Source organism: Fictibacillus norfolkensis (assembly GCF_014836645.1).
Classification (GTDB): domain Bacteria; phylum Bacillota; class Bacilli; order Bacillales; family Fictibacillaceae; genus Fictibacillus; species Fictibacillus norfolkensis.
Genome location: NZ_JACSQM010000002.1, coordinates 1 through 56,744, shown reverse-complemented (window position 1 = coordinate 56,744; position 56,744 = coordinate 1). Strand labels below are relative to the sequence as shown.

At 38.7% G+C, this 56,744-nt stretch carries 62 protein-coding genes and 1 pseudogene (1 of these 63 running past the window's edge); 39 read left to right on the top strand and 24 right to left on the bottom strand.

Annotated features, from left to right (window positions below):
• Both H9648_RS04530 and H9648_RS04525 read left to right on the top strand, forming a co-directional pair.
• Positions 1 to 118: the end of an ABC transporter permease subunit gene (locus tag H9648_RS04530; RefSeq protein ID WP_191752737.1), read on the top strand. The gene continues 689 nt to the left of window position 1, outside the view; 118 of the gene's 807 nt are visible here — the last part of the coding sequence; its start codon lies off the left edge, out of view; its stop codon occupies positions 116 to 118.
• A gap of 200 nt (positions 119 to 318) precedes the next feature.
• Entirely contained in the window at positions 319 to 2,187 is a 1,869-nt protein-coding gene (locus H9648_RS04525; protein ID WP_225218736.1) for a heavy metal translocating P-type ATPase, read from the top strand.
• 48 nt (positions 2,188 to 2,235) lie between these two features.
• Here H9648_RS04525 and H9648_RS04520 read toward each other — a convergent pair whose 3' ends face one another.
• The 4 genes from H9648_RS04520 to H9648_RS04505 form a co-directional block, all read right to left on the bottom strand.
• Positions 2,236 to 2,823: a YtxH domain-containing protein gene (locus H9648_RS04520; protein ID WP_191752736.1), complete on the bottom strand. Its 588-nt coding sequence runs from the start codon at positions 2,821 to 2,823 to the stop codon at positions 2,236 to 2,238.
• 196 nt (positions 2,824 to 3,019) lie between these two features.
• The gene (locus H9648_RS04515; protein WP_066392730.1) at positions 3,020 to 3,208 is read right to left on the bottom strand and encodes a cold-shock protein; all 189 of its coding nucleotides are present in this window, start codon (positions 3,206 to 3,208) and stop codon (positions 3,020 to 3,022) included.
• Between the two features lie 67 nt (positions 3,209 to 3,275).
• The gene (locus H9648_RS04510; protein ID WP_191752735.1) at positions 3,276 to 4,229 is read right to left on the bottom strand and encodes a helix-turn-helix transcriptional regulator; all 954 of its coding nucleotides are present in this window, start codon (positions 4,227 to 4,229) and stop codon (positions 3,276 to 3,278) included.
• A gap of 211 nt (positions 4,230 to 4,440) precedes the next feature.
• Positions 4,441 to 4,884 carry a MarR family winged helix-turn-helix transcriptional regulator gene (locus tag H9648_RS04505; protein WP_191752734.1) on the bottom strand — a complete coding sequence of 148 codons (444 nt, stop codon included), beginning with the start codon at positions 4,882 to 4,884 and terminating at the stop codon, positions 4,441 to 4,443.
• 227 nt (positions 4,885 to 5,111) lie between these two features.
• Between H9648_RS04505 and H9648_RS04500 the strand changes: the two genes are divergently transcribed.
• On the top strand, positions 5,112 to 5,954 hold the full coding sequence (locus tag H9648_RS04500) for a DegV family protein (protein ID WP_191752733.1): 843 nt from the start codon (positions 5,112 to 5,114) through the stop codon (positions 5,952 to 5,954).
• Between the two features lie 97 nt (positions 5,955 to 6,051).
• Here H9648_RS04500 and H9648_RS04495 read toward each other — a convergent pair whose 3' ends face one another.
• Positions 6,052 to 6,918, bottom strand: a complete 867-nt coding sequence (locus tag H9648_RS04495; RefSeq protein WP_191752732.1) for a sulfite exporter TauE/SafE family protein — start codon at positions 6,916 to 6,918, stop codon at positions 6,052 to 6,054.
• A gap of 241 nt (positions 6,919 to 7,159) precedes the next feature.
• On the opposite strand from H9648_RS04495, the gene gnd reads away from it, so the two are divergent.
• The 5 genes from gnd to H9648_RS04470 all read left to right on the top strand — a co-directional run bounded on the left by gnd (position 7,160) and on the right by H9648_RS04470 (position 13,031).
• A complete protein-coding gene (gene gnd / locus H9648_RS04490; protein ID WP_191752731.1) occupies positions 7,160 to 8,056 on the top strand; it encodes a phosphogluconate dehydrogenase (NAD(+)-dependent, decarboxylating) in 897 nt (298 codons plus the stop codon).
• Between the two features lie 114 nt (positions 8,057 to 8,170).
• Positions 8,171 to 8,689, top strand: coding sequence for an acyl-CoA thioesterase (locus H9648_RS04485; protein ID WP_191752730.1), 519 nt, complete (start codon positions 8,171 to 8,173; stop codon positions 8,687 to 8,689).
• 318 nt (positions 8,690 to 9,007) lie between these two features.
• Positions 9,008 to 10,678 (top strand): spore germination protein, encoded by a 1,671-nt coding sequence (locus H9648_RS04480; RefSeq protein ID WP_225218735.1) that lies wholly within the window; start codon positions 9,008 to 9,010, stop codon positions 10,676 to 10,678.
• Positions 10,675 to 11,898, top strand: coding sequence for a Ger(x)C family spore germination protein (locus tag H9648_RS04475; protein ID WP_191752729.1), 1,224 nt, complete (start codon positions 10,675 to 10,677; stop codon positions 11,896 to 11,898). The genes H9648_RS04480 and H9648_RS04475 overlap by 4 nt, the downstream gene beginning before the upstream one ends.
• Positions 11,898 to 13,031, top strand: a complete 1,134-nt coding sequence (locus tag H9648_RS04470; protein ID WP_191752728.1) for a GerAB/ArcD/ProY family transporter — start codon at positions 11,898 to 11,900, stop codon at positions 13,029 to 13,031. The genes H9648_RS04475 and H9648_RS04470 overlap by 1 nt, the downstream gene beginning before the upstream one ends.
• Here H9648_RS04470 and H9648_RS04465 read toward each other — a convergent pair.
• Positions 12,991 to 13,221, bottom strand: coding sequence for a YczF family membrane protein (locus tag H9648_RS04465; RefSeq protein WP_191752727.1), 231 nt, complete (start codon positions 13,219 to 13,221; stop codon positions 12,991 to 12,993). The two genes, H9648_RS04470 and H9648_RS04465, sit on opposite strands and share 41 nt — an antisense overlap.
• Before the next feature lie 74 nt (positions 13,222 to 13,295).
• Between H9648_RS04465 and H9648_RS04460 the strand changes: the two genes are divergently transcribed.
• Positions 13,296 to 13,937: an SOS response-associated peptidase gene (locus H9648_RS04460; RefSeq protein ID WP_263600082.1), complete on the top strand. Its 642-nt coding sequence runs from the start codon at positions 13,296 to 13,298 to the stop codon at positions 13,935 to 13,937.
• Positions 13,938 to 14,112: 175 nt separating this feature from the next.
• Positions 14,113 to 16,545, top strand: coding sequence for a DUF6359 domain-containing protein (locus H9648_RS04455; protein WP_318243482.1), 2,433 nt, complete (start codon positions 14,113 to 14,115; stop codon positions 16,543 to 16,545).
• Between the two features lie 53 nt (positions 16,546 to 16,598).
• Here the strand turns inward: H9648_RS04455 and H9648_RS04450 are convergent, their stop codons facing one another.
• A complete protein-coding gene (locus tag H9648_RS04450; protein ID WP_066288466.1) occupies positions 16,599 to 16,805 on the bottom strand; it encodes an alpha/beta-type small acid-soluble spore protein in 207 nt (68 codons plus the stop codon).
• 428 nt (positions 16,806 to 17,233) lie between these two features.
• Between H9648_RS04450 and H9648_RS04445 the strand changes: the two genes are divergently transcribed.
• The 4 genes from H9648_RS04445 (at position 17,234) to H9648_RS04430 (ending at position 21,828) form a co-directional block, all read left to right on the top strand.
• Positions 17,234 to 18,169, top strand: coding sequence for a DMT family transporter (locus H9648_RS04445; protein ID WP_191752724.1), 936 nt, complete (start codon positions 17,234 to 17,236; stop codon positions 18,167 to 18,169).
• A 78-nt stretch (positions 18,170 to 18,247) separates the two neighbouring features.
• A complete protein-coding gene (locus tag H9648_RS04440; RefSeq protein WP_191752723.1) occupies positions 18,248 to 19,024 on the top strand; it encodes a Cof-type HAD-IIB family hydrolase in 777 nt (258 codons plus the stop codon).
• Between the two features lie 134 nt (positions 19,025 to 19,158).
• A complete protein-coding gene (locus tag H9648_RS04435) occupies positions 19,159 to 20,757 on the top strand; it encodes an N-acetylmuramoyl-L-alanine amidase family protein (protein ID WP_191752722.1) in 1,599 nt (532 codons plus the stop codon).
• 213 nt (positions 20,758 to 20,970) lie between these two features.
• Positions 20,971 to 21,828 (top strand): patatin-like phospholipase family protein, encoded by an 858-nt coding sequence (locus H9648_RS04430; protein WP_191752721.1) that lies wholly within the window; start codon positions 20,971 to 20,973, stop codon positions 21,826 to 21,828.
• An 86-nt stretch (positions 21,829 to 21,914) separates the two neighbouring features.
• On the opposite strand, the gene H9648_RS04425 is transcribed toward H9648_RS04430, so the two are convergent.
• From H9648_RS04425 to H9648_RS04415, 3 genes are read right to left on the bottom strand one after another with little or no spacing between them, the layout of a single operon-like run.
• Positions 21,915 to 22,883 (bottom strand): ABC transporter ATP-binding protein, encoded by a 969-nt coding sequence (locus tag H9648_RS04425; protein WP_191752720.1) that lies wholly within the window; start codon positions 22,881 to 22,883, stop codon positions 21,915 to 21,917.
• Between the two features lie 12 nt (positions 22,884 to 22,895).
• Positions 22,896 to 23,681: an ABC transporter permease gene (locus H9648_RS04420; protein WP_191752719.1), complete on the bottom strand. Its 786-nt coding sequence runs from the start codon at positions 23,679 to 23,681 to the stop codon at positions 22,896 to 22,898.
• 3 nt (positions 23,682 to 23,684) lie between these two features.
• A complete protein-coding gene (locus H9648_RS04415) occupies positions 23,685 to 24,464 on the bottom strand; it encodes an ABC transporter permease (RefSeq protein WP_191752718.1) in 780 nt (259 codons plus the stop codon).
• Positions 24,465 to 24,559: 95 nt separating this feature from the next.
• Between H9648_RS04415 and H9648_RS04410 the strand changes: the two genes are divergently transcribed.
• Entirely contained in the window at positions 24,560 to 25,615 is a 1,056-nt protein-coding gene (locus H9648_RS04410; RefSeq protein ID WP_191752717.1) for an EAL domain-containing protein, read from the top strand.
• A gap of 144 nt (positions 25,616 to 25,759) precedes the next feature.
• Positions 25,760 to 27,844: a peptidoglycan D,D-transpeptidase FtsI family protein gene (locus tag H9648_RS04405; protein ID WP_191752716.1), complete on the top strand. Its 2,085-nt coding sequence runs from the start codon at positions 25,760 to 25,762 to the stop codon at positions 27,842 to 27,844.
• A gap of 302 nt (positions 27,845 to 28,146) precedes the next feature.
• Here H9648_RS04405 and H9648_RS04400 read toward each other — a convergent pair whose 3' ends face one another.
• Positions 28,147 to 28,233: a YjcZ family sporulation protein gene (locus tag H9648_RS04400; RefSeq protein WP_082820548.1), complete on the bottom strand. Its 87-nt coding sequence runs from the start codon at positions 28,231 to 28,233 to the stop codon at positions 28,147 to 28,149.
• A gap of 221 nt (positions 28,234 to 28,454) precedes the next feature.
• Here H9648_RS04400 and H9648_RS04395 point away from each other — a divergent pair, with 221 nt between their 5' ends.
• The 3 genes from H9648_RS04395 (at position 28,455) to H9648_RS04385 (ending at position 32,772) form a co-directional block, all read left to right on the top strand.
• Positions 28,455 to 29,006 carry a copper resistance CopC family protein gene (locus H9648_RS04395; protein ID WP_191752715.1) on the top strand — a complete coding sequence of 184 codons (552 nt, stop codon included), beginning with the start codon at positions 28,455 to 28,457 and terminating at the stop codon, positions 29,004 to 29,006.
• Between the two features lie 173 nt (positions 29,007 to 29,179).
• Complete coding sequence (locus H9648_RS04390; protein ID WP_191753204.1) at positions 29,180 to 30,943, top strand: ABC transporter ATP-binding protein; 1,764 nt, start codon at positions 29,180 to 29,182, stop codon at positions 30,941 to 30,943.
• Positions 30,944 to 30,948: 5 nt separating this feature from the next.
• Positions 30,949 to 32,772, top strand: coding sequence for an ABC transporter ATP-binding protein (locus H9648_RS04385; RefSeq protein WP_191752714.1), 1,824 nt, complete (start codon positions 30,949 to 30,951; stop codon positions 32,770 to 32,772).
• A gap of 41 nt (positions 32,773 to 32,813) precedes the next feature.
• Here H9648_RS04385 and H9648_RS04380 read toward each other — a convergent pair whose 3' ends face one another.
• Positions 32,814 to 33,800, bottom strand: a complete 987-nt coding sequence (locus H9648_RS04380; RefSeq protein ID WP_191752713.1) for a metal ABC transporter solute-binding protein, Zn/Mn family — start codon at positions 33,798 to 33,800, stop codon at positions 32,814 to 32,816.
• 246 nt (positions 33,801 to 34,046) lie between these two features.
• Here H9648_RS04380 and H9648_RS04375 point away from each other — a divergent pair, with 246 nt between their 5' ends.
• The 6 genes from H9648_RS04375 (at position 34,047) to H9648_RS21060 (ending at position 36,994) form a co-directional block, all read left to right on the top strand.
• Positions 34,047 to 34,469, top strand: a complete 423-nt coding sequence (locus H9648_RS04375; RefSeq protein WP_191752712.1) for a CBS domain-containing protein — start codon at positions 34,047 to 34,049, stop codon at positions 34,467 to 34,469.
• Between the two features lie 46 nt (positions 34,470 to 34,515).
• Positions 34,516 to 34,905 carry a fluoride efflux transporter CrcB gene (gene crcB, locus H9648_RS04370; RefSeq protein WP_191752711.1) on the top strand — a complete coding sequence of 130 codons (390 nt, stop codon included), beginning with the start codon at positions 34,516 to 34,518 and terminating at the stop codon, positions 34,903 to 34,905.
• A complete protein-coding gene (locus H9648_RS04365) occupies positions 34,902 to 35,246 on the top strand; it encodes a fluoride efflux transporter FluC (RefSeq protein ID WP_191752710.1) in 345 nt (114 codons plus the stop codon). Before crcB ends, H9648_RS04365 begins: the two co-directional genes overlap by 4 nt.
• Before the next feature lie 383 nt (positions 35,247 to 35,629).
• Positions 35,630 to 36,214: an undecaprenyl phosphate transporter UptA gene (uptA, locus tag H9648_RS04360; protein ID WP_191753203.1), complete on the top strand. Its 585-nt coding sequence runs from the start codon at positions 35,630 to 35,632 to the stop codon at positions 36,212 to 36,214.
• Positions 36,215 to 36,369: 155 nt separating this feature from the next.
• On the top strand, positions 36,370 to 36,564 hold the full coding sequence (locus H9648_RS04355; RefSeq protein WP_191752709.1) for a hypothetical protein: 195 nt from the start codon (positions 36,370 to 36,372) through the stop codon (positions 36,562 to 36,564).
• Between the two features lie 148 nt (positions 36,565 to 36,712).
• Positions 36,713 to 36,994 carry a HesB-like (seleno)protein gene (locus H9648_RS21060; RefSeq protein WP_404825643.1) on the top strand — a complete coding sequence of 94 codons (282 nt, stop codon included), beginning with the start codon at positions 36,713 to 36,715 and terminating at the stop codon, positions 36,992 to 36,994.
• Positions 36,995 to 37,040: 46 nt separating this feature from the next.
• Here H9648_RS21060 and H9648_RS04350 read toward each other — a convergent pair whose 3' ends face one another.
• Positions 37,041 to 37,745: a thermonuclease family protein gene (locus H9648_RS04350; protein ID WP_191752708.1), complete on the bottom strand. Its 705-nt coding sequence runs from the start codon at positions 37,743 to 37,745 to the stop codon at positions 37,041 to 37,043.
• Between the two features lie 125 nt (positions 37,746 to 37,870).
• On the opposite strand from H9648_RS04350, the gene H9648_RS04345 reads away from it, so the two are divergent.
• From H9648_RS04345 to H9648_RS04335, 3 genes and pseudogenes are all read left to right on the top strand, one after another.
• Entirely contained in the window at positions 37,871 to 38,053 is a 183-nt protein-coding gene (locus H9648_RS04345; protein ID WP_191752707.1) for a hypothetical protein, read from the top strand.
• Positions 38,054 to 38,068: 15 nt separating this feature from the next.
• Positions 38,069 to 38,386: pseudogene (locus H9648_RS04340) on the top strand (redoxin domain-containing protein); the annotation flags it as partial.
• Between the two features lie 116 nt (positions 38,387 to 38,502).
• Positions 38,503 to 38,865, top strand: a complete 363-nt coding sequence (locus H9648_RS04335; protein ID WP_191752706.1) for a cupredoxin domain-containing protein — start codon at positions 38,503 to 38,505, stop codon at positions 38,863 to 38,865.
• 35 nt (positions 38,866 to 38,900) lie between these two features.
• Here H9648_RS04335 and H9648_RS04330 read toward each other — a convergent pair whose 3' ends face one another.
• From H9648_RS04330 to H9648_RS04305, 6 genes are all read right to left on the bottom strand, one after another.
• The gene (locus H9648_RS04330; protein ID WP_191752705.1) at positions 38,901 to 39,623 is read right to left on the bottom strand and encodes a hypothetical protein; all 723 of its coding nucleotides are present in this window, start codon (positions 39,621 to 39,623) and stop codon (positions 38,901 to 38,903) included.
• Between the two features lie 15 nt (positions 39,624 to 39,638).
• Positions 39,639 to 39,923: a hypothetical protein gene (locus H9648_RS04325; protein ID WP_191752704.1), complete on the bottom strand. Its 285-nt coding sequence runs from the start codon at positions 39,921 to 39,923 to the stop codon at positions 39,639 to 39,641.
• 88 nt (positions 39,924 to 40,011) lie between these two features.
• Positions 40,012 to 40,770, bottom strand: coding sequence for an IucA/IucC family C-terminal-domain containing protein (locus H9648_RS04320; RefSeq protein WP_191752703.1), 759 nt, complete (start codon positions 40,768 to 40,770; stop codon positions 40,012 to 40,014).
• Positions 40,745 to 41,563 carry an ABC transporter ATP-binding protein gene (locus H9648_RS04315; protein ID WP_191752702.1) on the bottom strand — a complete coding sequence of 273 codons (819 nt, stop codon included), beginning with the start codon at positions 41,561 to 41,563 and terminating at the stop codon, positions 40,745 to 40,747. Before H9648_RS04315 ends, H9648_RS04320 begins: the two co-directional genes overlap by 26 nt.
• Before the next feature lie 16 nt (positions 41,564 to 41,579).
• The gene (locus tag H9648_RS04310) at positions 41,580 to 42,623 is read right to left on the bottom strand and encodes a FecCD family ABC transporter permease (RefSeq protein ID WP_191752701.1); all 1,044 of its coding nucleotides are present in this window, start codon (positions 42,621 to 42,623) and stop codon (positions 41,580 to 41,582) included.
• Positions 42,620 to 43,630 (bottom strand): FecCD family ABC transporter permease, encoded by a 1,011-nt coding sequence (locus H9648_RS04305; protein WP_191752700.1) that lies wholly within the window; start codon positions 43,628 to 43,630, stop codon positions 42,620 to 42,622. The genes H9648_RS04310 and H9648_RS04305 overlap by 4 nt, the downstream gene beginning before the upstream one ends.
• 184 nt (positions 43,631 to 43,814) lie before the next feature.
• Here H9648_RS04305 and H9648_RS04300 point away from each other — a divergent pair, with 184 nt between their 5' ends.
• The 5 genes from H9648_RS04300 to H9648_RS04280 all read left to right on the top strand — a co-directional run bounded on the left by H9648_RS04300 (position 43,815) and on the right by H9648_RS04280 (position 47,222).
• On the top strand, positions 43,815 to 44,771 hold the full coding sequence (locus H9648_RS04300) for an ABC transporter substrate-binding protein (RefSeq protein ID WP_191752699.1): 957 nt from the start codon (positions 43,815 to 43,817) through the stop codon (positions 44,769 to 44,771).
• Between the two features lie 219 nt (positions 44,772 to 44,990).
• Positions 44,991 to 45,413 (top strand): DnaJ family domain-containing protein, encoded by a 423-nt coding sequence (locus H9648_RS04295; RefSeq protein WP_191752698.1) that lies wholly within the window; start codon positions 44,991 to 44,993, stop codon positions 45,411 to 45,413.
• An 11-nt stretch (positions 45,414 to 45,424) separates the two neighbouring features.
• Positions 45,425 to 45,799 carry a cupin domain-containing protein gene (locus tag H9648_RS04290; RefSeq protein WP_191752697.1) on the top strand — a complete coding sequence of 125 codons (375 nt, stop codon included), beginning with the start codon at positions 45,425 to 45,427 and terminating at the stop codon, positions 45,797 to 45,799.
• 78 nt (positions 45,800 to 45,877) lie between these two features.
• Entirely contained in the window at positions 45,878 to 46,813 is a 936-nt protein-coding gene (locus H9648_RS04285) for a magnesium transporter CorA family protein (RefSeq protein ID WP_191752696.1), read from the top strand.
• Positions 46,814 to 46,871: 58 nt separating this feature from the next.
• The gene (locus tag H9648_RS04280) at positions 46,872 to 47,222 is read left to right on the top strand and encodes a hydrolase (RefSeq protein WP_191752695.1); all 351 of its coding nucleotides are present in this window, start codon (positions 46,872 to 46,874) and stop codon (positions 47,220 to 47,222) included.
• A 13-nt stretch (positions 47,223 to 47,235) separates the two neighbouring features.
• Here H9648_RS04280 and H9648_RS04275 read toward each other — a convergent pair whose 3' ends face one another.
• Both H9648_RS04275 and H9648_RS04270 read right to left on the bottom strand, forming a co-directional pair.
• The gene (locus tag H9648_RS04275; protein ID WP_191752694.1) at positions 47,236 to 47,451 is read right to left on the bottom strand and encodes a hypothetical protein; all 216 of its coding nucleotides are present in this window, start codon (positions 47,449 to 47,451) and stop codon (positions 47,236 to 47,238) included.
• A gap of 51 nt (positions 47,452 to 47,502) precedes the next feature.
• Positions 47,503 to 48,162, bottom strand: coding sequence for a deoxynucleoside kinase (locus tag H9648_RS04270; protein WP_191753201.1), 660 nt, complete (start codon positions 48,160 to 48,162; stop codon positions 47,503 to 47,505).
• A 359-nt stretch (positions 48,163 to 48,521) separates the two neighbouring features.
• Between H9648_RS04270 and H9648_RS04265 the strand changes: the two genes are divergently transcribed.
• From H9648_RS04265 to H9648_RS04255, 3 genes are all read left to right on the top strand, one after another.
• Positions 48,522 to 49,154 carry a DsbA family oxidoreductase gene (locus H9648_RS04265; RefSeq protein WP_191752693.1) on the top strand — a complete coding sequence of 211 codons (633 nt, stop codon included), beginning with the start codon at positions 48,522 to 48,524 and terminating at the stop codon, positions 49,152 to 49,154.
• Between the two features lie 373 nt (positions 49,155 to 49,527).
• Positions 49,528 to 50,751: an MDR family MFS transporter gene (locus tag H9648_RS04260; protein ID WP_191752692.1), complete on the top strand. Its 1,224-nt coding sequence runs from the start codon at positions 49,528 to 49,530 to the stop codon at positions 50,749 to 50,751.
• A gap of 18 nt (positions 50,752 to 50,769) precedes the next feature.
• A complete protein-coding gene (locus H9648_RS04255; RefSeq protein ID WP_191752691.1) occupies positions 50,770 to 51,144 on the top strand; it encodes a VOC family protein in 375 nt (124 codons plus the stop codon).
• Positions 51,145 to 51,246: 102 nt separating this feature from the next.
• Here the strand turns inward: H9648_RS04255 and H9648_RS04250 are convergent, their stop codons facing one another.
• The gene (locus tag H9648_RS04250; RefSeq protein ID WP_191752690.1) at positions 51,247 to 51,582 is read right to left on the bottom strand and encodes a ribonuclease M5; all 336 of its coding nucleotides are present in this window, start codon (positions 51,580 to 51,582) and stop codon (positions 51,247 to 51,249) included.
• Between the two features lie 99 nt (positions 51,583 to 51,681).
• Here H9648_RS04250 and H9648_RS04245 point away from each other — a divergent pair, with 99 nt between their 5' ends.
• Together H9648_RS04245 and H9648_RS04240 are read left to right on the top strand one after the other, a co-directional pair.
• Positions 51,682 to 52,776 (top strand): hypothetical protein, encoded by a 1,095-nt coding sequence (locus H9648_RS04245; RefSeq protein ID WP_191752689.1) that lies wholly within the window; start codon positions 51,682 to 51,684, stop codon positions 52,774 to 52,776.
• Positions 52,777 to 53,128: 352 nt separating this feature from the next.
• Positions 53,129 to 53,536, top strand: a complete 408-nt coding sequence (locus H9648_RS04240) for a collagen-like protein (protein ID WP_191753200.1) — start codon at positions 53,129 to 53,131, stop codon at positions 53,534 to 53,536.
• 28 nt (positions 53,537 to 53,564) lie between these two features.
• Here H9648_RS04240 and H9648_RS04235 read toward each other — a convergent pair whose 3' ends face one another.
• Together H9648_RS04235 and H9648_RS04230 are read right to left on the bottom strand one after the other, a co-directional pair.
• Positions 53,565 to 54,059, bottom strand: a complete 495-nt coding sequence (locus H9648_RS04235) for an NUDIX domain-containing protein (RefSeq protein WP_191752688.1) — start codon at positions 54,057 to 54,059, stop codon at positions 53,565 to 53,567.
• A gap of 61 nt (positions 54,060 to 54,120) precedes the next feature.
• Positions 54,121 to 55,596, bottom strand: a complete 1,476-nt coding sequence (locus H9648_RS04230) for a methyl-accepting chemotaxis protein (RefSeq protein WP_191752687.1) — start codon at positions 55,594 to 55,596, stop codon at positions 54,121 to 54,123.
• Positions 55,597 to 55,789: 193 nt separating this feature from the next.
• On the opposite strand from H9648_RS04230, the gene H9648_RS04225 reads away from it, so the two are divergent.
• Positions 55,790 to 56,647, top strand: coding sequence for a hypothetical protein (locus H9648_RS04225; protein ID WP_191752686.1), 858 nt, complete (start codon positions 55,790 to 55,792; stop codon positions 56,645 to 56,647).
• Positions 56,648 to 56,744 lie beyond the last annotated feature (97 nt).

Sequence of the window (56,744 nt, the reverse complement as noted above, 5' to 3'; positions counted from 1 at the left end):
CAAGGTGATTAATAACGAGACGGAGGCGCTCTGGATCGGATGTGCACTAGGCATTTTAACTTTCTTCTTATTTATGCTTAGTGTGGTTGTGTTCAAGAAAAGAAATCTTCCGTTATAAATATTCTAAATCGTTAGGTTAACATGTATAATATAAATAATAATGAGTCACCAAAATGTAAATTTCACATACAATGTTAGTGCTAGGAACCGAATATTGGATAGTTTTCAGGCTGCTGTCGTAAAAGACGGCAGCATTTCTGCTTTTTAAGGGTACTTGAGGATGATAGTTATTATCAAATACGCAGGAGGGGAAGTCCATTGGAACTCTCTGCACGTACACAACTGTTGATGGCAACAACGTCTGGTATCTTCATACTAACCGCTTGGATGATGGAAAAATATTCAGATTCTCCTTATTATGTTCTCTTTTATTTGTTAGCTTTTATTGTAGGAGGCTATGCAAAAGCAGTCGAAGGCATTCAGGAAAGCATAAAAGACCGACAATTGAATGTTGAACTTCTTATGATGTTTGCCGCAATCGGATCTGCAGCGATCGGCTATTGGGGAGAGGGAGCTGTATTGATCCTAATTTTTGCTTATTCTGGCGCTCTAGAAATGTATACCTTACAAAAAAGCGATAAAGAGATCAAAGCATTACTATCTTTACAGCCGGAAGAAGCATGGCTTTTGTTAGAGGATGAGGAACTGAGAGTAGAGGCTTCTTCTTTAGAACCTGGTAATCTAATAAGAGTTAAACCAGGAGAGCGGGTACCTGCAGATGGTGTAATTGTAAAAGGAAACTCCTTTATTAATGAATCTGCATTAACCGGTGAGCCTCTCGCTCGAGAAGTCCATACGTCATCAGAAGTATTAGCAGGAACGTTGAACCAATCTGGATTGTTAGAGATTTCTGTTACAAAACATATGAAAGACTCAGTATTTCAAAGAATGATAGATCTCGTGAATAACGCACAGAATGATGCACCACCTGTTCAAAGAAAAATAGAAGAGTTTGAAACAAAATATGTTCTTTTTGTGTTGCTGGCTGCCGCATTAACCTTTTTAGTGCCTAGTTCGATTGGGGTTTGGAGTTATTCAGAATCTTTATACCGTGCTTGTGTTTTGCTTGTTGTGGCTTCTCCTTGTGCACTTGTAGCCTCGACCATGCCAGCACTGTTAGCTTCGTTATCTAACGCAGCTAAGAACGGAATCCTATTCAAAAGCGGGGTCTTTTTAGAGAAACTGAGTTTAGTAAACGTTATCGCTTTTGACAAAACCGGTACTTTAACAAAAGGCCGCCCAACTGTGAAACACGCTGAATTTCTCCAGACTTCTTGGGACAAAGAAAAGTTGATCTCAATTATCTATGAAATTGAAAAAAATAGCATACATCCACTTGCAAAGGCGATTAATGAACACCTTAAAGTACGACCAGAAAAAACGCCTATAGAACTGGCTGCGTTTGAAGATGTACCAGGAAAAGGTGTGAAAGCTGATATTCAAAGTACCATTTGGAAAATAGGGAGTCGCGAGTGGACGGACATAACTGAAAAACAAGAGTTTGAGCTTCTGGTGAATCTAGGTGATGAAGCAAAAGATACAGGACATACGGTTGTATATGTAACCGCTAACGATCAACTCGCAGCTTATTTTCTTTTAGGAGATACAGTGAGGGAAGAAACCGTTAAGGCGATAAAAGATTTACAATCAAAACAAATCTTAACGATCATGCTAACGGGTGACTCTAAGCGCGGAGCAGAGATGATCGGAAGAATCGCAAAGGTTGATGAAATTGGTTATTCATGTTTGCCTGAAGATAAGGTGAACACCGTGAAAAAATGGAGAGAAAAAGATGCAGTTGTAGCGATGATTGGAGATGGAGTGAACGATGCGCCAGCACTCGCTATAGCAGATGTAGGTGTTGCGATGGGTATGGGAAGCGATGCTGCCATCGAGACCGCAGATGTTGTACTCGTAAAAAATGATCTGAGTAAACTGCTCTATGCGATGCAGCTGTCTGAACGGCTTTCAAAGATCATTAAACAAAATATCATCTTTTCAATAAGTGTAATACTTCTCTTATTATGTGCGAACTACTTACAGTTTCTCACTTTGCCATTTGGCGTGATCGGACATGAGGGAAGTACCATATTAGTGATTTTAAATGGGTTGCGTTTATTAAAATAGCCAAAAAAAAGCCGGACGCAACGTCTCGGCTTTTTATATTTCTTACGATTAAATTGAACGATTGTTTACATCACTTTGCTTTTTCTCATAAGAAGAATCTGTACCTGTTTTTTGTTGTGTATCTGTTGAAGAAAGTGTACGTGGCGTTACAACCGCTTTAGTTTGCGTGTTAGCGTTTGTTTGATAATTATCATTTTCAGCTTCTTGTTTTGCTTCATCAATTGCAGCTTTTGTTTCACCTTTTACCTCACTCGCCGTATTCTTTGCTTCTTGTAGCTTTTGACGAGCAGATAGAGAAAGGTTTCCGGATTTTTCTTTTATAGATGCAACAGTATCTTTAGCATCCATCGTCCCAAGTTTCGCTTTTAACATGGTTTCATCTTTCATCTGCTGAGTGCGTTCTTTTAATTTAATAGATGAATCGCGAAGATCGTTTCGAAATTCATTTCCGTTTTTAGGTGCGTATAACAGAGCTGCTGCAGCTCCTACAAGACCTCCCACTACTAATCCAGTAGCAAATCCAGAGGCATTACTTTTCTTGCTAACGTTAGTATCAGCAATATCTCGTGTTTGGAAATCGGAATGTGTAAAAACCGGTTCAGCAGTAGTCGTTGGTGTATTTGTATAGTTAGGCATAGTATTAAATCCTCCTTTTAGTCTGTATAAAACCCTACCCGGAACGTATAAATGGTAAACATGAAGTATAAAAAGGTGAACTGAGATGTAGGATATAAGAGAAATAAGAGGAAAGAGTATGACAACTCATAGGAGCTATTTTTGAGCAATAGAAAAAGCCGGGCAACGAGCACCCGGCCGATTTCTATTTATTTTATTAACTTTTTAATTCTGGAAGCATACGAACTTCTTCATTCATTGCAGATTTGCAAATGGGGCATTGCGGTTCTTTTTGCAAAGAATAGTCAGCGCGCATCCAGCAAGAGCATCCATCACTCGTACATGCCCAAACCTTCGTTTCTACGTCTGGAATCGGCTCTGCAGGTTGTTTTGAAAAAAAAGCCATAGATATCCCCCTTTTCTGTTCTACTTATAGTATACGCCTAAAAGAGGAAAAATATGTATCAATTTGATTACATATTTAAAATAAGTTCATATTGAGCAGAGATATCCCTTGCCCAACGTGCATGAATCTCTTTGATTTCTTTAGGAGATTGTATCGTGATGTTTGTTTTTAATGTCCATAAATACTCAGCGGCTCTATCAACATAAGTTGCCAAAATATCTCCGGATAAACGATATAGACCATTCTCTTTCGTTCTTATAAATTGACGTAAAAAAGGATGGGACTCACAATAGTTCAAACCTTCTTGTGAAATTTCTGCATCTAGTCTAACGTAGTTTCTTGGTGAGATTTGAGATGCCCAATTATGAATGGTCACGTTAGTAAAGTCTTTCACTTCTATCGGTTCATAGTTAATCACAGCGTGTTTAATATCTGATAGTTTAAAAATATGATAATCCATAAGTGAATAACAATATGCGGGACAATGCCATTCACCATTTTCGCTAAAAAGGCCGATCAGTTGAATGTTGCTATACAATTCTTGTTCTTTCATCGTATAAAGAATCGTAACAATCTTTTGCTTGATTGAAGCTTCAAGGATGATTGGTGCGATTTGATTCTTCGTAGGCATCGGAAGCTGAACAAAAAGCCGCTTTTGAATCTGAGTCCAATTATCCTTAGCATCTTCTGGCATGAATTGTTGGAGTTTATTTACTATAGATCTACTTTGCGTTTGAAATGGAAAGCTCGTTTGAGTGAATGTCTGTAAACTAAAAAGAATAGAGGAAGCTTCCATTTCAGTAAAACCGATAGGAGGCAGGATCCGGTCATTTTCGATTCGATATCCGCCGTGTGGTCCGAATTCAGAAACGATGGGAAGACCCATCTCAATTAGATTCAATAAATCTCGCTGAATCGTTCTAGTAGATACTCCGAATTCATCGGCTAATTCCTTTAAGGTAAAATGCTTTTTTGAGTTTATGGAAAGCAGTAGCCGTTCCAGTCTTTTTATCTTTGACATGTTAGACCCCTAATTGACATATTCATATATTAAAACTTTTGTGCTAGTCTTTGTATGTTATATCGTACAAATAAGATAAAATGTTAGGGTTTATTCAAATAAAGTAAGGATAAATTTAAAAACACGTTATCCTATAGGATAACGTGTTGATTTCGTAGTATGAAAGGTAGGAAAACTAATCTGCGGTCATTGTTATAAGCAGTTTTTAGTATTAGTTCTTTACTATTGAAGAAAGGTGTTCAATACATTGAACCATATCCGCAAGCTGTTTATCAGAGAGCTGTGACATGTACTTGATCAGTACACCGTTTCTTTTTTCTTGAATTGCATGAAACGCTACTAAACCGGTTTCATTTAATTGAACGTATACAATTCTTCGATCGAGGTCAGACCGATAACGATCTACAAGTCCTCTTTTAACAAGTCGGTCGATGATAACGGTAGTAGCACTAGCACGTACTTTCATAGCGTCAGCAATCTCAGAAACCGTCCATTTTTCACGTGATGATAAAGTCTTTAATATTTGGAATTGAGTAGAAGTTATCTCTTCTTCTTCCCAAATCTCAGGCTTTATCACGTCCATGATCTCATTAAACGCTTTCTCTATACGCTCTACTTCCATTAATACACTTCTACTATCTGTCACCACTTTCACGGTACTGCCTCCTTAGCTTACATTACTCCTATTTTAATATAAATTTCCGATAAGTTCCATTAAATAGTAGTATAAAGTATCTAGTTTTCAATGTGTATCTCTGTGCTAGTATTTAAACTATTGAAATATAGGTTTAATTTAGAAATAAAAATATATTTTTCTGATAATAGAGGAATTCTCTTATCATTATCTAATAAAAAATAGAGAGATAAAGGGGGATGTGCAATATGGCACGAATTGCTTGGATTACAGATAGTACAAGCTGCATCACACAGGAAGAAGCGAAAGAACTTGGCATTCATATTATTCCTGTATCTGTCATAATGGAAGATAAAATTTATAAAGACGGTATAGATATTACTCCGGATGAATTTTATGCAAAACTTGAAAATGTTTCTGAGCTCCCAAAAACGAGCCAGCCAACAGTCGGAGAGTTCTCTGACTTTTATGAAGTTCTAAAACATAACTATGATTGTGGAATTGCCATTCATGTTTCTGAAAAGTTCAGCGGCACGATCAACGGTTCTAGACTTGGTGCGGAGATGGCAGATTTCCCTGTACATATTGTGGATTCAAAAATTTTATCTGAATCCATGAAACAACTATTGTTAAAAGGGAAGAAGCTTGAAGAAGAGGGCTTAGAAGCCGAAGATATAGCTGCGATGCTTCGTGAAACGGCAGATCATGTAAAAGGATATGTATGCATCGGAAGTCTTGAACAGTTAAGAAAAGGTGGCAGGTTATCTGGCGCAAGCTTCCTTGTTGGAAATCTTCTTCAGATTAAACCGATACTTACCTTTGACAATGGTTCACTCGTACCATTTGAAAAGATCAGGACATTAAAAAAAGCAGAATCCCGCGTTCTTGCTTTGTTTGAAGAAGCTGCACAGAATAAAGGTGCATACAGTGTAAGCGTCGTATACAGCGGCTCCTCAGAGAAAGCGGAGGATTGGCTTCATCTCTTAAAAGAGAAGTACCCTCATATTACATTCAACCTAGGGCAGCTGAGTCCTGCGATCGGCGTCCACGTAGGCGCTGGCACCCTCGGCCTCCTCTGGTTCGAAGAATAGGGGTCTGACCCCACACAATTACAAACAGCCAGAATGTCCATTTGAGATGGACATTCTGGCTGTTTTCCTTTCAATCATCTATGCTAGTTTCTGTTTCTTACGCTTTCTTTCGAACGGCAAAGACGATCAAAATACCCCATAGAATAAGAAGAGGCAACAAAGCTGACTTTTCTGCAAACAAATCTAGTGAAATAAATTCGTTCAGAATTGTTCTTAAGTTCGTTATGATGATTAAGCCCCCGGCCAAGACTCCTAATAGCGCTGGTTTAAGCTTTTGTACGAGCCATGCTGCAAAAGGAGCGGCTATAATCCCACCTAACATCATCGCAACTACGACCTGCCAAAGCATGGTCTCCCAACCGATAAACAAAAAGAAACCGATAGAAGCTGATAATGAAACAGCAAATTCACTGAAGTTTACTGAGCCGATCGCTTTACTGGGTGTAAGGTTTTTCTGTGTGAGCAGAATAGGAGTTGTTATAGGCCCCCATCCTCCGCCGCCTGTTGCATCCATAAACCCTGCGATGAGTCCTAATGGCTGATACATTCTTCTCTTAGCTGTGCTTTCTGTAGAATCAGTTTCTATATTCACGTTCACTTTTATCAGTAAAAAGCGGAACAAAACATAAAAGCCAAGCCCTAATAAAAATAAGGAGATGTATGGTTTTATAGAAGTCGAAGGAATATAACTTAAAAAAGCAGCACCTAAGAATGCTCCGATTGCCCCTGGAATGACAAGCTTTTTCACTGTTTTTATATCAACGTTTCCGAATTTAAGATGCGAATAGCCTGAGACAGCAGATGTAACAACTTCAGATAGATGAACAGAAGCCGAAGCCAAAGCCGGTGAGAAACCAGCAACTAACAAAAGAGTCGTAGAAGTAACGCCATATGCCATGCCAAGGGAGCCGTCAATAAGCTGAGCCATGAGGCCGATCAGAGCTAGCATTACAATTTTTTTCATAGAAGGTCCTCCAACAATAGAGATTCTATAGATTATGTGGACAAAATGAGAATGGTTAGGACAAATGTTTATGGTTTTAAAATTTTTCTCTGTAATTTCATACAAAAAGAACTGAAATAATTGTTTTTTTCCTCATTTTTAGATACTCTAATAGACAGTGTTGCAAGTAGAGGTTAATCGCCTTTATTTTGTGGAATAATACAAAATAGACATAAATACATAAATTGGAGTGATATGTACAATGGAGATCGGTTTAATAGGCCTTGGAAAAATGGGCTACAATATGGCACTGAACATGAATGATAAAGGAAATACGGTTTTCGCTACAGATGTTAACAAAGACACTGTAAAAGAGATCTCAGCAGAAGGTGTTAAAGGTGTTGACTCGATCGAAGAACTTGCTAATTCTTTCACAGGAAGAAAAGCGGTTATTCTTCTAGTTCCAGCTGGAGAGATTGTTGACCAAGTAATCGAACAATTAAAGCCGCATTTAACAGAAGGCGATATTATCGTTGACGCTGGTAACTCCATGTACAAGCACACTCTTCGCCGCTATGAAGAACTAAAAGCAGCTGGCATCCATCTAGTAGATGTTGGTACGAGTGGAGGAACTGATGGAGCACGTTACGGTCTTTGTGCCATGATGGGTGGAGATGACGATGCGGTTAATTACCTCGCTCCTCTATACGAAAAAATCTGTGTTGAAAAAGGATTTATGATTACAGGCCGTGCAGGTTCTGGTCATTTCTTGAAGATGGTTCATAACGGAATTGAGTACGGTATGATGCAAGCAATCGGAGAAGGATTTGAAATTCTTGATAAAAGTGATTTCGATTACGACTATGAAGCAGTTTCTAGAGTATGGAATAACGGATCAGTTATCCGTAGCTGGCTGATCGAACTTATGGAGAACGCATTCAGCAAACAGCCAAAACTTGAAGACATCCGCGGAGTGATGAATTCTTCAGGTGAAGGAATCTGGACAGTTGAAGCTGCTCTTGACTACCAAGCATCTGCTCCAGTTATCGCATTATCACAATTCATGCGTTTCCGTTCATTAGAAGACGACACGTTCCACGGTAAAGTCGTTGCAGCTCTTCGTAACGAATTTGGTGGCCATGCAGTCGTGAAAAAATAATAAAATGCCTTAATAAAGACCTCATTGCTTATACGTTTAAGCAGAGGTCTTTCATTAATTTTTGGACAGTCAACATATACTAGTGATGAAGAGACGAGAATAGGAGTTTTGATCATGGAAGAAAAGTTTGTTCGTGAATCCCGGACGGTTAAATCCTCTGTAGTACTACCACCTGACACAAATAATCATGGTACGTTATTTGGGGGGAAATTGATGGCGTACATCGATGATGTTGCTGCTATTTCAGCAATTCGGCACGCGCGAAAGAATGTAGTTACGGCTTCAACAGATTCGGTTGACTTTTTACAGCCTATTAAAGAAGGACATTCTGTGTGTTTAGAATCATTCGTAACATGGACGAAAACAACCTCAATGGAAGTCTTCGTAAAAGTGATCTCCGAAAATTTATTGTCTGGAGAACGAAAAGTTTGCGCTGTTTCCTTTCTAACATTCGTAGCGTTAGATGAAGATGGGAAACCCACCCCAGTGCCCAAAGTTATACCTGAAACAGAGGAAGAAAAATGGCTGCATGAGTATGCACCTGAACGAGCGATCGCGAGGAAAAAACGCAGAGAAGAAAGCAAAAAATTGGCCAAAGAGTTCGGAGTAAAAAAACCTTGGGATCCCATGTGAGCATAAAGATATATTTTTAACATTTTGCAGTTCATAAGATTCGCATTTTGAAAATAAGATGCTATAATTAAGTTACCTTTTTCCAGCCAGGGATACAGAACCCTGGCATTATACTGTTAATTGTTAAAGCCCCTGATCTTTTTCTCGAAGAAAACGATCAGGGGCTTTTTTGTGTGCAATAAAGTATGTAAGAGACCGCAGGCCGGTTAGAGACAGTTTAGGTAGAACACCACCAATATGGATATCGTTCCATTTTATTACATAACGAAAGCGTGTTGTGCAAATGCTAAGAAAAGTTTGGTAAAAAGGTGGATGGTTATGCGAAATAGAAGAAAACGTCCAATCATTAGAACTCATAAAAAGTTAACGGATATGTTAGCAGATAAAAAGCATGATGATCCTTCTTCTCTTCGATCTAAAACCATTTCTATGGAAACCTCTAAAAGACAAGAAACGGCAGAAAAGGTTGTCGGAGAACTTAGTCCCATTCTCCATGTCATGGTGGATCGCGTAAAGACACTCTTAGGTGACCCCATGGATTTAATCGTTCGTGAATTTGAATTCGAGTTAGAACAAAAGGTTACGGCAACCTTATTATTCTTAGAAGAAATGAACGATCCTCAAATTTTAAATGAGTTTATTCTATCACCCTTGATGTCACTGTCATCTCATAAACAATCTTCTCCAGTATCCGTGGACCATGCATTACATTACATCAAACAAAATGCATTAGCACTAGGAAGAGTTTTGGATGTCGAAACAGAAGATGAACTAGTGGAAGCTCTTCTGGCAGGGTTCAGTGTTCTTTTAGTTGAAGGGAATACGAAAGGTCTAAAACTAGGAACGACCGGTGGAAAAGTTAGAGGGATAGAAGAGCCTTCGTCAGAAGTTGTGATCCGTGGTCCTAAGGATTCTTTCACAGAGTCGATTAAAACGAATATCTCATTGATCAGACGCCGGGTAAGGTCCAAAGATATTAGAATCGAAAAATTTAAAATAGGAGAGGTCACACATACCGATGTTGCGATCGTTTATTTAGGGAATATCGCAAATCCGTTATTGATCAAAGAAATAAAAGAAAGAATAGAAGAAGTGAAGACAGATGGCCTGCTAGAATCTGGTCAACTTGAAGAGTTCATCCAGGATGAGACTGTTACTGTGTTTCCTCAATTTTTGAACACAGAACGACCAGATGTGGTGATTGGAAATCTTCTAGAAGGTCGAGTGGGCATTATTATTAACGGAACACCATTTGTACTAATCGCCCCTGCACAATTCATACAATTCTTTCAATCATCAGAAGACTATTATATGAGATATGACATCAGTACATTTCTGCGCTTATTGAGATTTTCAGTTTTTATAATTTCTTTGATCGCACCATCAATCTATATTGCACTCACTACTTTTCATCAAGCCATGATACCTACAACTTTATTGTTTGGTATAGCTGCTCAGCGAGAAGGTGTTCCGTTTCCTGCGATTGCAGAAGCGTTAGTAATGGAGATTACTTTTGAAATATTACGTGAAGCAGGCATTAGGATGCCACGTGCCGTGGGTGTCGCTGTCTCAATTGTAGGAGCTCTTGTTTTGGGACAGGCAGCTGTTCAAGCAGGACTTGTTTCTCCTGCCATGGTTATCGTTGTAGGAATTACAGCTGTAGCCAGCTTTGCGATTCCATCTTTCGCAGTTGCTACATCCGCTCGATTATTGCGGTTTCCTTTAATGTTGATCTCATCTGTTTTTGGTTTTTATGGTCTTACACTTGCATTAATTGTGATCATCGCACATTTATCAAGCTTAAGATCTTTTGGTTATCCTTATTTGAGTCCTTTTGCTCCTATACAGACACAAGATTTAAAAGATAGTTTGTTTCGATTTCCGATTACCAAATTGTTTAAAAGACCAGAGAAGCTTTCGAAAAAAAACCAAACACGTACACAACCTTATTCGGTTAAGAAGAAACGCGAGGAGGAAACAACACGTTGAAACTGTTTAAAAGTTGTCTTCCTCTCTCACTGTGTCTTCTATTTTTAACAGGCTGCTGGGATCAAAATGAGTTGGATGAGCTTTCAATCGTAATGGGAATAGGAATTAACTTAGATAAAAAAGGAAATCTGATTGTAACCTACCAAGTGGACAATCCAACCGAAGTGGCACCAGGAATAACTGGGGCAGGAGGAGGAAAACAACCTGTATTTACCGTCTATGAGACAACAGGTAGAAACTTGATGGAAGCGACGAGAAAAGCAAGTAAACAAACATCAAGACGTTTATTTTTTGCGCATGCGAGGATGCTTGTCTTTAGTGAAAAAATAGCAAAAGATAGTATCTATCAAGCCGTCGATATGATTTCACGAGACCCAGAAGTTCGTTCGACCATTCAGGTTGTGGTAGCGAGAGATACGACACCATCCAAATTATTAAGAACGTTTACGGCCATCGATAAAGTTACTTCTGATGAAGTGGCTACAATTTTGAAGATTTCAGAGAAAAATTGGGGAGAAAACATGCAGCAAGATATAAATGAAGTGCTTCAATCTATTATTGATGAAGGCGGCGAACCGATTATCAATGGCATCAAGATAACCGGTGACAAAAAGTTGGCAGTGACGGCACAAAATTATGAAGTAGGCGATCCTGCTAGAGTTCAATTATCAGGTATGGGAGTATTCAGAGATGGCAAGCTGCAGGGTTGGTTGGATGGCCCTAAGGCGAGAGGTGTTCTGTGGATAAAGGGAAAGCTTGTTAGTTCAGCGATCACAGTACCTTGTATGCGTAAGGACAACGGATATTCTATCGAAATTGTTCGTTCAAACACTGAACTGTCAGCAGATACAAAGCGGGATATACCGACTATAACGCTTGATGTGTTTCCAGAAGCGAATATTGCAGAAGCAAACTGTGCTGTGAACTTAGAAAAATCTTCTGAAATCGATAATATCGAAAGTAGATTAAACCGAGTCATTGAAAAAGAAATTCAAAAGACGATTACAGCTTCACAAGGTTTTAACAGTGATGTTCTTGGATTTGGAGAATTATTGTATCGCGAGAATCCAAGAAAATGGCGCAATGATTATAAAAAGAACTACAAAGAAATCTTTCCGAGACTAAAAGTGAAAGTGAACGTCGATTCTCGCATTAGAAGATCAGGTATTCGAACTTCACCATTCTTATTTGAAGAAAAGAAAAAGAAAGAGGCTCCATAATGAAGACCATCAAGATCGATATCCAACAATACTTTATTATCATCGTTTTATTTGAACTTGGAAGTGCGATCCTTGTTGGTCTTGGAATGGATGCCGGCAGAGATGCGTGGATCGCGATACTATTAGGGATGGTTTCTGGCATGGTTCTTTTTCTAGGATATTTTTATCTGTATAAACAGTTTCCTGAACAATCTTTAACACAATATCTACAGATCTTGTTCGGGAAATCTATAGGAAAGCTATTTGGTTTTTTATATCTCATGTATTTCATTTACTTAGCTGCTCGTGTTTTACGTGACTTTGGAAGCCTTCTGCTATCCGCTGTTTTTGTCCAAACACCTATTATTGTCGTAAATGCGCTAATGATTGCTACGATTGTTTATGTACTAAAATTAGGTTTTGAAGTTCTGGTGAGAACAGGGGAGATCATATTTACATTAGTCGTTTTACTAGGAATCACTCTAGCTGTACTCGTTTTATCAGCAGACTTGATGAAATACAATTATCTTCTCCCCGTCTTAGGTCAAGGATTTTTACCAGTCTTGAAAGCAGCATTCCCCGTAACTCCGACTTTCCCTTTTGGAGAGATGGTGGTCTTTACGATGCTGTTTCCTTATTTGAAAACATCAAAGAAAAGTAAAGTACTCACCGTTGGGTTATTTGCCATAATGCTGAGTGGTCTGATCTTAAGTGTAACGGTCGCGATGGACATTGCGATTTTAGGTGGGCATGTTGCTACTCATGTCTACTTCCCATTGCTTGCTGCCGTTGCGAAGATTAACTTAGGAGAATTTATTCAAAGGCTGGATGCACTAGTGGTGTTCACCCTAATTATTGGAGGGTTCTTCAAGATCTCTGTATTATTTTATGTGGCTGTTAAAGCAACACAAGACATCTTCGGCGTAAAAGAAGAAAAAATGCTGATAGGCCCGATCGGTATTGTCTTGATTCTGTCATCCATTGTTATAGCAGCAAATTATGTGGAGCATATCACAGAGGGCTTAAGTATTGTTCCACATTTTATCCATATTCCGTTTCAAGTTGTTTTACCGAGTCTGTTCATTATTGTATTCTTATTAAGAAGAAAGAAACTTAAGTCTTTTGCTTCTTCTCCATCCACATCGACAGAATAAATGTCAGGATAGGTAAAAGGATTAAAATAATGACTAAGAAATATTCGACTTTATCAACATAGTGAAAGAAAGACATAAACGATTTTTTTATAACCGTTGCTGGCGCTATTCCTAAGAACCAATCGATGATAATGAGTAAAGAGAACATGGAAAATAGCAGAATCATATAAATAGTAACAGGATTTTTCATTGGTGTTCACCTCCTGTTTTAGTTTTTGCACGATTGACTTCCTTATCCATAAGTTGAACCTGAGGTGATGTGTTTTGTGTGGGCGATACATGCTTTATTATGAAAAAGATGTGATCATTGATGCATTTAACTTAGTAAATGAATTTGATTATGACCAGCGCTTCAACATTGCTCCTAGTCAGAAAGTTCTTTCTGTGATAAAAGCTAGCACAGGAAATAGAGCTGGATATATGAAATGGGGACTTGTTCCAAGTTGGGCGAAGGATCCGCAAATAGGAAATAAATTAATGAATGCCAGAAGTGAGACCGTTTCTGAAAAGCCTAGCTTTAAAGACTCTTTTCTTCAAAAAAGATGCTTGATTCCTGCGAGCGGCTTCTACGAATGGATTTTAGAGGACGGCAGCGCTAAAAAGCAGCCTTTGCAATTTACATTAAAAGATAAAAAGCTGTTTGCATTTGCAGGCATTTGGTCAAGGTGGCAAGGTGAAATCAACGGACAGCAAGAAGAAAGAATAACCTGTTCTATTCTAACGAAAGCGTCCAACTCTTCTATGGAAAAATATCATCACCGTATGCCAGTGATGCTAGAGCCAGATGTTGGAGAAAGATGGCTGGACCGTTCAGCAGGAAAGGACAAGCTTCTTTCAATACTCCAAGAAAACAACCCTGAATTATTTGTTGAGCAAGTCACGCTAGATTTAAACGTTCATAGATGAAACTGTCTTTTCTTTTGCTGAAAATAATACCAGAGTCCTACATTGTAAATTCTTTGTAAGTCTTTCTAACTGTTTTAATATAAAACTAACAATTGAATCGACAGAATTGTGTTATATTTTTCATGGATTTACATGTTTTACATACTTTTAGTGAGGCAGGTGGAACGATATGTTCATGAAAATGACGAAAAGGGTTACAAATATAAGTATCATGCTAGTAATGGTGCTTAGCATGGTTTTGCCACTGCAACAAAAAGCTTCTGCAGCTGATGTTCTAACAGTTAGCGAAGCATTAGTTAAGCAGGATAAATCAACACAGGTAGTTGAAGGGTATATCGTAGGAACTGTTAAAGGAGGCAGTGGGTCTTCTATCTCATTCAAACAAGAGGGACCATTTACAGCGAATACAAACTTAGCTCTTGCCGATTCGCCAAGCGAGACAGATAAAACGAAAATCTTGACTGTTCAGTTGCCTGGTAATGATGCAAGATCTGCATTGAACCTCGTAGATCACCCTGAGAATTTAGGGGAGAAAGTCCAACTTGAAGGAACACTAGAGGCTTATTATAGTGTGCCAGGACTTAAAAATGTGAACAAATTTCAATTTGTTGATAGTACTCCTTCTGAACCACAAGTGGAAGAAGTGAAATCATCAGTAGATGGCCAAATTGTCTCTAAAGGGACTTCTGTAGTACTCTCCACTGAAACAACAGACGCGGAAATTTATTACACTTTAGACGGACAAGATCCGACTACAGATAGCACGCGTTACACATCTCCTATAAAGGTGAACGAAGATGTAACGATTAAAGCTGTTGCTGTTAAGGAAGGATTAAAGAATAGTAACATTTCAGAATTTAAATACCAAGTTGCTCTATCGGGCCTTCGTATTCATGATGTTCAAGGAGCAGGACATCAATCTCCTGTTGCAAACAAGGCAGTAGAAGACGTTGAAGGTATTGTAACAAAAGTGGTTGATAACAATAATTTTTATATGCAAGACGTTAAGCCAGACCGAGACTATAGAACATCTGAAGGGATCTTGGTCTACCAAAAAGATCACGGACAAGCTAAAGGAAATCTAGTTTCTGTTGATGGGTTAGTAAAAGAGTGGGTACTTGAAGGATATTCAGATAAATTGAAAACAGATCTAGCTGTTACAGAGATTAATGGAAGTCGCATCACAAAACTGCAAGAAGGACAAAAACTACCTAAATCAACGATCATCGGCTTGTTTGGGCTGCAACAGCCTACAAAAGTGATCGACAATGATAACTTTGGAGTGTTTGATCCAAAAGAAGACGGCATTGATTTTTATGAGAGTTTAGAAGGGATGCTTGTCGAAGTAAAAAATCCTGGTGTTCTTGCACCTCAAAAATATGGAGAACTTGTTGTTGTTCCAGATTTTTGGAAGCAAAAAGAATTTAACTCATCAGGTGGTCTAAACATCAAAGAGTTTGATTACAACCCAGAGCGCATTTTTGTCGATATGAACGACGAATCGTTTGTGGCAAAAACAGGAGATTTCTTCTTAGGCTCAATTACTGGAGTTGTCAGCTACGGATTTGGTAACTATAAAGTGTTAGCTGACCGAGAAGAACTTCCAACGTTTGTTGAAGGAAGAACAAAACCGGAAGTTACAAAGATTCACGAAAAACATAAAGAGTTAACGATCGCGAGCTTTAACGTGGAGAACTTTTCTGCACTTGAAGAAGGACGTGACAGTACGAGCGATGAAAAAGTATCGCGTATTGCAAAATCAATCGTTCGTAACCTGAACGCACCAGATATCGTAGGGCTTGTTGAGATGCAGGATGGAAACGGTCCAACGAATGATGGTACGACGGACGCAAAAGCAAGTGCTGATCGTTTAATCGCTGAGATTGCAGCTCAAGGCGGTCCACAATATGTATATACAGATATCGCACCAGTTGATGGACAAGATGGCGGAATTCCTGGTGGTAACATTCGAGTTGGATTCATCTACAATCCTGAACGAGTTTCCCTTGCAGAAGGAACAAAAGGAACAGCAACAGAAGCAGTTGGTTTTAAAGACGGAAAGCTCACTGTAAACCCTGGACGGATTGATCCTGCCAATCTAGCATTCCAAAACAGCCGTAAGCCTGTCGCAGCACAGTTTATGTTTAAAGGTGAAAGCGTGATTGTAGTGGCCAATCATTTTAACTCAAAAGGTGGAGATCAACCACTGTTTGGGAAAAATCAGCCTCCTTTCCTAGGGAGTGAAGCTCAGCGTTTAGAGATCGCGGGAATTGTGAATGGGTTTGTTAAAAATGTAAAGAGTGAAGATAAGGATGCAAAGATAGTCTTGCTAGGAGATTTCAATGATTTTGAGTTTACGAAGACTCTTAAGAAAGTCAAAGGCAATGAGTTGACGAACATGATTGAAAAAGTTCCTTTTAAAGAGCGATACACGTATTCTTACCAAGGAAACGCTCAAGTTCTTGATCACATATTAGTAACGAATAATATGGCGAAGAAAACAAAAGTGGACATCGTTCATATCAATTCACAGTTTATGGAAGAGCATGGTCGAGCAAGTGATCATGATCCAGTCTTGATTCAAGTCAAACTAGATAAAGTCAGATAAATAAATAAAAGTCATCCGCATGTTGTGGATGACTTTTTCATGTGAACTGCAGTTTAACGACGGTATCCGCCACCTAGTTGTTGTTCTGCCATTTGAACAAGACGTTTAGTGATTTCACCACCAACAGATCCATTCGCACGGGATGTTGTGTCTGGTCCTAGTTGAACACCAAACTCAGAAGCGATTTCATACTTCATTTGATCCAAAGCTGCTTGTGCTCCAGCTACTACTAATTCGTTAGAGTTATTGTTACGTGCCATATGTATCACCTCCTTGTACTACTAGTTTGTATATATTTAACAAATTTATGCACATATGGAAAAAGTTTTTTCTAGGGTGGTGAATGTAATAGGTATTCGCATATTTTTGCCTTAACCGACACCAAAACCCTTAAATTTCGTATGATACATCATCCCCCTATTTTTATTTTCTAGATAAGCACTGAGCGGTTTCTATCGCTCAGTGCTTTCTGTTGTTAAGACTTTTGCTGAAACTAGACTAGTTTTTGAATTCTATGTGATACCTACATAGCAAACTAATTTTGTAGAAATTAGAATAAAGAAAATGTATTTGATTTTCACTGATTCGTTCTATAATGAATGAAGGATGCACGTTTATGAGGAATTGAAGAAGCATTGAGTAAATCTGTGAATCTTTCTTAAGAACATTGTAATTGGGAAGAGGGTGTATGATGGAGAATCAAAATGAAACTTTCCGGTGGAAAGGTATAGGACTTGCATTAGCAGGTGCTTCACTATGGGGATTTTCAGGAAATGCGGCAGAATGGATCTTTTCACATTCAGCAATGACTGCCACATGGTTAGTATCTGTCCGCATGGTGATGGCTGGAGCGCTGCTGTTATTTCTTATTTCTTTTCATCACAATATATTTGAAGTTTGGAGAAATAAAAGAGACAGATTGGATTTGATCGTATTTTCTTTAACGGGCATGCTTGGAGCACAGCTCACGTTCTTTTTGAGTATAGAAGCGGGGAATGCACCAACAGCAACACTGCTTCAGTTTTTAGGCCCGGTCTTTATTACGGTTTACTTTGCGTTAAAATTCTTGAAATGGCCAAAACGAAAAGAATGGATCGCGGTACTAATGGCGCTTTCAGGAACGTTCTTGCTCTTAACAAATGGAAGTTTGCAAGAGATAACGGTTTCCGAAAAAGCTATATTCTGGGGAGTTCTCTCAGGTATTTCAGTAGCTGTGTATACCGTCTATCCTGTGAGACTGCTAAAGCGGTATGCATCTGCTACGATCGTAGGTTGGGCTATGTTGCTTGGTGGATCTGCGGTTTCCATTTTTACTCAGCCGTGGCAGGCAAATGCAATCGATTGGTCGTTCTCACTATTTGGGATGCTATCATTTGTTGTTGTATTCGGAACACTATTGCCTTTTTATCTCTACTTAGACAGCTTAAAGTATATAAGCTCAACAGAAACGAGCTTACTTGGAAGTGCCGAACCTTTAGTGGCGACGCTAGTATCTGTCATTTGGCTAGGTACTGCGTTTGGGAGTTACCAAACAGCTGGTGGTATGCTCATTATTTTAACAGTATTCTTGCTATCTATGCCAGAAAAGGGACTCATACAAGTGAGTCAATCAATAAAAAAGTAAAGCAAAACGCATGATTTGACATTTATACAGAATCGTACCACTATTGTAGGGAAGAACTTTCAACAGGAGACGATGCATATGAATGACAAAATAGTATTTTTCGATATAGATGGAACGCTAGTAAATGATGAGAAAAAAATACCTGACAGCACGAAAGAAAGTATCATTCAGTTGAAAAAGAACGGCGTACATGTAGCAATTGCTACTGGACGTGGCCCGTTCATGTTTGAACCGATTCGTGAGGAATTAGAGGTTGATTCGTTTGTAAGTTTTAACGGATCTTATGTTGTTTTTAAAGATGAAGTAATCCACAAGACGCCGTTATCTAGAGAAGCGATCCTTAACATTGAAGAAGAAGCAGAGAAGGCAGGTCACCCTCTTGTCTATCTTGATCATGAAAGAGCGACAAGTAATGCGGATAATCATGAGATCATTAAGAACTGTACGTTTAATCTCATGCCGAGTTATCCCGTTTTCCACCCAGGATTCTATAAAGAAAATGAAGTTTATCAAGTTTTATTATTCTGCCAGGAACAGCACGAACATGTTTATCGAGATGGATACAAAGGCACGTTCGATTTTATACGCTGGCATGAAAATGCGTTAGACATTTTGCCAACGGGTGGTTCAAAAGCAAAAGGAATTCAGGCATTCATGAAAGAGATGAACATGAAACCCGAAAACGTATACGCGTTCGGTGATGCGTTAAATGATATCGAGATGCTTACAGCAGCAGGAACAGGAATCGCTATGGGCAATGGTTTAAAAGAAGCAAAAGACGCAGCTGACTTCGTAACAAAATCAGTTGATGAAGACGGCATCTATCATGGATTGAAGCATTTTGGATTGATTTAATAAGTAACACTCTAGTGATTACAGCTAGGGTGTTTTTTGTTCTTAAAACGCAGTGAAAAGGGTCAAGGATGCCTCTTAAATGACGATATAACACGTACAGCTAGTAAAGATAATTTCAATAGGAGTTGAAACGTGTGAGATCGAATGTTAAGGTGATGTGCTTCTTTCTGATCGTTGTCCTTTTAATCGCGGGCTTTCCACTTAGTACTGCCTCGGCAGCAACCAACACCGCAACAGTGAACGCAACAAGCTTAAATGTACGCACTGAACCTTCCTCATCATCTAAACAGATTGGATCAGTAAAAAAGGGATCAATCGTTACTGTAATCAAGATCGAAAAAGGTTGGGCTAACATATCTTTTAATGATAGAAACGCGTGGGTTAGTTCAGCATACTTAGTATCGAATGGTACAACGAGTTCCTCTACACCATCTCAAAAGGTAACAAAAACGAAGAAAACTGCAAAAGTAACAGCAACTTCCCTAAACGTCCGAAATGGTGCAGGAACACAGTATAAATCAGTAGGTTCACTTAAGAATGGGAGCATCGTTTCTATCGTTAAAGAAGAAGGTAATTGGTCTTCAATAACATATGGATCTATTAAAGGATGGGTAAGCAATGCTTATCTTTTGAACCAAACAGGTACATCTCCGACAAATACTAAGCCTTCTGCAACCAAACCTGTAAATAGCGGAAAGTGGGGAAGAGTAACAGCAACGTATTTAAACTTTCGATCTGCTGGAAATCTCTCTTCACCGATCATTGGTTCATTGAAATTTGATACGGCGGTACAAATTTTGTCAGAGTCAGGAAGTTGGGTTTACATTCAAACTTCGGATGGAAAAAAGGGTTGGGTTTCTAGTCAATACATATCGATACAAACAGGAGGGTCTTTAGTTGCAACAAATCCTAAGCCTGCAACGAAACCTCCTGTTGCTCCACCTTCTTCAATAGCCAAAAAGGTTGTCATCATGTCAGATGGCGTAAATGTTAGGCAAGGTCCTTCTACTGCTTACTTAATAGTAGGTCATGCAAATCAAGGAGACGAATTCGCATTTCTTCAATCGAAGAACGACTGGGTACAAATTAAGCTGCCAAACGGTAAAAGTGCTTGGGTAGCTGGATGGCTCGTTGCTTTACAACAGTCACCTTCTTCAAACAGTCCTTCAACTTCTAAACCAGCCTTAGGGGGATTAAAGGGAAAAAGAATCGTAGTGGATCCTGGGCATGGCGGGAATGATCCAGGTGCTTCTGGTAGATCATCGGGTACACAAGAAGCGGCTATGACGTTGATGAGTGCGAGATTATTAGCCACACAGCTTAGTAATGCAGGTGCAAAAGTAATCTTAACTCGAAGTGATAATACGTACATCTCTCTTAATAAACGAGTGGAGATCAGTCACTATCATTTTGCTGATGCGTTCGTAAGTTTGCATTATAATTCAGCTTCCAATAAAAGTGCTTCAGGACTCTTAACCTTTTACTACGGACAAAAGGATCTGAAATTGGCAAACTCCGTAAACGCGGGATTGATTCAAGCTAATACAGGGTTAAAAAGTGGTAATGTAAGGTATGGAAACTTTCACGTTCTACGTGAGAACAAGCAACCAGCAGTATTAGTAGAGCTTGGCTTTTTATCCAATCCGTTTGATGAGGTGACGATAAAGAGTAATTCCTTTCAAACAAAAGCCGCAACTGGTATTACAGCAGGCTTGGCTCAATATTTTCAATAAACAATAGTAACGGCATCTCAAGGGAAGAAATTCAAAGAGATGCTGTTTTTTTTAATAGTAGGATTTCAATGGAATGATAGTCTAGACATAACAATGAAATTCACGTAAGCTTTTTTCTATCTTTTTAATCACTTTACTGGATTTAAGACGTCATTTATTCATATAATTAAAAGCATAAATAATAAATGTAGTTAACAATAGGTGGTGCCAAATTTGGAGAACTCTGGACTTATTCTTGAAGGTGGCGGAATGCGCGGTGTTTATACAGCAGGAGTACTGGATGTTTTTATGGAGAACGATCTTTATTTTCCGTATGTGATCGGGGCATCTGCTGGAGCTTGTAATGCTGTATCATACCTATCACGTCAGCACGGAAGAAATCGCACGGTGAATCTAGAATATAGCTCTCATCCTGAATATATATCATATAAGAACTGGTTATTTAAGAAGAAAGGGTTGTTCGGCATGGACTTTATATTTGACGAACTTCCAAATCGACTAGTTCCCTTCGATTACGCTACATTTAAACAATCGAAAGAAAGATTTGTAGTCGTTGTAACAGACGTAAGAACCGGCCAACCCGTTTATTTAAATAAAGAAGATTACGAAGAGATGGAGATCTCAAATGTTTTACGTGCATCATCATCCATTCCTTTTATCGCACCAGTAGTCGAGCTTGCAGGAGGTCAGATGATGGATGGAGGGATTGCGGATCCTATACCTGTTCATAAAGCTTTGAAAGATGGCGTCCAAAAAGGAGTTGTTGTCCTGACTCAAAACGAGGGGTATCGCAAGAAAAAGCCTAAAATGACGTGGGTAACGAAAAGGTTCTATCCTGAATACACAGGTCTCGACGAAAGTTTACGCGGACGCTACATCAAGTATAATGAGACGCTTGATTTTATAGAAAAAGAAGAGAAACGCGGAAATTTATTCGTACTTCGTCCCATGGAGAAGATGATAGTAAAAAGAATAGAACGTGATCCGAAACGACTCGGAGTTCTGTACGAACAAGGAAGAGAAGATGCCCTGAACCAACTAGATAACTTAAGAAATTGGCTGGCAGATTAAAAAATCCACTCACAGTGGCATACACATAAAAACGAAGCTTGCGATAGAAGTCACGGAACAGACCTCTATCACAAGCTTTTTTTCATTTAATAGATCTTCTGAATAACTTGCTCAATATCCGGTTCTTTCATCTGAATATCAACCGGTTCGCCCCATTGTGTGACTTTTTGAAGTAATAGAGGTGAAGAGAGAAGAGAGCGATCATAATCTATAACTAACTTTTCATCTTCCCACGTCATTCTTTCAATTCCTTCTAATCGAATGTCAGTCGTGGTTGGTTTTACACGATACTGAATCTCCATAACGCTTGGCAATCCAATATTCTTACGCAAATCTTCCAGCGTGCCATCTAAAACAATTTGTCCGTGATTGATCACAATCACGCGGCTGCATAACAGTTCAATATCATCCATATCATGTGTGGTTAACAGGATGGTCTTCTTCTCGTTTTGGTTTAGTTCCTTTAAAAAGGCTCGTATACTTGTTTTGGCATTAACATCTAATCCAATCGTAGGTTCATCTAAGAAAAGGATGTCAGGGTTATGGATCATGGCTGCCGCAAGGTCCCCGCGCATACGTTGCCCTAGAGATAGTTTTCGGACAGGTGTATCCATAAACTTTCCAATCTGAAGCATATCATCATAAAGCTTTAAAAACTGGCGATATTTTTCGTCAGGTACTTTATACATTTCTTTTAAAATATCAAAAGAATCACGTAACGGGAGATCCCACCATAGTTGTGTACGTTGTCCAAATACAATGCCGATTTTTTTGGCAACTTCTTTTCTTTTTTTCTGTGGGCTTAATCCGCCCACTTTGATTTCACCGCTAGTTAGATGAAGAATGCCTGATAACATTTTAATCGTAGTGGATTTTCCAGCTCCGTTCGGCCCGATGTAACCTACGAATTCACCCTCTTCAACAGAAAAAGAAATATCATCTACAGCTTTTACCACATGATGCTTTGTAGAAAGAAGAGAAGCGAACGACCCGATAAAGCCTTTCTTTGTTTCATAAATCTTAAAGTGTTTATTTAATTGCTGAGCTTGAATCATATATAGCCCTCCTCAACTTCCTGTACTATGGTAATGACGGATGCCAAACTTCCAGAATCGTAACGCAACGAAAAGAAAAATAATAGAAACGAGTGGTGGTAATGCTAGATTCCAAAGGTCACCGCCTTTGTTTAATAGAAACAGAATAGGTGTGTAGTTCATGAATCCTACTGGAATAACGGTGAAAAAAATGATTTTTAACCATCCGGGATAGATGTTCATCGGATAGTTGGCTGCATTAAAAGGAGCATACAGAGTAAAGGTTTGAAAATCTTTGATCCTTTGTGTCCAAAAGGCAATGGTAGCCGTTATTAGACCAAGTGAAAAACAAATAAGTACTCCAGAAACGATGGTTACCGGTAAATAAATTAACAAAAGAAATAATTCAATGTTATTAAGTTTTAAGCCGATAATAGAAATAACAAGGATTATGATGCCTTGTATCGTTCCTCCTATTCGGGATAGGTCTAAGTTCTTTGTTAAAAGTAATGATAACGGAGAGACAGGTCGGATGAGAAGACTATCGAATTCACCTTCGACCATGTATCGTTCAAAATTATGTACCTCTACACAAAATACTCTGTACAGGGTTATAGCAACAGATGAAATTCCATAGAGCAGTCCCACTTCATAAAGATTCCAGCCTTTTACATCGTCAAAACGCTGCAGGATGGCTGCGAGCAGCACAAAGTCCACCGCCATGATCAAACCGTATGATAAGGAGGATACAAGAAAGTTCATCTTATACTGCATACGCGAGCGTAAACTTCCTGATAATAGTTTCAGATAAAGGTTCATTACTTATCCTCCTTGTATTTCTAACTTATGGCGAGCCTTCTCAGTTAGCCATAGATTGAAGCTTGTTAAAACCACGACCCAAATCAGCTGGATAAGAATAACCTCACTTGAAATTTTCTCTAGAAATATCATAACAGGATAATAGATGGCTCCTGCAAAAGGTAAATATGGTGTGATAGAAGATAGGGGAGCTGGAAGTAGATCGATAGGTACAAGTTGTCCTCCAAGTCCAACCAATAATGTGAAATTTACAAAATGCGCCCAGTCGATCTCCGTCGTCCAACACGCACTAATTCCTACTAGGAAGTGCAAGTTAATAGAAATGATCATGGCAAATAGAATAGAAATACATAAGAAAAAATAGGTTGGTAAGTGTTGAGGTATATAAAAGCCTACCGTTAAGGAAAAAACAAGCCCAATAGGAAGAGAGCGAAAGAACAAGTTATACAATAATCGTCCGACTTCTTGAGAGGTAACATAGAGAAAATAATTTGTTGGTCTTGCGAGTTCTAAAGAGATTGCACCATTTCTTACTCCGTTTTGAATATTGAGTCCTGCCGTTAAGAATCCGGATAACCAGAGGATACATTGTACAGCTGCTATGTAGTAGGTCATATCTAGGGCGCTGTAGGGGCTTTCATTCTCTTTTCCTTGCAGTACACCGACCCAAATGGCGATAAAAACAAATCCGAAGATTGCACTCGCTGCATTATTGATGAGATGCGCCACCTTGTATTGCATGTTACGCATAAAGCTCTTTTGTAAAAGAATCCAATAGACCATAAGTCCCCCTTTATGAAGTTTTCATTTTTTAGCGCAGAATTATAAAATAGCAAATTTTACAAAAGTTTGCAATTCTTTTTTTGGAGGTTAGTTAAATGTCATGTTCACAGTGTCGCCCAACAGGAGATTTTCCGGAAAGTGGTTTTGTTCATATTCGTACCGATCACCCCGTTCTTGTGGAAAGTTTGATGAATTTATTTAATGAGCACGGTTTGGAAGGCATTCATTCTGGAAATGTTGCATCAGCAAAATATAGCAATCTTATAGAACTGCAAGAATTCATGGAAAAGTCACTTGAAACATTTAACGAGATTGCTGTTGGATCGTATTATTGTTCCGTTACTTCGACATTGGAAGAAATGAGTGTTTTCACACCTTGGATTTCTTTTCAGCATTTTTACGAAAGAATGAAATATATCGATCTGTATGAAATTATTCAACAGCAGCTCTTCACTACACATTCTCAGCCCATTGTTTCATTACAGAGCGAAGAAATTTATGGATATGAATTCTTACTTCGTCCATTGTCAGATGGTATAGAATTTAAACCGTATGAACTTTTTCAGTTTGCTGAGCAAGCAGGTCTACAAGCGTTATTGGACGGAAATGCGAGGATGACTTCCATTCGTAACAGCTCTGGAGCCGTTCCACCAGGATTGAAGCGATTTATCAATTTCCTTCCATCATCCATCTATGATCCAAAGCATTGTCTAGCTACAACATTTAAAGCAGCTGCTGAGGCAGGAGTAGACCCGAACGATCTAGTCTTCGAAGTGGTGGAGACAGAAGAGATCGCAGACATCAATCATCTAAAAAGCATACTAACAGCTTATCAAGAGCAAGGAATGAAAGTGGCACTAGATGACTTGGGTGCGGGCCATTCAACACTTCCTGTATTAAAAGAGCTGAAGCCAGACTATGTGAAGATTGACCGTAAAATCATTTCTTTCTGTGATGAAGATTCTTCTAAAGAAGAAATGATTCAGCAAATCGTTGAAGTAGCAAGAGAAATAGGTGCAGTTGTACTAGCGGAGGGAATTGAGAGAAGAGAAGAAGCAGACATCGCGATTAGATGCGGAGTGGAGCTTGCTCAAGGCTACTATTTTGGCCGTCCTGTTTCAACAGAATCATTAGCTGCAGCAGTTCAATAAACATACGAAAACCTTATCAAAAAAAGATAAGGTTTTTTTAAACGAATTCCTTGGAATTGTGGCCAACTTCTAGTAATCTATAGGTAGATGCTTTTGTAATATAATTGTAAAATTAACGGGAATATTTCCAAAAGGAGCGGAATGATGGTAACGAAAGCGGATCCGGAAAAAAAGAGGAAAAAGTCGCAAGTGCCCTTTCGTTTAAATGTCTTGTTTTTGGTCGTCTTTTTTCTTTTCTCAGTCCTTATTTTAAGGTTAGGTGTTCTCCAAATCGTAAATGGAGAGGAAAAACGATTAGAGTCTGAAGCAGTTGAAGAAGTTATCGCAAGGAAAGAAGCGCCACGAGGAAAGCTGTTAGACAGCAACTTCCGTGAGGTGGTAGGGAATGAACCTTTCTTTTCTTTAACATATACAAAAACAGTAGATACAAAAGCAAAAGACACGATGCGGATAGCAGAATGGCTAGCTGATCGCCTTGGTGTTACAGAAGATCAGATTAAAAAGATCACAGTGCGCGATAAAAAGGATTATTTCATCGCGAAACAAGATGTGACCAAGATGATCGACGAGCGTCTTAACAAGAAGGAAAAAAAATTAAGCGACAAAGATCAATATATCGCACTAGTTAATAAGATTACAGAAGAAGAGATCAATAGTCTATCGGACAAAGATATTAAGATTCTTGCTTATAAACGCGCAATGGATACAGGTTATGCGTATTCAGCACAACGAATCAAAACGAACTTGAACAACGAAGAAGTTTCAGTTATCTCAGAGAACCTAGGTGACCTTCCTGGGGTTGATATTATGGCAGATTCAAAAAGAATCTATCCGTTTGGTGGTTCTACCATTTTTGGACAAGTTAAACAGATTCCGAAATCTAAGACAGATTACTTTATGAGCATGGGATATGATCGAAGCGATCAAGTGGGAATCAGTGGTCTAGAAGATCAATATGAGAATGTTTTAAGAGGGACAAAAGAAAAATCGGTCTACCTTACAAATCCTAAAACTGGTGCAACGATCGGTGAACCAAAAACGATTCCTGGTCAGCGTGGAAAAGATATCGTATTAACTCTAGATATGGAACTACAATTCCAATTAGAGAAGATTCTCGAGGAAGAAATATTGCGAGCTAAGCCACTAGGTGGAAATGATCTTCTAGACTCAGCTTATATCGTTATGATGAATCCTAAGACTGGTGAAATAAAAGGGATCGCAGGGAAAAAGTACGAAAATGGAGAATTTCGTAACGATGCTTACGGAGCCTTATTTGATGCTTATGAAATGGGGTCAACCGTAAAAGGCGCAACCGTATTGACTGGTCTTCAACAAGGACTGATTCATATGGGTGAAGTTATTGTAGATAAACCCTTCACAAAGAATAAAATGAATAAGTCTTCATGGAGAACCATGGGTCCAATAACAGACTTACAAGCTTTAATGATGTCTTCTAACGTTTATATGTTTAATATCATGGACCGCATGATTGGGCCAGAACATTGGACACAAACATACGCTAAAGCTCGTTATTCCTTTAATCAATATGGTTTAGGTGTAAAAACAGGAATTGACTTTCCAAACGAAGCTGTTGGATATGAAGGGAAACCTCCTGAAGGAGAATCAGGTACGCTATATGACTTAGGTATCGGTCAGTTTGATACGTATACAACAATGCAACTGGTTCAATATGTATCTACCATTGCAAATGATGGATATAGAGTTAAGCCGCATCTTGTACGTGAAATTAGAGAACCAGCAACAGATGCAGAAGGTCATGGGAAACTTCTAAAACGCTTTGAACCGGAAATTTTAAACAAGATTGATGTAGAACAGAAATATATTGAACGCGTTCAAGATGGGTTCTGGCAAGTTATGCACGGAGCTAGAGGTACAGCTAAAGGTTATTTCGATGACCCTGCAAAATACCATAATCCAGCAGGGAAAACCGGAACTGCTCAGCGTATCATCAGACACCCTCGTACGGGGAACATTGTAGAAAAACATAATCTTACACTTGTAGGATATGCGCCATTCGAAAATCCTGAGATCGCTTTTGCTGTAGTGGTTCCAGAAGGTACACCACAGAATGGTAACCAAAAAATCAATAAATACATTGGCCAGCGTGCACTCGAAGCTTATTGGAACTTAAAAGAAAAATACGGTGAAAATGCATCGGCGGTTAACGGGAATTTAGAAAAAGACAATGAAGAGGACTCAGCAGAATGATGCTGAGTTTTTCTTTTTAGTCGTTTTGAACTTTTAAAAGTCTCTTTTCTAAAAGATTATTGCATTTAAATCTTTTTTATTTACGTCTATGACAGTTGATTGGAGCGTAAGGTGCGAGACTCCTGCGGGACAGGTGGGCAGGTGAGACACTTAAAAGTGAAACGTCCAAATGTGGCTCACCGCCTGCCCCGCGGAAAGCGAGCAACCTGGAGCGGAAATCAATCACTTTCAAGAACAATAAGATTTAACCAAAAGAAAAAAACCGGCACATGGCCGGCTTTCTCCCTTCACACTATTCATTATTAGCAGAAGCAAGCTGCCCCAACAATAATCAATAGAATAAATAACACTACTACCAATGCGAAAGAATTGCCATAAGAATAACCCATCGATTTTTCCTCCTTTAATTCTTGCAATTGTTAATTCCATATATCCTATGCCTGTTTTCATAATTGAAGTGGGCATGAGCCCAAATTCCTTTAAAATAGGCTTTAAATGTATGTTTGACCATGAAAGTGTCAACGATTTGTAAAGACAGGATACTTGTGAAGAACATATATTCTTTGTTTTAATGAAAGTAGAAAGAAAATACGTGACAGGGAGTCAGCATATGAAAAAATTACTTTTACCTTTAATACTATTGGTTACGATTGTATTCCAACTGCCATTAACGGCGTCTGCTCATTCTAAACTTGAAACTTCAACACCTGCTGAAGGTGAGAAGGTTACAACAGATCTTGAAGCAGTGGTGTTAACATTTTCTACGAAGATTGAGTCGTTAAGTACGATGACGTTAAAAAATGGTGAGAAAGAGATTCCTCTTCAAATTAGTGTTGAAGATGATCAAATGACTGGAGCGATTACCAATCCGCTTGAAAACGGAAACTATACAGTTGCTTATAAAATTATTGGTGCCGATAGTCATGTGATTGAGGGGAACTACTCGTTCTCAGTAGATCGTCCAAAACAAGAAGAAGCAACAGAAGAGGATACACCAAGTAATGATACACAAGAAAAACAAGAAGATAAAAGTGAAAAGGCATTAACTGATCAAGAAAAGAAAGAAAAACCTAATAATCCAACTTATTTTGCTCCGCTAACCATTGGTTTAGTGATTGTGATCGCTATCGTGTCATTCTTCGCGTTCAGAAGAAAGCGTTAAAGGAAAAGCCTCGAATATATCGGGGCTTTTTTTCGTACTATAGGAAAGGTAATAAAGTGAACTATTTATTTTGTTTTTAGTAAAGATTATGAGCAAATAGATAGTTTTTTCTAACTATTCTGTTATATGATGTATATTGTCTTTTCATTTTTAGAAGGGGGAAGGTGATGGGGTTGGATACATTTAAGAGATTAAAAGATTTTTATTGGCCGTATAAAAAATACTTTTACTGGTCGATCTTGACTTTGATTCTAGTGTCTGGAATCACAGTCGTTTATCCGATGGTCTTACAATATACCATCGATGAAATCATTATTAAAGGGGAATATTCAACCGTACCATATGTTGCGATAGGATTTATTTTGCTGATGATAATAAAAGGTGCAGCTACATACACTCATCAGTTTTATGGAGACCTTTTCGGTATTCGGTCTGTTTATGAACTTCGTGAATCTCTATACGAAAAGCTGCAGTTTCTGCCATTTGATTATTATGACAATGCAAAAACTGGAGATTTAATGTCGAGATTAACAGCAGATGTTGAAGGTTTTCGTTTTTTTCTTTCTTTCGGATTCTCACAGCTTATTAATTTTGTACTAATCATAGGTTTTAGTCTCTCCGTCATGTTCTTCTACTCGATACCGTTAGCACTCATCACATTGTGTATGATGCCTTTCCTCGCAATTGTCGTTTACAAGTTTGATAAAGAAGTTCATCCTGCTTTTCGTGGAATTCGTAAATCTATGGCGAATCTCAATACGAAGGTTCAAGAGAATATTAGCGGAATTAATACAGTTAAATCGCTATCACGTGAAGATTTTGAGATTAATAAGTTTGATACGTCTAATGAAGATTATAAGTCTCAGTACTTAAACACGTCTCATATTTGGGCTAAGTACTTCCCCGTTATGGAATTGATCGGAAATCTATCGGTCGTTTTACTGCTCGCATATGGTGGTTATCTTGTTATCCAAGGAAACCTGTCAGCTGGAGAGCTCGTGGCGTTCTTTAGTCTTGTCTGGTATATCATGGGACCCATTATGAATCTAGGGTTTATCATGAACACGTTCTCACAATCAAAAGCATCAGGTGAACGTCTGTTAGAAGTGTTAGACGAACCTCTTGAGATGGAAGGGAAAGATCGCGAACTTGAAATGGTTCGCTTTCACGGAGAAGTGACGTTCGAAAATGTTACACATCGCTATAAGAACGAGAAAAAGGAAGCACTCAATGATATTTCCTTTACAGCAAAACCAGGTCAGACGATTGGATTGATCGGTGCCACGGGTTCTGGAAAAACATCCATTACTCAACTTCTGTCGAGGTTTTACAACCCAGAATCAGGAACGATCGCAATAGATGGCAAACCACTTGAAGACTACTCATTACGAACGATTCGGAAAAATATTGGTACCGTTCTTCAGGAATCGTTCTTGTTTTCGTCCACGATAAAAGATAACATCTCATATGGAAATCCGTATGCAGAAATGGATGATATCATTGATGCAGCGAAAAGGGCTCAAGCTCATGACTTTATCATGGAGCTTCCTGATGGTTACGATACGATATTAGGAGAAAGAGGACTAGGGCTATCTGGAGGCCAAAAGCAAAGAATCTCAATAGCTAGAGCGATCCTTATCGATCCAACAATCTTAATACTTGATGATGCGACGAGTGCTGTAGATATGGAAACAGAGTTTAGAATTCAGAAGGCATTAAAAGAAGTGATGAATGACCGAACGACATTTATTATTGCGCACCGTATCTCTTCTTTAAAACATGCTGATGAGATTCTTGTTCTCTCAAATGGGAAAGTGATCGAACGTGGTACACATGAAGAACTGATACATGAAGAATCTGGAGCGTACCGCAAAATTTATGATATTCAATATCAAGACAAAGATAAAGTCTTTCAAATGAACGGGCAGGGGGTGTAAGGAAGATGCAGCATTCAAAGGAATCACAGACGAAGAGATCGCCTCGTTTTAAATATTCTTCTGAACAAGTGATCGATAAGCCGTTCAACTGGGGTCAGATTATTCGATTGTTTCAATACATGAAGCCATATAGCAAGAACTTGTTGCCAAAAGCGATTATCGCCATGATGGTATCGACTGCAGTAAGACTTGTAGTTCCAATTTTTATAGGTGTTCTAACGTTTGATCATGCGATTAAGAACAAAGATACGAACCTTCTCGTTACATTAATCGTTGCGATTGCTGGGCTCTATCTATTATCTTGGGGAGCTAACACATTACGGATCAAATGGATGAATTATCTTGGACAATATGTGATCTACGACATACGTCAGCATCTGTTCAAGCATATACAGCGTCTGTCACATCGCTTTTTCGATCAGCGATCTGCGGGCTCTATTCTTGTTCGCATCATTAACGACGTGAACTCGTTACAAGATTTGTTCACGAACGGTGTTATCAACGTATTGATGGATATCATCCTCCTGTTTGGTATCATCGTCATCATGTTCATCTACAGCCCAGAGCTAACACTAGCGATCATGGTGATCTTGCCGCTGATGTTCTTCATCTCAACAAGTCTTCGAAAAAAGATCAGACGCTCTTGGCAAGTGGTACGTATTAAACAAGCTAAGCTTAACTCACATCTGAATGAAAGTATTCAAGGGATACGAGTGACTAAATCGTACACGCAAGAAAAAGAAAACATGGACTTCTTTAATGGTGTGAACAATGAAACGTATGATAGCTGGAAAACAGCGACTCAACAGAACGCATTGTTCAGACCGTTTGTTGAAATGTCCAATGCGATTGGAACAGTCATTCTATTGTGGTTTGGTTCTTACTTGATACAAGGTGAAGCACTTGAAATAGGAGTGTTTGTTACATTTGCTTTTTATCTTGGTATGTTTTGGGAGCCGATCTCTCGACTGGGTCAAGTTTACAATCAGCTTCTAGTAGGGATGGCTTCATCTGAAAGGATCTTTGAATTTTTAGATGAAAAACCGAATGTTCATGAAAAAGAAAATGCTTATTCGTTTTCAAAAATTAAAGGCGAAATTCAGTTCAAGGATGTTGAGTTCTCGTATAATGCAGATCGAAAAGCGCTAAATGGCATTGATCTAACGATTCAAGGTGGTCAGACCGTCGCATTGGTCGGCCATACAGGGTCAGGTAAGACGACGATCGCGAACTTAGTCAGCCGATTTTATGATCCGACAGCGGGTACGGTACAGATTGATGGAAAAGATTTAAAAGACGTCAATCTAGCGAGTCTTCGTGAAAAAGTAAGTGTCGTTCTTCAAGATACTTTTATCTTTTCAGGAACGATCAAAGAGAATATTCGCTTTGGAAGACCTGGTGCTTCCGACGAAGATGTTAAGAAAGCAGCAAAAGCAGTCGGAGCACATGCATTCATTGAGAGACTGTCTAATGGCTATGAAACAGAAGTAGAGGAAAGAGGAAATGTTTTATCGGTCGGTGAAAGACAGCTTCTTTCTTTCGCAAGAGCACTGCTTGCAGATCCTGATATTTTGATTCTGGATGAAGCAACGGCAAGTATCGATACCGAATCTGAACAAAAGATACAACAAGCCTTAAAGACGCTTTTAAATGGAAGAACAGCGATTATCATTGCACATCGTCTTTCTACGATCAGAGAAGCAGATAATATCGTTGTTCTCGATCACGGTGAGATTATGGAGCAAGGAAGTCATGCGGAGCTTATGCATGCTGAAGGCATTTATTATCACTTAGTCGTCTCTCAGTTTAAGATGCTTGATGCGATATAAAAAAAACGCCTGGGAAATTTTTTTCCCTAGGCGTTTTTGTTTTATTGTAATGCTTTTGAAAGTGTGTCAATGTTTTGGTTCATGATAGATAGGTAATCTCGGTCTTTTTTAATGTCGTCTTTCGTTAATGTCTCTAAGTTATGAAGAGTCAATGTTTCCGCTCCGACTTCTTTTTTGATCATTGCAGCTACTTTGTTATTTACGTTCTCTTCAAATAAAATATAGCTAGTCTTTTCTTTTTTTGCGTATTCAATAATCTTCTCGATCTGATGTTGACTAGGCTCATGTGATGGTGAGAGACCGCTGATCGCAATTTGTTCAAGGCCGTAGCGTTCTGCCCAATATCCGTATGCAGCATGAGATACGATGAACGAATTCTTTGGTGCGTTTTCAACTTTTGTTTTAAACGAAGAATCTATTTCATTTAGATCGGCTATGAGTGCTTCATGGTTCTTTTTAAAGTCCTCTTTAGCATCAGGGTTTAATTTTACAAGTCCGTTATAAATGTTATCTGCAATCTGCTGTGCGAGAACAGGATCAAGCCAAATATGAGGATCTAGTGAACCGTGATCATGATGTTCTTCTTCCTCATGAGCGTGATTTTCTTCTTCTTCATGAGCGTGTTCTTCCTCTTCATTAGCATGATCTTCACCTTCATGCTCTGCAGATTCGTGATAGGATATTCCTTTGGCACCGTCGATAATCGGCATGTTTTCTTCTTTTAATGTATCTGCAACAGAAGATGAGAATTCATCAGATTCAAGTTTGTTGTAAACGAAAGCATCACCTTCAGTTATTTCAACCATCTTTTTGGTAGATGGTTCATACGTGTGTGCATCAGCACCAGGAGGTATAATAGAAGATACGTCTACATGTTTGCCTCCAATTCTTTCAGTGAAATATTCTAAAGGATACATGGTCGTGTAGATCTGCAAAGTTCCTTCTTTTTTATCAGATGTGCTATTATTACCGCATGCTGCTGATAGAATCAGCAATATCGTTACGCTTAGTAAGCTTATTATTCGCATTTAGCTTTCTCTCCTTTCAAACAATCCTTACTCATTATAAACGTAATGATTACGATTTGTAAAATATTATTTCTTGGATTTGAAGATTTTTTACTAGATGAGAAATATATAGTCTAAAACGATTGTCTAAAGGGTAGTGATTTAACAAGCAGATAGGAGTCCTTTTTGGTATAATAAAGTGATGTTTTTTATCTAAGCGTTTAAAATAAGCGTGAATCAGGCTTAAAAAGGAGAGCGCGTACTAACATGAATATTGCTTTTTATTTGTTGCCTAAAGATGAAGTGAAGTATTTGAACCCAGAAGCAACGATGAGACAGGCACTTGAAAAGTTATCCTACCACAAGTACACCTCTGTGCCTCTCGTCTCAGAAGAAGGTCGTTACATAGGAACGTTAACGGAAGGCGATCTGTTATGGAAACTTAGAGAAGCCTTTGACAAAGGGTATGATGATGTATTAAAGACGAAGTTAGTGAATGTACCTCAGCGGATAAATAATATCTCTGTTTCCATAAACTCTAACATGGAAGATCTTATTACTTTGTCTACCGACCAAAATTTTATACCCGTTACAGATGATGACGGCCATTTTATTGGAATTATTAGAAGACGGGACATTATCAAGTATTGTGCAAATTTAATCTGGAATAAGGAAGTTACGAAAGATTAAGGCTGAATGTCTTAATCTTTTTGTACATATAGGAGGATTTTTTTACGTGAAAATACTTGCAGTCGCGTTTGGAGGAATAGTTGGAGCACTGCTGCGTTTTTGGTGCGGTCTGTTTCTTTTCAACCCACAGGCATCTTTTCCGTTTCCTACTTTTTTTGTTAACGTAATCGGCAGTTTTATTCTAGGCTGGTTCGTTGTTTTTGGTGTGAATCGAATAAAGAACAACAACTTAATAATTGCCCTACAGACTGGTGTAATCGGTTCTTTTACAACATTCTCTACATTTAACACAGAAATATTATTACTTGTTGAGGATCAGCTGTATACAATGGCATTTTTATATTTTTCTGCAAGTGCTGTTACAGGTGTTATCGCTATCTACTTGGGAATGAAGGTAGGTTCTATTTACTATGGCAAAGCAGGTGCAGAACAATGATAGCACAAACAATAGCAGTAGCAGCTGGTGGAGCAGTAGGTGCGGTTGTTCGTTTTTTAATTAGTCAACGGATAAATAGAGGTTTCCCATGGGGAACTTTGGCTGTTAACGTCGCTGGATCGCTTCTGTTAGGGTGGTATGTGGCAGATGAAGGAGACAGTTTATTGAGTTCACTGTATGCGACTGGTTTTTTGGGTGCTCTCACCACTTTTTCCACCTTGCAATTTGAAGCTGTTACCATATTAAAGAGCAATGCTAAAAGAGGTCTAACGTATTTATTCCTTACATATATATTAGGACTACTAGCAGCTTGGACAGGCTTTGTTATTGGAATTAAATGAAAAGATTTTCAAATGGCTGTTTTAAAAGGTTATTTGTATATTGATGCATCGTGTGCGCTTCTTTTGCAAGTTGACTGAAGCGGCAGGTTGCCGACTCCTATGGGAAGAACGGTCTGTCCGAAAAGTGGAAGTGGCTCGTTCAGCTCCGACAAGCAAAAGTTGAATGGGCTAGGAAGGCGAACTTTGCCTTCTTGACCGTTTGACTTTTGACCTCGAGGGGCTAGCCACTGCAACAAGACAGGTGGAGACTCCTAATGGCGCGTAGCGGCAGGAGGCTTACCGTACGCCCCATGGAAAGCGAGCAACCGGGAGCGGAAGTCAACTACTTTCATCGATCTGCATCGAATACAAAAACAGCCAATGAAAACATTAAAGGAGACATAATGAAAGATTTAGTGATTTCTCTATTAGAATGGATTATGAGTTTAGGACACTTAGGGATCGCGCTTGGTTTAATGGTTGAAGTGATCCCGAGTGAGCTGGTGTTATCTTATGGAGGATATATGGTGTCTCAGGGACACTTGAACTTCACGTTGAGTGTGATTGCCGGGACAATCGGAGGAACACTAGCACAGCTTTTCTTGTATTGGATGGGCTATTACGGTGGCCGTCCGTTTCTTGAGAAATATGGAAAGTATGTACTAATCTCTAATAAACAGATCGACTTGTCGGAGAGATGGTTCAATAAATATGGAACAGGCGTCATCTTTTTTGCACGATTTATTCCGGTTGTAAGACATGCGATCAGCATTCCAGCAGGGATCGCAAAAATGTCATTCGCAAAGTTTACATTGTTTACAACCTTAGCTGTTATTCCATGGTCCATTTTCTTTATTGAATTAGGCAGCCGTCTTGGCTCCAATTGGGAAGATATTAAAACAATCGCTGCTCCTTACACACGCGGTATTATGATAATAGCAGTAGTTGTCATCTTTTTGTTCATTCTATATAAAGTGAAGAAGAAATAGTCATTGCTATTATACTGTTTTACACGGAACAGCCTGGTATTTATGTACCGGGCTTTTTTATTATTCTTCAAATGACGTATAGACAAATTCTAACGAGAGTTGTACACAACATATATATGGCTACCGCAATATAAAACGAAAGGAGAGGAATTGAGATGGATACATTTATTAAGAGTTATCATGAAACATACAATGCAGCTAAAGTTAATGAGTTGCTTCTGCGCATTAAAGAACACCAAGGGAAAGAAAATATAGCTGCGAAAGTGACTGAAGCGATGGAAATCTGTGGATTCACTCCTGGAGACATTGAGCAAGTGCTGAAACAACTGCGAGGAGGGGACAGACCCTAGACAATTACACTTACACGAATTTTGTACATCTACAGTGGACACTATTGATGTACTAATACATCTCCCTTGTAAGTGGAATGGGAACTTAAGCCCTTTCTTAGACGATGACCTCACATCTGCGTTATACTTCTTGTAAGAGGTGATGGTTATGGATATAACATTAAGCGCAAGGAAGTATATAGAAGAAGTGCTTGAAATGAACAACGCCAATGGAATAAGAGTTTACTTCTCAGGAATGGGCTGAGGAGGTCCTAAGCTTGGCCTGGCTCTGGATGAGCCGGAAAACTCTGATATTATCGAAGAAATCAACGGTATTCGTGTAGCGTTTGACCCAAGGATCAAAGAACAGACTTCTGCATTAAAATTAGACTTTGAAGATTCTAAATATGGATCAGGTCTCGTGATGCTTGGACAGGACGATTGCTGTTAACAAACCAAACCGCTGATGACTTTATAAAACTCATCAGCGGTTTTTATTATTGTTTAGATTTTCTAAATCCCGAATCCATCGCTTCTTTTTCGGTGCAAAACCATTTTTCGGGCTTTGTCACTTTATAATAGCGTCCACTCTCCAGATGATAAATTTTACCTCCAGAAGAGCTGATGTTACCTTTTATCGTACAATCTTCATTTTTGGCTTGGTCTTCAGGTTTATCTTCATCATTATCTGATACATAACCATCTTCTTGAACATAGTTCTCTAAGCTCCAAATACCGACACCCTCTTTTTGGGCTTGTTTTTGTATACTTTCGTACTGATCTACATACTTCGTATTCGGCTCGAACACATAGGCTACACGTGCTAATCCTTTCTTTAGCAGGCTTTCCTGAACGCTTTTCCCATCTGCATAGACATAAGCGAGAAGACGACCGTACTTATCTCGTTCTCCAATACCAAGCTCTAACTGAACATCAGCGTCTTTTAACATATCTCCTGCGTGTTTACTAGCTTCTTTGCTAAAGGGCTGTATCGGTTTAGAAGGATGAACACTTTCTGGTGTATCCACGAGCAGAAAACGAACGGTTTCTAACTTACCATCAACTCGAACTTTGATCGTATCTCCGTCAACAACCTTTTCAACCTTTACAGGAATTCGTTGTTCATCGTTAGAAGTCAAATAACTACAGCCAGACATAAGGAACACGATACTAATAATAGAGATTAACAATTTCTTTAACATGGAAACATCCTTCATATTTAATTTATTGCATATGCTTTACCATTTACTATTATAATAAATGATAGATCGTAGAGATTATAGATTACCATACATAATTACTTTGAAACGTAAGAAAGGGGATTGGCATGAAAAAGATACATAAAAATTTCAGTATTTGCGTAGCTATCGTTCTTATGCTTGTGGCTGCTGGATGTGGAAATGATTCAAAAATAAAAGAGGCAAAGCTAGAAAATCAAAACGGTGAACCTGTAGTTGTTTTTCCATCTGACAAACCGTCACTCATTTTTTTATTTACAACAGCTGGCTGAGGTCTCTGCCAAAAGCAGCTGGTTCAGCTGAATGGAAATATAGGTAAATTTAAAGATATGGATGTAAATATCTATGCGGTAAGCTCTGATACGGTTGAGCATCTGTCTTTCCTTCACAAAGAGATGAAACCTGCTTTTCCGTTTTTATCTGATCCGGAATTTAAGCTCATTGACCATTTGGATATGAAAGGGGACAGTGTAGCTAAACGTGGTTACGCACTGATCGACAAGGAAGGAAAGGTTATCGTTACTAAGGTGAACGACCATTGGGGAGAAGAGATCGATCAAACGTCTAAACAGATTCATAAAGAATATAAGAAGTTAGAGAAATAGTCCGACAACCAACGGACTATTTTTTTCGGGATTCGTTATCTGTCACAGTTTCTCCATACTAGTTGTTATAAAATGGGGTTATAATGAAAGTAGAAAGACTCTAGGAGGGATTTTCCATGCTAAAAAAATCTTTATGGCTTGCAGCGATCGCAGTTCTAGCTATTGGAATATTGGCAGCTTGCGGTGGAGGAAAAGACAAAGAAAAAAGCACAAAGAATGCGGAAGAAACGATTACAATTGAAGCTAGTAATTTTAAATTTGATAAAAAAGAGTATGAAATTCCAGCAAATAAAGATGTAGCTCTTAAACTTGAAAACGTTGATGGCAACCACGCGGTCATGATCGAGGGAGAAGACGTGAACGTAACAGGTGGTTCTTCTGATGTTGTAAATTTAAAGCCCGGTGAATATACTCTTCGATGCAGCGTTCCTTGTGGAAACGGTCATGCGGATATGGTATCAAAACTTGTTGTAAAATAAATAATGGGCCTCTAGCTAAATGCTAGAGGCTTTAATTATAACTTTTTAATCTGTACAAGCTCCTTATTGTAAGGAACTTCATTTCCTGTAGAAGCCCATAGATTACCTAATAATCTTGGCATCATCTGGTCTGATGGAACCGATCCTTTGTGATGTAGAAAATGTTCAAAATACAAAAGATAGAGCCAAGAAGACGTAGGAAGAAGAATGTTTTGAGCAAATTCATCACTTTCCGTAATAGTTGCAAAAGAATGAGATTCCCAACCTGAAATAAATCGGGTGCGTTTACCGTTCAGCTTAGATTCTATGTAATGAAGAGAGTGTGCAACTTGCGGATCGTCATCTCCATCAGCATGTGCTAGTCTGGATTGAAATTCTAATGAAACGGAATCCATGTCATCTACTTCAGCTATGACATGACACAATGCTTTATCATAATGAGCGTGTAACGGAGTCCAATTATTTCGTTGCAGCAACTCTACAAAAGGTAGTTGTTCCATAGGAATATCCGTATAAGGTGGTGCAAAGAGCTGTCTGCCATATTTGATCTCATGAAGCGTTTTTCTTTCAAAAGAAGCACACACATACCACGTATCTTTTTCGTCCTTAATTAAACGTTCACCAGATTCCAAGGCATATGCGGTATACAACCCTTTTTTTGAGATTTCATAAGAGGGCAATTCCTCCTCGTGCAATTCACTCAATATATCATCATCAGGCTGTTCGATCGCAGCCATTACAAAAGTTGTAATCCGCATGGTTATCATATTCCTTTAGTTTTTTATTTTCTTAAAGGTATCTTTTAAATCTGTGAACCCTTCTTTAACAGCTGAAAAACTATTTTTCTTTTGGTAAATGTCATATCTTAAGTAATCTTTCTTCTCTTGAAGAAGTTGCTGCTGCGTTTTTACATCATTCATCCGAGCGGTAATGCTGTCTCCAGTGCTCTTCATTTGTTGAACGGTACCCATTGATTCCTTCATGGCCTTAATTCCTGGAATTAAAATAAATAGAGCTGCAGCTGCGCATACAGCTAAGAAAATCCATAACCACATCAATACAATCGCCTCCAATCAATCTATCTATACTAAATTACCCGTAATTGATCAAGAAAAAACAAAAAATCGAGGACAGAAAGCCTCGATTTTATCGCTTTGGACATGTAGAACAGCAAGTCCCGTTATCTGTTTTGTAATAAAGGCAGCAAGTCTTACGGGTCTTAGTAGGTCCGCAGCCAATCGGAGCTGCAAAACGATGGAATGGGTTTTTCGTTAACCCAAAATGAAAAGCATGTGCTTCCATAAAGAATGCATAATCTTCTTGGATTCTTTGCTTAACTTCTGCTGGATGCTCTTCCGTTAACCACGTTTCATATATCCAGCGTATGTAAATCCAAGCGTTCTCCCAAAGAGTTGCTTTAGAGATGCGTGCAGTGCTCGCAATATGATTCAACATGACAGACATGTTTTCTTTAAAAAGTGTTTCAATGACAGAAGAGCGCCAATCTGCTCTGTTTTCGTCGGCAATGCGAGCAGACGCATCTTTCAGTGTGAATGATGGAAGCCACATGCTATCGGAGTTGTGATCGATAAGATATACATTTTTTATGTTCATATCGAATGACTTATTAAGAATAGTCATTCCATATAAACAGGAAGTTAAACTACAATACGCATAGCGTTTGAAGAATAGAGACGCCGTTACAGGGCGTTTGTTCGAACCGATACGCGGTCCTGTTTGATCCAAAAATTGAAGCAGATAATCAGAGCTCAACAGCTGTTCGGCAGAAACGACAACTTCATTCTCATATGGTGCTTGAAAAGAGAAGCGATAGTTCGAACTGATATGATTTTTTTCTTCTGCTGTCCAACCGTTTGACTTAGGCGTACTGAGGAGTATTGACATGTCGAACGACTCGCCCCTTTCCATATGGAATACACATTGGTGTGCCGAAAACTGGATCAGGAATCACGGTACTCGACATCTGGAATACTTCTTCCACTAATTGTTCGTTCATAATTTCTTCAGGTGCACCTTCTGCATAGACGGTTTTATCTTGAATCGCAACAATATGATGAGCATAACGGCAAGCAAGATTCAAATCATGAAGCACCATAACTATTGTTCGCTTTTCTTTTTCATTTAACTCAAATAGGAGATCGAGAATCTCAATTTGATGTGTCATGTCTAAGTACGTAGTAGGTTCATCCAATAGAATCGTCTCTGTTCCTTGAGCCAGTGTCATAGCGATCCAAGCACGCTGACGCTGACCACCTGAAAGTGAATCAACAGGTGTTTCCATATAGGGAATAAGATTTGTCGCACGAAGCGCATTCATTACGGCCTTTTCGTCTTCTTGTGACCATTGCTGCAGCCATGATTGATAAGGAAAGCGGCCTTGCTTAACAAGTTGTAGAACAGTTAATCCTTCTGGAGCAATTGGTCCTTGTGGCAAGATTGCCAATTCTTTTGCTACTTGTTTTGTAGACCGTTTCGCTACATCTTTACCATTTAGCAAAACATGGCCACCTTTAGGAGTTAATAGTCTTGCCATAGAACGTAACAGGGTGGATTTACCACAACCATTGCTTCCGATCAAGACGGTGATCTTACCTTTAGGGATCTGCAGGTTCAACTCGTCGATAATCGGTTCTTTTCCATAAGCTAATGTTAGGTTAGAGGTTGTTATTACAGCCATCTGTCATCCACTCCTGTTATTGGTTTTTAAATAAAAGATAGATAAAGTACGGAGCACCGATCGCCGCTGTAAAAACACCGGCCGGTACTTCTAAAGGTGAGAATAAGGTACGTCCGGCAAGGTCTGCCAATACGACCATGATACCCCCGATCAAAGCCGAAGCTGGAAACAAGCCGCCGAACGATGATCCTGAAATTCTTCTAGCGATATGTGGTCCGATAAGACCAACAAACCCCATCGCACCTGCAAACGCTACTGCTGAACCTGCAAGAGCTGTACAGACCATTAAAAGTAAGAAACGTTCACGATGAACTGAGATTCCTGCTCCTTTTGTAAGGTCATCACCAAATCCTTGAATGTTCAAACGGCGGACGAGAAGTACTAAGATCGGAATCAATCCAATAAACCACGGCAGCAATGCTTTTACTTCATTCCAAGAAGTACCGTACACGGTTCCAGTAAGCCATATAGTGGCCTGACTCGCTCTATAGATTGGTCCCATGAGCATCATGAGCGTTGTTAGAGCCTGTAATAAAGCCATAAGCCCGATTCCTATTAATATGAGACGAATTGGTGTAACCCCGTCTTTCCAAGCTAATACATAAATTAAGAAAGCAACGATAGTAGCGCCACCAAAAGCAAACAGTGGTAAATAATTAATACTCAATAAAAGGTTGTTTGAGTCATCACTGAACATAGTTAGAAAGGCAACTGCAGCAAAACCTGCACCACCTGTTATTCCGATCATATCGGGAGAGGCTAAAGGGTTACGGATAATGCCTTGCAAGATGGCACCCGAAAGAGCGAGTGAGGCTCCTGCAATAAAAGCGACTAATACCCTTGGCAGCCTAAATTCAGTAATGATGAGCTGGTTAATATCTAGCCCTGTTCCGATTAATGCATTGAACACATCCCACGGTGCAATATACATATCACCGACACCGATACTTAATAGCATGGCAGCTATTGCTCCTAGTGTTAGGGCAATGATACTAACAGTCGTTTTTTTATCAATTAAAAAAGAAAATGATTTACGCTGTAAGACCCAGTACTTTCTCATTTTTGAAAAATTCCTTTTCGAACAATATATATGAAGAATGGTGTTCCGATCAGAGCTGTTACAACTCCAACAGGTGCTTCTTCAGGCATGATGATATAACGTGCGCCGATATCTGCAACGACGAGCATAATGCCACCGATAATAGCAGAGTATGGCACGATCCAGCGGTGATCATTTCCTACCAGATACCTAGCAAAATGAGGAACAACAATTCCTATGAAACTGATGGGGCCAGCAATGGCAACTGATCCTCCAGCTAGTATGATAACCATGAGAGCTGCAGCTAGTTTAAAAACAACTGTTTTTTGTCCTAAACTGATGGCAACATCTTCACCAAGCGCAAAGGCGTTTAACTGCCTTGATAATAAGAGGGAAATCACCCAAGCGATAACAAGTGCAGGTAAGACTGCGACTAGCATAGAAAGTTTTCTTCCTTCTACTGAACCGGCTAACCAGAATAGAACTTCATCTAGCGCTTTTTCATTGGTGACGAGCATTCCTTGCGTGAGAGATGCAAAAAGAGCGGCCATAACAGCTCCAGCAAGTGTCAATTTAACAGGTGTAAGTCCACCCTGGCCAGCAGATCCTAATGCATAAGCCAAACCTGCAGCAACTGCAGCTCCTAAGAAACCGATCCACATAAATTGCTGTATGGATGAGATTCCGAGAAAAGTAACACCAAAAACAATAAAAAATCCAGCACCGGCATTTACACCAAAGATATCCGGAGATGCAATTGGATTTCGAGTGAGCGCTTGCATGAGAACGCCGGCGATCCCTAAAGAGATTCCAACAGCGATACCTACAAGTGAACGCGGGACTCGAGATAGTTGAATAATTAAATGTTCGTTTGAGCCGTTAAAAGCCGTATACGCTTCAATAGCTTGTTTTAGTGAAGTGTTTGTATAACCCAGCACAACACTTAAGACCATTATAATGAGCGCGATTATTATGCCAATGATAAGCCCGGCTGTCTTCAATTTATTTCCGTATAATATTCCGTTCATCAGAGCCTCTTTTATTAATGAAAGTTATTCTCATTTATCAGTTTAAAAGTAAAGTAGGTTTCTGTCAATGACTTTGAAAATCATTATCATTTAGTTGTTGACAACGTATTCATAACATATTATGATACGAATTGTAATTGATTCTCATTATCATTTACATTATAAAAAGGGGAGAGAAAATAGAATGAAAAAAATTACATACAAATGGCTTGCGTTCGCAGCGGTGTTAACGTTAATGCTTGCATTGGCAGCATGCGGCGGGAAAGATAAAGAAAAAGAAGAAAAATCAGAAGGTTCTTCTGCCTCCTATAAAGTAGAACATGCGATGGGGACAACAGAAGTTAAGGAAAACAAGAGAGTAGTTGTTCTAACAAACGAAGGTACTGAAGCCGTGCTAGCTCTTGGGGTAAAACCGGTTGGAGCCGTTAAATCTTGGTTAGGTGACCCTTGGTATGATCATATTAAGAGTGACATGGATGGCGTTGAAGTAGTAGGTGACGAAAGTGCTGTGAACGTTGAGAAGATCGCAGCTTTAAAGCCTGACTTAATCATCGGAAACAAACAGCGTCAAGAGAAACAATATGACGAATTAAATAAGATTGCACCAACTGTATTTTCAGAAGAGCTTCGTGGTGATTGGAAGATCAACTTTGAACTATACGCAAAAGCATTAGATAAAGAAGAAAAAGGAAAAGAAGTTCTAGCTGCATTCGACAAGCGTATTGAAGATATGAAGAAAGAGGCAGCAGATCAATTAAAAACAGAAGTTTCAGTGGTTCGTTTCTTACCTGGAACATCTCGTATCTATCATAAAGATTCTTTCTCTGGTGTGATTCTTGATCAAGTTGGATTTGCACGTCCTGGTGATCAAAGCCAGAATGATTTTATGGAAGAAGTAACCCAAGAACGTATCCCTGATATGAATGGTGACATTCTGTTCTACTTTACGTACGAAGCTGGAGATGGAAAAGCGACTGACACTGAAAAAGAATGGACAGGTAACCCGCTTTGGAAAAACCTTGAAGTTGTTAAAGCAGATAAAGCATACAAAGTAAGTGATGCAATCTGGAATACAGCTGGTGGAGTAAAAGCTGCAAACTTGATGTTAGATGATCTTGAGAAATACTTCTTAAAAAAATAAGCGTGTTATAGAGAGGGAGCGAGCAGTCGCTTCCTTTTTTCTTCTTCAGTTAACTCCAGTTTTTATCTATAATTGAACTTGGGTGAAGTTAACCCGGACGAAAGGCGTTCTTAATTTGTACACAATTTTGCAATAAATCTGCCATAAATTTTCCAAGGGATTAGGAATAATAAACATAATGTATAAGTATAGAAAAAATTATTCCTGGAGGTTTTTGTAATGAACAAAAAACCATCGCTCGAAAAGGAACTGCAGCAACGTGAAATCCTAATGAAAGACGAGCAAACCAATGCTTGGTTTTATGAAGATCACATTACAACCATCGTTAACCGCGCACGTAAAGAAGGTGCATTTGATGATTTAGAAGGCTTAGGTAAGCCCCTTAATCTAGATGAAGATCTTACTTACAATCCGGAGAAGCGTCTTCATAAAGTAATGAAAGATAATAACATTCTCCCTAGTTGGGTGAAACTTGGTCAAGAGATAGACGTATTAAAAGAAGAGCTAAAAACGTATACTGTAGAGTTCAACATTAAAAAGACCGTAGAGACCATTAACCAAAAAGTCTTTCAGTATAACTTAACTTGTCCACCTAGTGCACAAAGGATGAAGATAAACCTGGAGGACTTTTTGAATAAATAATTGGAGGGTGTATGGCAAAGAAAAGTACATTAAATGCAGAACATTATCAATGGGGAGATGCATGTGATGGCTGGCACCTTCTAAAGCAAGGGAATCTAAGCATCATACAAGAAAGAATGCCCCCTCAAACAGCTGAGGTAAGACATTATCATGTGTTTTCCCATCAATTTTTCTTTGTTTTGAACGGAGAACTGTTGATCGAAAAAGATGGTGAAGAAATTATCCTTAGCGCGCATCAAGGATTAGATATTCCTGCAGGGACAACCCATCAAGTTCGAAACGAATCGAGTTTGCCTGTTGAGTTTCTTTTAACTTCTCATCCACCTGCACAAGGAGACAGAGTAGTTGTGAAAAAAGTAAAAAGTATTAGTACAGTGACCCTTTAAACATAAAGGGTTATTTTTTTTGTCATGTGAATCTGAACTTATGGGAAAGATAGAGAAAAACGGCCAGGAGTTCATGAGATGTTAATGTATAAAGAAGCTACGAATCAAACCGAACGCATTGAACACTTTGACATGCCAAAAGAGAACGAAACCATCTGGATGTTTTATCAATCTCTTAAAGAAATGGATCAAGACGATATATTAGAGCAGCTTGATCTTCATCCGTTAGCTAAGAATGCTTTTATGAATTTTTCTGAACATCCACAACTTAATGTTTATGCCAATCATGCTGTTGTTTCAACGTTTTATTTGGGATCTGAAAATTATGAACCGATTAGGATTAACCTTCTAATCGGTGAAAAGTATTTGATTGTTATGAGTGAACACGAAATTTCCTTTAGGGAACAGCTAGTTAAAGATTTCACGAACAATCCTGAACACATGAAACATGTTAGCTATATGCTGTACTATCTCATGAAGGATATCGTTAATTCCTATCTAGAAGTTGTTGATCAACTTTCAGATGAGTTTTTAGAGCTCGAAAAGAGTGTGTTTATCGATCCACAAAAACGTGAGATCGGACGGGACGTGTATCGTTGGAAGACTCGCTTACACAAGCTTAGACAATATGTTGAAGCAGAAGAGAGCATCATACAGAAAATGGGTCATGATGACTTCGAATACGCAAATGAAGAATCAGGTTTTTACTTTAAAGATTTGCTATCCTCCTTCTCAAGAGTAACAACTGCTTTTGACAGTTTTAAAGAAAATTTAAAAGGAATTTTAGATCTGCAAATGTCTTTAAAGTCCGATCACATGAATAGAATCATGAAAACGTTGACGCTCGTTAGTGCTGTTTTCATTCCCCTTACATTTATCGCGGGTCTTTACGGCATGAATTTTGAATACATACCTGAACTTAGATGGCACTATGGGTATTTTTACGTTTTAACTCTTTGTTTAGTTTTACCTGTTGTAATCATGAGCTATTTTAAGAAGAAAAAATGGTGGTGACCTTTACATAAATTGTTACCGAACTGCGGAAAATACGAGTAAAAGAAGGAGGTCTAAAATGGAAAAAAGACCCTACTACATTAATGTGGAAACAGGTGAAATCTTACCTGTTAAAACTGCATCTACTTTTCAATTTGAAATTTCTGCGTCAGAAGATGATGTATGGAAACTTACTAAAATGTTCGAGGAAATGGAAAGCACGGCAAATGATACTTTTGTACGTAATCATCTACCTTATATTCCTTATTCAAACGATCGGGACAACGATCGATATGATTCGAAATTAAGAGAAGTCTACGGGTTTATCCATGATAGAGGTCAGGAAGAAACAAGACAGTTTATTGAGACAATGGACCTTTGGAACCCTGAGCATCCAGGGATACCAGAAAAAAGACCAGAGATTGAATAATCTCTGGTCTTTACTATCTCATTGCAAAATATACAACATAAATGATGATAACAAAAGCAATTGCCATTCCGATATAAGTTAACAATATAGGATTCAGCAATGCTGTGTGTCGGGTAACAGCAGGATTAACTTCATCTTCAGTATATGAAGTTTGTTGTTTTTTACCTAGTTTCCATGTCCACCAAAACCCTAAACCAACAATAAGAACAGTTAAGCCCATAATGATCAAAAAAATTGTAATCACTCCTTAAAGCTTGTTTGTTCTTTATTCTTTGTTCAATCAGTGGGTTTCATGCATAACCGCAGGCTCTTTGTTGAGAGAATCCAACCGAGTTAATTCTCTTTTGATAATCGTTAATAGTTGCTTTTGATCATCCGTATTAAAGATATTGTACTGGTCACTTTCTATAATCAAAACTGGTGTTTTATCGTAGGCTTTAATCCAGTCTTTGTACTTGGCATGGAGTGTTTTATAATATGCCAAAAGTTCAGGGTTTTCTTCAATCTGCTCATATGAGCGACCTCGTTGGCGGATACGACTTAGTACAGTCTCAAAATCACTATCCAAATAGACAAGCAAATCAGGACGTAACTTTGGAGTTTTGTCGATTTCGTTCATCATCGTTTCAAGTAAGTCTTTATATGTGTCAAATTCAAGCTGTGTCATGTTTCCTGAATCAAAGTTCAGTTCGGCAAAGATTAGATCTTCGTAAAGACTTCGATCCAGAACATTGTCTGGACTTGTACGTGCTTCACGAATCGTCTTAAAACGTGTGTTTAAGAAATAAATTTGAAGCGGGAAAGCCCATCGCTTCGGATTTTTGTAATAATCGGGTAAAATAGGATTGTCAACGACACTTTCATAAAAGATAGAGCTTCCTAGCTGCTCGCTCAAGAATTCAGCATATGTAGACTTACCTGTACCGATCATACCTGCCATTAAAATCACGGTATATCCTCCTAAAATGGTGCTTCATAGGCACTGTAGCCAGTGAGGCAACTTGTGTAGAACATATGTATTCATAAGTTATAAATATCAATATATGGTATGTAAGCGATAAAGCCTTTCTAAATATATCATGTAATACAAAAGGTGAACAGAGGTTGTTTTTATTAATCATTTTGAAATACTCGAAACTCTGAACAAACACCATTACTTTATTTTAAAGAAATCATAGTTTTGGCGGTATTGTGATAAGTCTTATTGCTTGTACATTGATTGTGCTGGAAATATCATAAGCGTCACAAGTGAAAACAATAAAATATAGAACTGAAGTTGTAATAAAGGGGATACTAAACATGACCATCCAAATAAGAGTATATTCCGATTTTGTTTGTCCATATTGTTACTTAGCAGAAACGCCATTATTAAAAGCGACCGAAGATAAAGATGTTGAGATTGAGTGGATGCCATACGAACTCAGACCGTTTCCACAGAAAACATTACGTCCTGAAGAAGATTATTTACAAAGATCGTGGCAAGAGTCTGTTCAGCCTCTAACAAAGAAAATGGGTGTTGATATGATACTGCCAGAAGTATCTCCTCAACCTCATACTTTCTTTGCTCATGAAGGATTATTGTTTGCTAAAAGGCACAACAAGGAAAGAGAATATGCTCATCTTGTTTTTAATTCTTTTTACCAAAACGGAAAAGATATCGGAAAGATTGATGTACTTCAAAACATTGCTGAAGAAATTGGCCTAGACGGCAAGTCCTTTCAACAAGCATTGGAATCTCGTGAATTTAAGCAAGAAAGAGAGAGGATTCAGAAAGAAGCCAAAGAAGACCTGAACATTACCGCAGTCCCAACTATTATTATTGGTGAGAGAGTATTAAAAGGCCTGCATCCTCAAGCTAATATCGAACGTGCATTAAGAGGCGCTATCAGGGATGCTAAATTTGAATTTTGTGATGGCGACGAATGTGAATAAAAGTGAAAATAATGAAAAAAGAGCGCTTAGAAGGTCGTCCTTCTTAGCGCTCTCTTTCGTTCTTAACAATGAAAAAAGGGGGTTGTTGATAGGGATGTCTATAATATAGCAAGGTACTATTAAAAATGGCCGAATATGTGATTTTTTTGATAAACGTTATCACTTTGTGACAAAGTCGCGCTGACGGACTAAAGGATAATTGTTTAAAATGAAAAAAGCCCTAAATTAGGGGAGGGCTTTTTTCGGGAAAGGGGGGTACACCTATATAAGACGAAGGAAAAATGGAAAAGTTTCAAAATTTGTAAAAATTCTTTTTCTAGTCCTTTAAATAATGATAGAGTAAATAACAGAATAGAAGAGAGAAGGAATGGGGATGAGAGATTTTCTTAAAAAGTGGCATCCAGCAGTCATCGTAATTGTTGCTGGAACATTGTTTACACGAGCGGCATTTTTTATGACTATGCCATTCTTAGCCATTTATTTGTACAACGAAAAAGGGATCGATCCTGCCATGGTTGGATTGATAATTGGAGTGAGTGCTCTTACGGGTACATTTGGTGGTTTCTTTGGGGGCTATCTATCTGATCGGATAGGGAGGCTTCCTGTGATGACAGTTGCTATCTTCATATGGAGTGCTGTTTTTGTTGGATTTGCTGTAGCAGACCTCGTATGGCATTTCTTTGTGTTAAACATGTTAAACGGACTGTGCCGTTCTTGGTTTGAACCCATTTCCAGAGCATTGCTTGCAGATGTAACAACAAAAGAAAACCGGCTTCATGTTTTCAATGCTAGATATTTTGCAATCAATGTTGGTGCTGCAGTTGGTCCGGTTGTAGGAACGCAGCTAGGTACTTCAAATTCAACTCAAGCTTTTTACATTACTGCGATCGCTTATCTCTTATATGCATTATTAATTGTTTTTACATTAAAAGGGTACTCCAAAGAGTTAAAGGGTGGGGAAGAGAGAAAGTTCTCAATTAAGTCTGCCATTGGTGTACTTTTAAGGGACAGAGTGCTTGCTTTTTTTCTGATCGGAAATACAATTGTTATGATGGCACAGTCACAAATGGATACAACTCTAGCGCAATATATAGGGAACGCACCTCAGTTCGAGAATGGAGTTAAGCTTTTTGCGTATCTTGTTGTTACAAATGCAATAACGGTTTTGTTACTTCAGTTTCCAGTCACAAATTATGTAAGACGATTTCAGCCGATGAATGCACTTCGTTTTGGGAGCTTCGCTTTCAGTCTTGCCTTGCTTGGATTTGGACTATCAACGAATTGGGTGTTTCTTGTCATAAGTATGGTGTTTTTAACCGTAGGAGAAATTATTGTGTTCGTTATGAGTGATGTGCTTTTAGATGATTTAGCGCCTGAGCATATGAGAGGTACATATTTTGGAGCGATGTCGTTTCGATCGATTGGTTTCAGTGCGGGGCCGTGGATTGGCGGCTTACTTTTAAGTACGTTTGGCTTTGAACATGGGTTTTATGTGTTTGGCATTCTAACGCTTATCTCATTACTGTCCTTGCCATTCTTTCAATACGGAGAAGGTATCCGCAAAACGCTCCTAGAACAACAATCTGCTTCAACTTAAGAAAGGGGAAAAATCAGCATGATTACTGGAATTGAACATACTGGAATTATGGTTTCTAACATGGGGAACTCTATTAAATTTTATACCGAGGTACTCGGTTTAGATCTATTAGATCGTTTTGATCATACTAGCGTACCCGTTGAGTTGGCATTCTTAGGGGTAGAAGGAAAAGTGCTTGTAGAGTTAATCGCTGGATATACAGGGCCAGTTACGAATGAGGGGAAGGTCCACCACATTGCATTTTCTGTAAAGAATATTGAAGAGCAGTATGAGTTGTTGCAGAAAAAAGATGTAGTTATGAAAGATAAAGAAATTACAGAGCTACCTAATGGAAAATACTTTTTCTTTTTCGGACCAGATGAAGAATCACTTGAATTTTTTGAGAGTAAATAGAAATGAAGACTGCATGAATTGCAGTCTTTTTTTGTTTCTTTGTAAAGAGTCATGATTGGAAGAAGGTGATAAGACAGCAGTAAAGAAGTCTATGAATGAGAATTAGATTCCTGGCAGTGTCTCTTTTAAATATTGGTTTGAACAGTATTCTACACCATACTTGTAGCGACTTTCTCTAACATTTCTAGCTTTCTCCGGATCAATATGAATTCGTTTGATCTCAGGATATGTTTCCATGATCTTTGAAGCTATCTTGTCACCAGGCTCATCTGGATCCGTTAATACATAAACTTCATCACAAAGAATTAATGCTTCTTCAATCGCTCTTCGTTCTTTATGCCGAAATGAAATGCCATTTAAAATGACAAAATGGGCGTGAGGATGAACACTTTGTACTCTCAGTTGATCACTTTTGCCTTCAACAATGTATCCGGTCATAGCGCCTCCTGTAAAACTAAGATTCATTAACATTTTATGGAGGGCATATCGATAATAGTACGACTTCTAAAAAATTATTGGACAAAGGGAGTGTAAACTGTGAAGAAGCTAATTATCCTTGTAAGAACTTTTTCTCTTAGCTTCTTTTCCCTTATTAGTATTTATGGATTGTTCTTGTTGTTAGGAGATATTGAAGGGTTACTGATCGGGGTGTTCATTCTTCTTGTATGCTTTTTCTTATTTAGCATACGATTCATTAGATTTGTAATAGGGAGAAAAGAAACGCTTGTAATGAAAAGGATACAGCCGAGCCTCATGGTTATTACTCTTACCGCTTTCTCTACAGCTCTATTTTCTGTAGGCAATTATGCGCTCGAAACCTCTTTGCCACACTCTTTATCTCCTAGAATAAAAAATCAATTTTATTTGGAAGCAATGTTAGTAGAAAAGGATAGAATCTTTGAAAGAGTATCCTTTTTAAAAACGCTAGAAAATATGAATGAGAAAAACGCTTCAGTTTTCTATGAACCACAAGACGAGAAATTAGCAGTATCTGCGATTCGTCATATCCGTAAGATGCAGTCCTTTCACAACGAATGGATTGATGTTCATGATGCCCTTCCTGTAACCATCATCCTCTACCGAAACCCTTTAATCTTTCAGCAACATCTGCCGTTTCATGCTTATGAAAACTTGCAAGGATTGTACGTACCTTCTCAAGAAACCATCCATCTGCTTGTTACTAACGACATGGATGAGAATTCTGATAAATTTCTAGAGTTGGTCGGACATGAATATACACATCATTGGATTATTAGTTATTTGTTAGAAAATAAACTGGATAATAGGCATCTGCCTAGATGGTTTGAAGAGGGGATTGCAGAATATGCTGGGAAACAGAGTGTAAGAGAGGTGCCGATCTTTGTACCTCTAAACTTCATTCCCTTCACAAGGCTTCACTCAGTAAAGGATTGGGCATATGAAAATCGGAAAAAATCTAGTCACCGTCCATACAGACAAAGCTATTATGCCATAGATCAATTAGTAAGGGACGGGAATCGATCTAAAATTAAATCCTTATTGATTAATAAACAGAAGAATTTTTACCGCTTGTTTGAGGAAGAAACAGGTGAATCCCTGATAGAGTTTGAGGTGCGTTTTTTAAGAGAAGAGTTCATATATTTAAAGCGCTGAGCGGTTTGATGTTCATTTGTTTTTTATAAGTTATATGTGTATTCAAGCAAAAAGAACTCCTCAAGAATAAGGAGTTCTTTATTATTATCTGCTTTTTAATTTTCTTTTAATGATAGGTAATAACCTCTTTTTACCTTGTTTGATCAGAAAAGCAACCGCCATTCCTTTAATACCTTTTTTAATACGTCCCATTTTCATCCTCCTATAAAAATCATAGTTGTTTCAAGTAATATACCCGAAATCAGCATGAAGCAATCCTTTTATAGTAATACGGGTTACTTGTCTATACGTTTCATCACGATATGAATAAGATGAACCGAATACAATTTTATAGGAGTTGAACGTATTGAGCATGAATAGAAGTTTTCCACCTTTTCCGGGTCAAGGCGGCGGTCAAGGCGGAGGGCAAGGGTTTGGCCCACCAGGTGGCCCTCCAGGCGGACCTCCAGGAGGCGGTGGTGGCGGTGGAATGGCGCCAACATCAGCACCTCCATCATTTACACCATCCCAAGCGCAAGGTTTTAGTTTGCAAGGTGGAGGTGGCGGAGGAAGTCAGCCAGGAGTCTATGCTGTTGATCCAGGCGCGATCAGACCTTGTTTGTACCAATATGTCTATATCTGGCCAACATGGGGACCAGGATTCTGGGCATGGCTTACTTTTGCAGGTAGAAGATCGGTTGCAGGATTTCGCTGGACCGGCAATAGATGGATCTATTTTGGTATGGATACACGCCAAATCAGTTCCTTTTATTGTTACTAGAAACAGCCGCCTTTGTGCGGTTGTTTTTTTAAGTTATAGGATATAGTGGTTTCTTTTGTACTCGCCATGTTTCATATATTTTCATTTCAGACGGAATGCGTTTGGTCAAAGCATATTGGGCTGCTTCCCATACAAGAGGAGAGCACCAATCCTTCTTTAGATCACTAATAGGAATCCACCTTGCTCCGCTAGAATCTTGATCTGGGATATCAGCTATAGCCGATTGGGAATGAATGTCTATCTTGCAATCAAAGAAAACCGCTGAATGTTGTGACCGGGTCCATTCCTTATAGTTCCAAGGAAGTTCATAACAGCGTTCACCTAGTTTTATACCTTTTATCACCATAAAGCCAGTCTCTTCTAGAACTTCACGAATGACCGTTTCGTATTCAGATTCACCATCGTTTGGTGTGCCTCCAGGAAGATCCAAGCGATTTTTATAAGGACCACCGTTCTTTTCGATAACGAGCAGTTCTCCAGATTTGTTCAAACAAATACAATAGATTCCTCTGTGTTTATGCATTTTATAAGCTCCCTCAGAAAAAATACCTTTTCATCATGCATGAAAAGGTATTGTAGCATGATTATTCTTTTACTAGTTCATTGAGTTCTGATGTTAACGCTTCGAACTTGTTGAAACTATCAACCACTTCTTCTACGCATCTATGCTGCTCTTCTACAGAAGCAAGAACTTCTTCAACAGAACCACTTGATGTTTCAGCAATTCCAGAAACAGAATGAATTTCTCCAACGATATATCCGGTTGATTCATACAGTTGGTTAATTAATTCTTGAACTTCTGATGACTGTGCAGCCACTTGATCGGTGTTCACTAAAATTTGACTGAAGTTGTCTGCTGTTTTCTCTGTCGCTTGCAGACTGGATGTGACAACTCCTTGTGAACCATCTACAAATTGAGCGGCTTGTTTAGCTTTGTTACGAATTTCTCCTAGAATTGCACCGATCTGCTTTGTAGAGTGTTGAGAATCCTCAGCAAGACGTCGAACCTCGTCTGCTACAACAGCAAACCCTCTACCTTGATCTCCGGCTCGCGCGGCCTCAATCGCAGCATTCAATGCAAGCAGATTCGTTTGAGAAGAAATTTCTTCTATTGTCGTTAAGATTCCTTCTATTGATTCACTTTGCTGATTTAATTCGAACATTAGAGTGTTCGTTTGCTGCATGAGCTCACTTACTTCTTTCATCTTCAAAGAAAGTTCTATTACTTGATTTTCTCCTGCTTTTGTCACGATGGCTGTTTGCTCTGAAAGTTTTCTCATATCATTGGAGTGCTGATAAAGACCTTTTGCTACGTCGTTGGTGTTTGTGACAGATTGATTCATCCCACCTACACTGACAGCCTGAGATTCTACACCTTTTGCTACTTCAGTAAAAGCGTACGTGATGTTGCTTGAAATTTCACCTGTTCGTGTAACGTTTTCTTTTACAGACTGACTAAAATGATGAAGGTTTTCTGATGCATTTTTGATTTTACTCAACAACTCTTCCAATTTAATCTTATCTTGCTCTGACTGTTTTTCTGCGATCAAAATATTTTCATGCATACGCTGACCTATTCTTGCCTGTGCCACTAGAGCAGCAGTAATAACAGTTAAGAAAACGTTTAATGAGATAATAATCTTTGGGTCTTGTCCGGCAAACATCGTCTCTTTGTATTGAAAAAAGAAGAAATTGGTTAATAATAATCCACTAATACCCGATAGTAAGATTGAAAGGTAGTTATGATACAACGTGATGACTGCCAGGCATACATAAGTCATCAGGTAAGTAGAAATCTTCGGGTTTGAATCTGCCATGATAACAGTCAGTATCGTTAAGCCGATAACAACAAAATATTGAACAGCGAAGGGAGCCCACTTTCGGTACGTCCAAATCGAGAGTGATATAAGGATTGCGAGTCCAGAAATACCATAAAACAGGACACTATTAACGGTTTTCGTACTAGCATACGTACTTGCTAGACCGAGAAAGTACATACCCCACAGCATTTTGGTAACCAGTTTATTCGTTTGTAAATTTGAGGCAAATGATGGATTCAAATTTCGTCATCTCCGTTTTAAAATGTATAAGTACTGTTTTTATATCGTCAGGATTCTATGTGGATTTAAGATGTTTTCCAAATTTTGTTTTAGTTGTTTCGATACATATTGTAATCGTGAACATTTGTTAATAAGAACTGAAGAGTAGATGAAATTTTTTTGTTATTAAACTTTTAATTCGAGGTGATTAACGATGAAAAAGAAGACTTGGCTATTTACTATCATACTATTGCTTGCCGCTTGTAGCAGCGAACCAAAAAGCACCAATACGAAAGAAGAACCAGCACCGAAAACAAACGAATCTTCTCCAACTGAAAAGAAAGAAGCGGAAAAAGAAGAACCTGTTAACGAAGAAGTGACATCTATTGAAGAAGAAGGAACGTATATTGGTAGGATTGACAATAATTCTATTGAGGTAGAAGCAGCAGGGGAAACATTGGTTCTTCGACTAACAGACGAAGTTAGGGAAGCTGTCGAAAGTTTGAGGGGTGGATCAAAAGTTAACATCGTTTACAAGAAGAATAACGAGGGACAATGGGTACTTGAGCAAATTACTGAAGAAAGTGCGCCAGAGGCTGCCCTAACAAAAAAACTAACTTACATAGTGGATGGAGTTTCAGTTGAAGAGGACGCGGTATTAACAGAAAGTGAACTTGAATACCATTTTTACAAACTGCCAGATTTTGAATTTACAGCAGAAGAGCCTAGAAAAGATTTATTGTTTGCTACGAAATTTGCTGAGACATTTGTTAGAATAGAACCTTTGTCAGAAGAATCTTCTATTGATGACCTAAAAGAATGGGCAAAGGATGAACTTGAAGCAATCGGGGAAGTAAGTGAAGTGAATGGAAAAGAGGTCGCTGGACAGGCATTTGAAAAGTCATCGTTATTTATTACGGCTTCAAAAGATTCTTACAAAAAGTATATTATTATCCAAGACTTAAACAACGGTGATCAAGTTAAATATACGGTGAACCTGCCTGAACATAAGAATGCGGCTAAATGGGAACAAGCCATCTGGGCCATGCTTTCTACTCTTCAAACCAAATAGTTTAAAAAAGCGTACCCTTTTGAACTGCACCCTGTCAAGTAGACAGTGAAAATAATAAAAACCAGCTAAGCGGCTTCAGCTCTATATTCTTTAGGGC

Excerpts from the sequence above, each read along its gene's own strand:
- H9648_RS04520 (WP_191752736.1), bottom strand. The coding sequence starts at position 2,823 with ATGCCTAACTATACAAATACACCAACGACTACTGCTGAACCGGTTTTT.
- H9648_RS04515 (WP_066392730.1), bottom strand. The coding sequence starts at position 3,208 with ATGGCTTTTTTTTCAAAACAACCTGCAGAGCCGATTCCAGACGTAGAA.
- H9648_RS04510 (WP_191752735.1), bottom strand. The coding sequence starts at position 4,229 with ATGTCAAAGATAAAAAGACTGGAACGGCTACTGCTTTCCATAAACTCA.
- H9648_RS04500 (WP_191752733.1), top strand. The coding sequence starts at position 5,112 with ATGGCACGAATTGCTTGGATTACAGATAGTACAAGCTGCATCACACAG.
- H9648_RS04495 (WP_191752732.1), bottom strand. The coding sequence starts at position 6,918 with ATGAAAAAAATTGTAATGCTAGCTCTGATCGGCCTCATGGCTCAGCTT.
- gnd (WP_191752731.1), top strand. The coding sequence starts at position 7,160 with ATGGAGATCGGTTTAATAGGCCTTGGAAAAATGGGCTACAATATGGCA.
- H9648_RS04485 (WP_191752730.1), top strand. The coding sequence starts at position 8,171 with ATGGAAGAAAAGTTTGTTCGTGAATCCCGGACGGTTAAATCCTCTGTA.
- H9648_RS04480 (WP_225218735.1), top strand. The coding sequence starts at position 9,008 with ATGCGAAATAGAAGAAAACGTCCAATCATTAGAACTCATAAAAAGTTA.
- H9648_RS04470 (WP_191752728.1), top strand. The coding sequence starts at position 11,898 with ATGAAGACCATCAAGATCGATATCCAACAATACTTTATTATCATCGTT.
- H9648_RS04465 (WP_191752727.1), bottom strand. The coding sequence starts at position 13,221 with ATGAAAAATCCTGTTACTATTTATATGATTCTGCTATTTTCCATGTTC.
- H9648_RS04455 (WP_318243482.1), top strand. The coding sequence starts at position 14,113 with ATGAAAATGACGAAAAGGGTTACAAATATAAGTATCATGCTAGTAATG.
- H9648_RS04450 (WP_066288466.1), bottom strand. The coding sequence starts at position 16,805 with ATGGCACGTAACAATAACTCTAACGAATTAGTAGTAGCTGGAGCACAA.
- H9648_RS04445 (WP_191752724.1), top strand. The coding sequence starts at position 17,234 with ATGATGGAGAATCAAAATGAAACTTTCCGGTGGAAAGGTATAGGACTT.
- H9648_RS04440 (WP_191752723.1), top strand. The coding sequence starts at position 18,248 with ATGAATGACAAAATAGTATTTTTCGATATAGATGGAACGCTAGTAAAT.
- H9648_RS04425 (WP_191752720.1), bottom strand. The coding sequence starts at position 22,883 with ATGATTCAAGCTCAGCAATTAAATAAACACTTTAAGATTTATGAAACA.
- H9648_RS04420 (WP_191752719.1), bottom strand. The coding sequence starts at position 23,681 with ATGAACCTTTATCTGAAACTATTATCAGGAAGTTTACGCTCGCGTATG.
- H9648_RS04415 (WP_191752718.1), bottom strand. The coding sequence starts at position 24,464 with ATGGTCTATTGGATTCTTTTACAAAAGAGCTTTATGCGTAACATGCAA.
- H9648_RS04410 (WP_191752717.1), top strand. The coding sequence starts at position 24,560 with ATGTCATGTTCACAGTGTCGCCCAACAGGAGATTTTCCGGAAAGTGGT.
- H9648_RS04405 (WP_191752716.1), top strand. The coding sequence starts at position 25,760 with ATGGTAACGAAAGCGGATCCGGAAAAAAAGAGGAAAAAGTCGCAAGTG.
- H9648_RS04400 (WP_082820548.1), bottom strand. The coding sequence starts at position 28,233 with ATGGGTTATTCTTATGGCAATTCTTTCGCATTGGTAGTAGTGTTATTT.
- H9648_RS04395 (WP_191752715.1), top strand. The coding sequence starts at position 28,455 with ATGAAAAAATTACTTTTACCTTTAATACTATTGGTTACGATTGTATTC.
- H9648_RS04385 (WP_191752714.1), top strand. The coding sequence starts at position 30,949 with ATGCAGCATTCAAAGGAATCACAGACGAAGAGATCGCCTCGTTTTAAA.
- H9648_RS04380 (WP_191752713.1), bottom strand. The coding sequence starts at position 33,800 with ATGCGAATAATAAGCTTACTAAGCGTAACGATATTGCTGATTCTATCA.
- H9648_RS04375 (WP_191752712.1), top strand. The coding sequence starts at position 34,047 with ATGAATATTGCTTTTTATTTGTTGCCTAAAGATGAAGTGAAGTATTTG.
- H9648_RS04365 (WP_191752710.1), top strand. The coding sequence starts at position 34,902 with ATGATAGCACAAACAATAGCAGTAGCAGCTGGTGGAGCAGTAGGTGCG.
- uptA (WP_191753203.1), top strand. The coding sequence starts at position 35,630 with ATGAAAGATTTAGTGATTTCTCTATTAGAATGGATTATGAGTTTAGGA.
- H9648_RS04355 (WP_191752709.1), top strand. The coding sequence starts at position 36,370 with ATGGATACATTTATTAAGAGTTATCATGAAACATACAATGCAGCTAAA.
- H9648_RS04350 (WP_191752708.1), bottom strand. The coding sequence starts at position 37,745 with ATGTTAAAGAAATTGTTAATCTCTATTATTAGTATCGTGTTCCTTATG.
- H9648_RS04345 (WP_191752707.1), top strand. The coding sequence starts at position 37,871 with ATGAAAAAGATACATAAAAATTTCAGTATTTGCGTAGCTATCGTTCTT.
- H9648_RS04335 (WP_191752706.1), top strand. The coding sequence starts at position 38,503 with ATGCTAAAAAAATCTTTATGGCTTGCAGCGATCGCAGTTCTAGCTATT.
- H9648_RS04330 (WP_191752705.1), bottom strand. The coding sequence starts at position 39,623 with ATGCGGATTACAACTTTTGTAATGGCTGCGATCGAACAGCCTGATGAT.
- H9648_RS04320 (WP_191752703.1), bottom strand. The coding sequence starts at position 40,770 with ATGTCAATACTCCTCAGTACGCCTAAGTCAAACGGTTGGACAGCAGAA.
- H9648_RS04315 (WP_191752702.1), bottom strand. The coding sequence starts at position 41,563 with ATGGCTGTAATAACAACCTCTAACCTAACATTAGCTTATGGAAAAGAA.
- H9648_RS04310 (WP_191752701.1), bottom strand. The coding sequence starts at position 42,623 with ATGAGAAAGTACTGGGTCTTACAGCGTAAATCATTTTCTTTTTTAATT.
- H9648_RS04305 (WP_191752700.1), bottom strand. The coding sequence starts at position 43,630 with ATGAACGGAATATTATACGGAAATAAATTGAAGACAGCCGGGCTTATC.
- H9648_RS04300 (WP_191752699.1), top strand. The coding sequence starts at position 43,815 with ATGAAAAAAATTACATACAAATGGCTTGCGTTCGCAGCGGTGTTAACG.
- H9648_RS04295 (WP_191752698.1), top strand. The coding sequence starts at position 44,991 with ATGAACAAAAAACCATCGCTCGAAAAGGAACTGCAGCAACGTGAAATC.
- H9648_RS04290 (WP_191752697.1), top strand. The coding sequence starts at position 45,425 with ATGGCAAAGAAAAGTACATTAAATGCAGAACATTATCAATGGGGAGAT.
- H9648_RS04285 (WP_191752696.1), top strand. The coding sequence starts at position 45,878 with ATGTTAATGTATAAAGAAGCTACGAATCAAACCGAACGCATTGAACAC.
- H9648_RS04280 (WP_191752695.1), top strand. The coding sequence starts at position 46,872 with ATGGAAAAAAGACCCTACTACATTAATGTGGAAACAGGTGAAATCTTA.
- H9648_RS04270 (WP_191753201.1), bottom strand. The coding sequence starts at position 48,162 with ATGGCAGGTATGATCGGTACAGGTAAGTCTACATATGCTGAATTCTTG.
- H9648_RS04265 (WP_191752693.1), top strand. The coding sequence starts at position 48,522 with ATGACCATCCAAATAAGAGTATATTCCGATTTTGTTTGTCCATATTGT.
- H9648_RS04260 (WP_191752692.1), top strand. The coding sequence starts at position 49,528 with ATGAGAGATTTTCTTAAAAAGTGGCATCCAGCAGTCATCGTAATTGTT.
- H9648_RS04255 (WP_191752691.1), top strand. The coding sequence starts at position 50,770 with ATGATTACTGGAATTGAACATACTGGAATTATGGTTTCTAACATGGGG.
- H9648_RS04250 (WP_191752690.1), bottom strand. The coding sequence starts at position 51,582 with ATGACCGGATACATTGTTGAAGGCAAAAGTGATCAACTGAGAGTACAA.
- H9648_RS04240 (WP_191753200.1), top strand. The coding sequence starts at position 53,129 with ATGAATAGAAGTTTTCCACCTTTTCCGGGTCAAGGCGGCGGTCAAGGC.
- H9648_RS04235 (WP_191752688.1), bottom strand. The coding sequence starts at position 54,059 with ATGCATAAACACAGAGGAATCTATTGTATTTGTTTGAACAAATCTGGA.
- H9648_RS04225 (WP_191752686.1), top strand. The coding sequence starts at position 55,790 with ATGAAAAAGAAGACTTGGCTATTTACTATCATACTATTGCTTGCCGCT.